Source organism: Rhodococcus aerolatus (assembly GCF_054783215.1).
This window is the reverse complement of record NZ_BAAGQZ010000043.1, coordinates 1-56,237: the sequence shown is the minus strand read 5'-3', so window position 1 is coordinate 56,237 and position 56,237 is coordinate 1. Positions and strand designations below refer to the sequence as shown.

At 75.8% G+C, this 56,237-nt stretch carries 54 protein-coding genes and 1 pseudogene (1 of these 55 running past the window's edge); 37 read left to right on the top strand and 18 right to left on the bottom strand.

Annotated elements, in window-relative coordinates:
- The 3 genes in view from eat to eutC are tightly spaced (at most 1 nt apart) and all read left to right on the top strand, a layout consistent with a single transcriptional unit that may run on beyond the window.
- Positions 1–397 carry the end of an ethanolamine permease gene (gene eat / locus ACYVOF_RS15500; RefSeq protein ID WP_460867998.1) on the top strand. It extends 1,055 nt beyond the left edge of the window, so 397 of the gene's 1,452 nt are visible here — the last part of the coding sequence; its start codon lies beyond the left edge, outside the window; the stop codon is at positions 395–397.
- A 1-nt stretch (position 398) separates the two neighbouring features.
- On the top strand, positions 399–1,790 hold the full coding sequence (locus ACYVOF_RS15495) for an ethanolamine ammonia-lyase subunit EutB (RefSeq protein ID WP_460867996.1): 1,392 nt from the start codon (positions 399–401) through the stop codon (positions 1,788–1,790).
- Positions 1,787–2,491: an ethanolamine ammonia-lyase subunit EutC gene (gene eutC / locus ACYVOF_RS15490; protein ID WP_460867994.1), complete on the top strand. Its 705-nt coding sequence runs from the start codon at positions 1,787–1,789 to the stop codon at positions 2,489–2,491. Before ACYVOF_RS15495 ends, eutC begins: the two co-directional genes overlap by 4 nt.
- 3 nt (positions 2,492–2,494) lie before the next feature.
- Here the strand turns inward: eutC and ACYVOF_RS15485 are convergent, their stop codons facing one another.
- The gene (locus ACYVOF_RS15485; protein ID WP_460867992.1) at positions 2,495–3,367 is read right to left on the bottom strand and encodes a DUF6764 family protein; all 873 of its coding nucleotides are present in this window, start codon (positions 3,365–3,367) and stop codon (positions 2,495–2,497) included.
- Positions 3,368–3,523: 156 nt separating this feature from the next.
- Between ACYVOF_RS15485 and ACYVOF_RS15480 the strand changes: the two genes are divergently transcribed.
- Together ACYVOF_RS15480 and ACYVOF_RS15475 are read left to right on the top strand one after the other, a co-directional pair.
- The gene (locus ACYVOF_RS15480) at positions 3,524–4,576 is read left to right on the top strand and encodes an LLM class flavin-dependent oxidoreductase (protein ID WP_460867990.1); all 1,053 of its coding nucleotides are present in this window, start codon (positions 3,524–3,526) and stop codon (positions 4,574–4,576) included.
- Positions 4,577–4,632: 56 nt separating this feature from the next.
- Entirely contained in the window at positions 4,633–5,544 is a 912-nt protein-coding gene (locus tag ACYVOF_RS15475) for an SCO6745 family protein (protein ID WP_460867988.1), read from the top strand.
- Positions 5,545–5,550: 6 nt separating this feature from the next.
- On the opposite strand, the gene ACYVOF_RS15470 is transcribed toward ACYVOF_RS15475, so the two are convergent.
- Together ACYVOF_RS15470 and ACYVOF_RS15465 are read right to left on the bottom strand one after the other, a co-directional pair.
- The gene (locus tag ACYVOF_RS15470) at positions 5,551–6,570 is read right to left on the bottom strand and encodes a zinc-dependent alcohol dehydrogenase (RefSeq protein WP_460867986.1); all 1,020 of its coding nucleotides are present in this window, start codon (positions 6,568–6,570) and stop codon (positions 5,551–5,553) included.
- Complete coding sequence (locus ACYVOF_RS15465) at positions 6,570–7,094, bottom strand: DinB family protein (protein WP_460867984.1); 525 nt, start codon at positions 7,092–7,094, stop codon at positions 6,570–6,572. The genes ACYVOF_RS15470 and ACYVOF_RS15465 overlap by 1 nt, the downstream gene beginning before the upstream one ends.
- 131 nt (positions 7,095–7,225) lie before the next feature.
- Between ACYVOF_RS15465 and ACYVOF_RS15460 the strand changes: the two genes are divergently transcribed.
- The 5 genes from ACYVOF_RS15460 to ACYVOF_RS15440 are packed head-to-tail and all read left to right on the top strand — an operon-like array spanning position 7,226 to position 12,855.
- Positions 7,226–8,425 (top strand): CaiB/BaiF CoA transferase family protein, encoded by a 1,200-nt coding sequence (locus tag ACYVOF_RS15460; RefSeq protein WP_460867982.1) that lies wholly within the window; start codon positions 7,226–7,228, stop codon positions 8,423–8,425.
- Positions 8,422–9,348 (top strand): hydroxymethylglutaryl-CoA lyase, encoded by a 927-nt coding sequence (locus ACYVOF_RS15455; RefSeq protein ID WP_460868054.1) that lies wholly within the window; start codon positions 8,422–8,424, stop codon positions 9,346–9,348. The genes ACYVOF_RS15460 and ACYVOF_RS15455 overlap by 4 nt, the downstream gene beginning before the upstream one ends.
- 47 nt (positions 9,349–9,395) lie before the next feature.
- Positions 9,396–10,883, top strand: coding sequence for an aldehyde dehydrogenase (locus ACYVOF_RS15450; protein ID WP_460867980.1), 1,488 nt, complete (start codon positions 9,396–9,398; stop codon positions 10,881–10,883).
- A gap of 5 nt (positions 10,884–10,888) precedes the next feature.
- Positions 10,889–12,406 carry an ATP-dependent DNA ligase gene (locus ACYVOF_RS15445; RefSeq protein ID WP_460867978.1) on the top strand — a complete coding sequence of 506 codons (1,518 nt, stop codon included), beginning with the start codon at positions 10,889–10,891 and terminating at the stop codon, positions 12,404–12,406.
- Positions 12,407–12,465: 59 nt separating this feature from the next.
- Positions 12,466–12,855, top strand: a complete 390-nt coding sequence (locus ACYVOF_RS15440; protein WP_460867976.1) for a VOC family protein — start codon at positions 12,466–12,468, stop codon at positions 12,853–12,855.
- A 28-nt stretch (positions 12,856–12,883) separates the two neighbouring features.
- Here the strand turns inward: ACYVOF_RS15440 and ACYVOF_RS15435 are convergent, their stop codons facing one another.
- The gene (locus ACYVOF_RS15435) at positions 12,884–13,867 is read right to left on the bottom strand and encodes an alcohol dehydrogenase catalytic domain-containing protein (protein WP_460867974.1); all 984 of its coding nucleotides are present in this window, start codon (positions 13,865–13,867) and stop codon (positions 12,884–12,886) included.
- 26 nt (positions 13,868–13,893) lie between these two features.
- On the opposite strand from ACYVOF_RS15435, the gene ACYVOF_RS15430 reads away from it, so the two are divergent.
- The 5 genes from ACYVOF_RS15430 (at position 13,894) to ACYVOF_RS15410 (ending at position 23,647) form a co-directional block, all read left to right on the top strand.
- The gene (locus tag ACYVOF_RS15430; protein ID WP_460867972.1) at positions 13,894–15,531 is read left to right on the top strand and encodes an ABC-F family ATP-binding cassette domain-containing protein; all 1,638 of its coding nucleotides are present in this window, start codon (positions 13,894–13,896) and stop codon (positions 15,529–15,531) included.
- A 107-nt stretch (positions 15,532–15,638) separates the two neighbouring features.
- Positions 15,639–16,076 (top strand): MarR family winged helix-turn-helix transcriptional regulator, encoded by a 438-nt coding sequence (locus ACYVOF_RS15425; protein WP_460867970.1) that lies wholly within the window; start codon positions 15,639–15,641, stop codon positions 16,074–16,076.
- A complete protein-coding gene (locus ACYVOF_RS15420; protein ID WP_460867968.1) occupies positions 16,073–17,341 on the top strand; it encodes an MFS transporter in 1,269 nt (422 codons plus the stop codon). Before ACYVOF_RS15425 ends, ACYVOF_RS15420 begins: the two co-directional genes overlap by 4 nt.
- 257 nt (positions 17,342–17,598) lie before the next feature.
- A complete protein-coding gene (gene gltB, locus ACYVOF_RS15415) occupies positions 17,599–22,203 on the top strand; it encodes a glutamate synthase large subunit (protein ID WP_460867966.1) in 4,605 nt (1,534 codons plus the stop codon).
- A complete protein-coding gene (locus ACYVOF_RS15410; protein WP_460867964.1) occupies positions 22,196–23,647 on the top strand; it encodes a glutamate synthase subunit beta in 1,452 nt (483 codons plus the stop codon). The genes gltB and ACYVOF_RS15410 overlap by 8 nt, the downstream gene beginning before the upstream one ends.
- A gap of 56 nt (positions 23,648–23,703) precedes the next feature.
- Here the strand turns inward: ACYVOF_RS15410 and ACYVOF_RS15405 are convergent, their stop codons facing one another.
- Positions 23,704–24,375, bottom strand: coding sequence for a DUF899 family protein (locus tag ACYVOF_RS15405; RefSeq protein WP_460867962.1), 672 nt, complete (start codon positions 24,373–24,375; stop codon positions 23,704–23,706).
- A 119-nt stretch (positions 24,376–24,494) separates the two neighbouring features.
- Between ACYVOF_RS15405 and ACYVOF_RS15400 the strand changes: the two genes are divergently transcribed.
- The 9 genes from ACYVOF_RS15400 (at position 24,495) to ACYVOF_RS15360 (ending at position 31,726) form a co-directional block, all read left to right on the top strand.
- A complete protein-coding gene (locus ACYVOF_RS15400; RefSeq protein ID WP_460867960.1) occupies positions 24,495–25,526 on the top strand; it encodes an NADP-dependent oxidoreductase in 1,032 nt (343 codons plus the stop codon).
- A gap of 14 nt (positions 25,527–25,540) precedes the next feature.
- Complete coding sequence (locus ACYVOF_RS15395; RefSeq protein WP_460867959.1) at positions 25,541–26,101, top strand: VanZ family protein; 561 nt, start codon at positions 25,541–25,543, stop codon at positions 26,099–26,101.
- A 45-nt stretch (positions 26,102–26,146) separates the two neighbouring features.
- Positions 26,147–26,428, top strand: coding sequence for a helix-turn-helix transcriptional regulator (locus ACYVOF_RS15390; RefSeq protein WP_460867957.1), 282 nt, complete (start codon positions 26,147–26,149; stop codon positions 26,426–26,428).
- Positions 26,425–26,994 (top strand): hypothetical protein, encoded by a 570-nt coding sequence (locus ACYVOF_RS15385; RefSeq protein WP_460867955.1) that lies wholly within the window; start codon positions 26,425–26,427, stop codon positions 26,992–26,994. The genes ACYVOF_RS15390 and ACYVOF_RS15385 overlap by 4 nt, the downstream gene beginning before the upstream one ends.
- Positions 26,995–27,028: 34 nt before the next feature.
- A complete protein-coding gene (locus ACYVOF_RS15380) occupies positions 27,029–27,964 on the top strand; it encodes an ABC transporter ATP-binding protein (RefSeq protein ID WP_460867953.1) in 936 nt (311 codons plus the stop codon).
- A complete protein-coding gene (locus tag ACYVOF_RS15375; protein ID WP_460867951.1) occupies positions 27,961–29,157 on the top strand; it encodes an ABC transporter permease in 1,197 nt (398 codons plus the stop codon). Before ACYVOF_RS15380 ends, ACYVOF_RS15375 begins: the two co-directional genes overlap by 4 nt.
- A 121-nt stretch (positions 29,158–29,278) precedes the next feature.
- Positions 29,279–29,701, top strand: coding sequence for a hemophore-related protein (locus ACYVOF_RS15370; RefSeq protein WP_460867950.1), 423 nt, complete (start codon positions 29,279–29,281; stop codon positions 29,699–29,701).
- A 58-nt stretch (positions 29,702–29,759) separates the two neighbouring features.
- Positions 29,760–30,422: a response regulator transcription factor gene (locus ACYVOF_RS15365; RefSeq protein WP_460868053.1), complete on the top strand. Its 663-nt coding sequence runs from the start codon at positions 29,760–29,762 to the stop codon at positions 30,420–30,422.
- Positions 30,419–31,726, top strand: coding sequence for a sensor histidine kinase (locus ACYVOF_RS15360; RefSeq protein WP_460867948.1), 1,308 nt, complete (start codon positions 30,419–30,421; stop codon positions 31,724–31,726). Before ACYVOF_RS15365 ends, ACYVOF_RS15360 begins: the two co-directional genes overlap by 4 nt.
- 63 nt (positions 31,727–31,789) lie before the next feature.
- Here ACYVOF_RS15360 and ACYVOF_RS15355 read toward each other — a convergent pair whose 3' ends face one another.
- Entirely contained in the window at positions 31,790–33,181 is a 1,392-nt protein-coding gene (locus ACYVOF_RS15355) for a cryptochrome/photolyase family protein (protein ID WP_460867946.1), read from the bottom strand.
- Between the two features lie 76 nt (positions 33,182–33,257).
- Between ACYVOF_RS15355 and ACYVOF_RS15350 the strand changes: the two genes are divergently transcribed.
- The gene (locus ACYVOF_RS15350) at positions 33,258–33,647 is read left to right on the top strand and encodes a tautomerase family protein (protein ID WP_460867945.1); all 390 of its coding nucleotides are present in this window, start codon (positions 33,258–33,260) and stop codon (positions 33,645–33,647) included.
- Between the two features lie 76 nt (positions 33,648–33,723).
- On the opposite strand, the gene ACYVOF_RS15345 is transcribed toward ACYVOF_RS15350, so the two are convergent.
- The 3 genes from ACYVOF_RS15345 to ACYVOF_RS15335 all read right to left on the bottom strand — a co-directional run bounded on the left by ACYVOF_RS15345 (position 33,724) and on the right by ACYVOF_RS15335 (position 36,403).
- Positions 33,724–34,095 (bottom strand): FKBP-type peptidyl-prolyl cis-trans isomerase, encoded by a 372-nt coding sequence (locus ACYVOF_RS15345; RefSeq protein WP_460867943.1) that lies wholly within the window; start codon positions 34,093–34,095, stop codon positions 33,724–33,726.
- Positions 34,092–35,333: a citrate synthase gene (locus tag ACYVOF_RS15340; RefSeq protein WP_460868052.1), complete on the bottom strand. Its 1,242-nt coding sequence runs from the start codon at positions 35,331–35,333 to the stop codon at positions 34,092–34,094. The genes ACYVOF_RS15345 and ACYVOF_RS15340 overlap by 4 nt, the downstream gene beginning before the upstream one ends.
- A 161-nt stretch (positions 35,334–35,494) precedes the next feature.
- Positions 35,495–36,403, bottom strand: a complete 909-nt coding sequence (locus ACYVOF_RS15335) for a carbohydrate kinase family protein (protein ID WP_460867941.1) — start codon at positions 36,401–36,403, stop codon at positions 35,495–35,497.
- A gap of 68 nt (positions 36,404–36,471) precedes the next feature.
- Here ACYVOF_RS15335 and ACYVOF_RS15330 point away from each other — a divergent pair, with 68 nt between their 5' ends.
- Positions 36,472–37,038 carry a hypothetical protein gene (locus ACYVOF_RS15330; protein ID WP_460867939.1) on the top strand — a complete coding sequence of 189 codons (567 nt, stop codon included), beginning with the start codon at positions 36,472–36,474 and terminating at the stop codon, positions 37,036–37,038.
- Between the two features lie 3 nt (positions 37,039–37,041).
- Here the strand turns inward: ACYVOF_RS15330 and ACYVOF_RS15325 are convergent, their stop codons facing one another.
- From ACYVOF_RS15325 to ACYVOF_RS15310, 4 genes are read right to left on the bottom strand one after another with little or no spacing between them, the layout of a single operon-like run.
- Positions 37,042–37,809 carry a hypothetical protein gene (locus tag ACYVOF_RS15325; protein ID WP_460867937.1) on the bottom strand — a complete coding sequence of 256 codons (768 nt, stop codon included), beginning with the start codon at positions 37,807–37,809 and terminating at the stop codon, positions 37,042–37,044.
- Complete coding sequence (locus ACYVOF_RS15320) at positions 37,806–38,687, bottom strand: ABC transporter ATP-binding protein (RefSeq protein ID WP_460867935.1); 882 nt, start codon at positions 38,685–38,687, stop codon at positions 37,806–37,808. The genes ACYVOF_RS15325 and ACYVOF_RS15320 overlap by 4 nt, the downstream gene beginning before the upstream one ends.
- Positions 38,688–38,741: 54 nt before the next feature.
- On the bottom strand, positions 38,742–39,668 hold the full coding sequence (locus ACYVOF_RS15315) for an aldose 1-epimerase family protein (RefSeq protein WP_460867933.1): 927 nt from the start codon (positions 39,666–39,668) through the stop codon (positions 38,742–38,744).
- Positions 39,669–39,706: 38 nt separating this feature from the next.
- Complete coding sequence (locus ACYVOF_RS15310) at positions 39,707–40,480, bottom strand: TetR/AcrR family transcriptional regulator (protein ID WP_460867931.1); 774 nt, start codon at positions 40,478–40,480, stop codon at positions 39,707–39,709.
- A gap of 191 nt (positions 40,481–40,671) precedes the next feature.
- On the opposite strand from ACYVOF_RS15310, the gene ACYVOF_RS15305 reads away from it, so the two are divergent.
- Positions 40,672–42,123 carry a hypothetical protein gene (locus ACYVOF_RS15305; RefSeq protein WP_460867929.1) on the top strand — a complete coding sequence of 484 codons (1,452 nt, stop codon included), beginning with the start codon at positions 40,672–40,674 and terminating at the stop codon, positions 42,121–42,123.
- Positions 42,124–42,127: 4 nt separating this feature from the next.
- Here ACYVOF_RS15305 and ACYVOF_RS15300 read toward each other — a convergent pair whose 3' ends face one another.
- Positions 42,128–43,357: an NAD(P)/FAD-dependent oxidoreductase gene (locus ACYVOF_RS15300; protein WP_460867927.1), complete on the bottom strand. Its 1,230-nt coding sequence runs from the start codon at positions 43,355–43,357 to the stop codon at positions 42,128–42,130.
- Complete coding sequence (locus ACYVOF_RS15295) at positions 43,354–44,013, bottom strand: TetR/AcrR family transcriptional regulator (protein ID WP_460867926.1); 660 nt, start codon at positions 44,011–44,013, stop codon at positions 43,354–43,356. Before ACYVOF_RS15295 ends, ACYVOF_RS15300 begins: the two co-directional genes overlap by 4 nt.
- 100 nt (positions 44,014–44,113) lie before the next feature.
- On the opposite strand from ACYVOF_RS15295, the gene ACYVOF_RS15290 reads away from it, so the two are divergent.
- The 8 genes from ACYVOF_RS15290 (at position 44,114) to ACYVOF_RS15255 (ending at position 51,292) form a co-directional block, all read left to right on the top strand.
- Positions 44,114–45,238: a VOC family protein gene (locus ACYVOF_RS15290; RefSeq protein WP_460867924.1), complete on the top strand. Its 1,125-nt coding sequence runs from the start codon at positions 44,114–44,116 to the stop codon at positions 45,236–45,238.
- Positions 45,235–46,176: a fumarylacetoacetate hydrolase family protein gene (locus ACYVOF_RS15285; protein ID WP_460867923.1), complete on the top strand. Its 942-nt coding sequence runs from the start codon at positions 45,235–45,237 to the stop codon at positions 46,174–46,176. Before ACYVOF_RS15290 ends, ACYVOF_RS15285 begins: the two co-directional genes overlap by 4 nt.
- Positions 46,173–47,759 carry a bifunctional 3-(3-hydroxy-phenyl)propionate/3-hydroxycinnamic acid hydroxylase gene (locus tag ACYVOF_RS15280; RefSeq protein WP_460867922.1) on the top strand — a complete coding sequence of 529 codons (1,587 nt, stop codon included), beginning with the start codon at positions 46,173–46,175 and terminating at the stop codon, positions 47,757–47,759. The genes ACYVOF_RS15285 and ACYVOF_RS15280 overlap by 4 nt, the downstream gene beginning before the upstream one ends.
- Complete coding sequence (locus ACYVOF_RS15275; protein ID WP_460867920.1) at positions 47,756–47,953, top strand: ferredoxin; 198 nt, start codon at positions 47,756–47,758, stop codon at positions 47,951–47,953. The genes ACYVOF_RS15280 and ACYVOF_RS15275 overlap by 4 nt, the downstream gene beginning before the upstream one ends.
- Complete coding sequence (locus ACYVOF_RS15270; protein WP_460867918.1) at positions 47,950–49,167, top strand: cytochrome P450; 1,218 nt, start codon at positions 47,950–47,952, stop codon at positions 49,165–49,167. The genes ACYVOF_RS15275 and ACYVOF_RS15270 overlap by 4 nt, the downstream gene beginning before the upstream one ends.
- 4 nt (positions 49,168–49,171) lie before the next feature.
- Positions 49,172–50,020 (top strand): SDR family oxidoreductase, encoded by an 849-nt coding sequence (locus ACYVOF_RS15265; RefSeq protein ID WP_460867916.1) that lies wholly within the window; start codon positions 49,172–49,174, stop codon positions 50,018–50,020.
- Positions 50,020–50,772 carry a 1-acyl-sn-glycerol-3-phosphate acyltransferase gene (locus ACYVOF_RS15260; protein ID WP_460868050.1) on the top strand — a complete coding sequence of 251 codons (753 nt, stop codon included), beginning with the start codon at positions 50,020–50,022 and terminating at the stop codon, positions 50,770–50,772. Before ACYVOF_RS15265 ends, ACYVOF_RS15260 begins: the two co-directional genes overlap by 1 nt.
- Positions 50,773–50,944: 172 nt before the next feature.
- Positions 50,945–51,292 carry a DUF3592 domain-containing protein gene (locus tag ACYVOF_RS15255; protein WP_460868048.1) on the top strand — a complete coding sequence of 116 codons (348 nt, stop codon included), beginning with the start codon at positions 50,945–50,947 and terminating at the stop codon, positions 51,290–51,292.
- 22 nt (positions 51,293–51,314) lie between these two features.
- Here the strand turns inward: ACYVOF_RS15255 and ACYVOF_RS15250 are convergent, their stop codons facing one another.
- A complete protein-coding gene (locus tag ACYVOF_RS15250) occupies positions 51,315–52,577 on the bottom strand; it encodes an MFS transporter (protein ID WP_460868046.1) in 1,263 nt (420 codons plus the stop codon).
- A gap of 23 nt (positions 52,578–52,600) precedes the next feature.
- Complete coding sequence (gene pdxH, locus ACYVOF_RS15245) at positions 52,601–53,245, bottom strand: pyridoxamine 5'-phosphate oxidase (RefSeq protein ID WP_460868044.1); 645 nt, start codon at positions 53,243–53,245, stop codon at positions 52,601–52,603.
- 230 nt (positions 53,246–53,475) lie between these two features.
- Between pdxH and ACYVOF_RS15240 the strand changes: the two genes are divergently transcribed.
- Positions 53,476–54,633 carry a citrate synthase 2 gene (locus tag ACYVOF_RS15240; protein ID WP_460867915.1) on the top strand — a complete coding sequence of 386 codons (1,158 nt, stop codon included), beginning with the start codon at positions 53,476–53,478 and terminating at the stop codon, positions 54,631–54,633.
- Between the two features lie 138 nt (positions 54,634–54,771).
- Positions 54,772–55,311 (top strand): annotated as a pseudogene (locus ACYVOF_RS15235) (class I SAM-dependent methyltransferase); the annotation flags it as partial.
- Here the strand turns inward: ACYVOF_RS15235 and ACYVOF_RS15230 are convergent.
- On the bottom strand, positions 55,287–55,856 hold the full coding sequence (locus tag ACYVOF_RS15230; RefSeq protein ID WP_460868042.1) for an ABC transporter permease subunit: 570 nt from the start codon (positions 55,854–55,856) through the stop codon (positions 55,287–55,289). The pseudogene ACYVOF_RS15235 and the gene ACYVOF_RS15230 sit on opposite strands and share 25 nt — an antisense overlap.
- Positions 55,857–56,237: the final 381 nt, after the last annotated feature.

The following is a 56,237-nucleotide window of genomic DNA, read 5'->3' as shown; positions in this document are numbered from 1 at the left end:
TCCGGTGCTCGCGCTGGTGGTGCCCGGGCTCATCGGCTTCGCGCTGTCGCTGACCGGGAAGGGCGCGGTGCTGCTCAACATGGCGGTGTTCGGGGCGACCCTGAGCTACGTGCTCATGATGGTGAGCCACCTGGTGCTGCGCCGGCGCGAGCCCGAGCTGGAGCGGCCCTACCGCACCCCGGGCGGTTCGGTGACGACGTCGGTCGCGCTGGTCCTCGCGGTCACCGCAGTGCTGGCCACGTTCCTCGTCGACGTGGTGGCCGCGCTGTGCTGCCTCGCCGCGTTCGCGGCGTTCATGGCCTACTTCGCGCTGCACAGCCGCCACCACCTCGTGGCGTCCGCGCCCGAGGAGGAGTTCGCCGCCCTCGCCGCGGCCGACGCCGACCTGGAGCGCTGACGTGGTCGCGCGCACCGGCACCGTGGCCGGGCACTCCTACACCTTCCCGTCCGTCGTCGAGCTGCTCGCCCGCGCCACCCCGGCCCGCTCCGGGGACGTCCTCGCCGGGTGCGCCGCGTCGTCGGAGGCGGAACGGGTGGCGGCGCAGCAGGTCCTGGCCGACCTGCCGCTGACGGCGCTGCTCGAGGAGCCGGTGGTGCCCTACGAGGACGACGAGGTCACCCGGCTCATCCTCGACGGCCACGACCTAGCCGCGTTCGCCCCGGTCGCCGCGATGACGGTCGGCGAGCTGCGCGACCACCTGCTCTCCCCGGCCACCGACACCGCCGCGCTGGCCCCCGGTCTCACCCCGGAGATCGTGGCCGCGGTGAGCAAGCTGATGCGGGTGGCCGACCTGGTCTCGGTGGCCCGGCGCACCACGGTCGTCACCGCGCTGCGCAGCACGATAGGGCTGCCGGGGACGCTGGCGACCCGGTTGCAGCCCAACCACCCCACCGACGACCCGGTGGGGGTGACGGCGTCCATCGTGGACGGCCTGCTGCACGGCTGCGGGGACGCCGTCATCGGCATCAACCCGGCCAGCGACTCCCCGAACCGGGCGCACGACCTGCTCACCCTCGTCGACGAGGTCCGGCAGCGCTACGACATCCCCACCCAGAGCTGCGTGCTGGCCCACGTCACCACCACCCTCGAGCTGCTCGAGCGCGGCTCCCCGGTCGACCTGGTCTTCCAGTCCGTCGCCGGCACCCAGGGCGCCAACGACGGGTTCGGCGTCACCCTGGCCATGCTGCGCGAGGCCCACGAGGGCGTGCTGGCGCTGGACCGGGGCACGGTGGGCCGCAACGCGATGTACTTCGAGACCGGGCAGGGCAGCGCGCTCTCGGCCGGGGCGCACCTCGGCACCGGGGGCGCCCCGGTGGACCAGCAGACCCTGGAGGCCCGCGCGTACGCGGTGTGCCGGGCGTTCGACCCGCTGCTGGTCAACACCGTGGTCGGCTTCATCGGCCCGGAGTACCTCTACGACGGCAAGCAGATCCTCCGCGCCGGCCTGGAGGACCACTTCTGCGGCACGCTGCTGGGCCTGCCCATGGGGGTCGACGTCTGCTACACCAACCACGCCGAGTCCGACGGGGACGACACCGACACCCTGCTGACCATGCTCGGGGTGGCCGGGTGCCCCTTCGTCATCGCCGTGCCGGGTGGGGACGACGTGATGCTGCACTACCAGTCGCTGAGCTGGCAGGACGCGCTGTACGCCCGCTCCGTGCTCGGCCTCGAGCCCGCCCCGGAGTTCCGGGACTGGCTGGCCCGGATGGACCTGCTCGGCGACGACGGCCGGGTCCGCGAGGTGCCCGCGGCCGCCACCCGGGCGCTGGTGGGCGGCTCGCTGTGAGCACCGACCTGATGGCGCAGCTCCGCTCGGCGACCCGGGCGCGGGTGGCCCTGGGCCGGGCCGGGGACGCGCTGCCCACGGCCCGGCTGCTCGAGCTGCGGGCCGCGCACGCCGCCGCCCGCGACGCCGTGCACACCCCGCTGGACCCGTCGCTGCTCGACCTCGGTGACGACGTGCTCGAGGTGCGCAGCGCGGCCCCGGACCGGGCGACCTACCTGCAGCGGCCGGACCTGGGACGCCGGCTGGCCGAGGGCACCGAGCTGCCCCGCGGCGAGTGGGACCTCGCGCTCGTGGTGGCCGACGGGCTCTCGCCGCTGGCCGTGCACTCCCACGCGTCCGCCACGGTGGCGGCGGTGCGGGAACGGCTCGACGGGTGGGCCGTGGCGCCGGTGGTGGTGGCGCACCAGGCCCGGGTGGCCCTCGGTGACGAGGTGGCCCGGGCGCTGGGCGCGCGGATGGTCGTGGTGCTCGTCGGCGAGCGGCCGGGCATGAGCTCGACGGACTCCCTGGGGCTCTACCTCACCCACGACCCCCGGCCGGGCACGCCGGACTCCGCGCGCAACTGCCTGTCCAACGTGCGCCCGCCCCACGGCACCGGCTACGACGCCGCGGCGACGACCCTGGCCGTCCTGCTGGCCGAGAGCCGCCGCCGCGGGCTGTCCGGGACCGCGCTCAAGGCGGACCCGGCACTGGGGTCGTGAGGGTCAGGGAGCGACCGGGAACGGGAACGTCAGCGGGCCCGTGGTGGCCGAGAACGTGCCCGAGCTGAGGTTGTAGGCCAGCGCGGGACCGCCGGTCCCGGTGGTCGCCCCGGCGCTCGTGGCCGACGCCGAGCCCCCGGGCCCGGCCCAGGAGATGGAGACGTCGCCCGCGGCGGCCGTGGAGATCGTCCTGGCGCCCGCGCCGGTGGACAGCGCGACGGCGCGACCGCCGTCGGCCGCCGCGCCCGCCGTGGCGGCCGGACCGGTGGCGTACGCCTGCGCCTCCCCGCCGCCGATGGCCGCGGCCTCGGTGGTGCCCCCGAGCAGGGCGACCGACCCGGCCTCGCTGCCGTCGGTCGCCGTCGCCCCCTCGCTGACCGACCCCGCACCGACGGCGATCGACCCGGCGCGGCTGCCGCCCACGGCCACGGCCGGCCCCGCGACGGCCCCCTCGCCGACGGCGATGGCCCCTGCGGTGCTGCCCTGGTCGGCCGTGGCCCCGGCCTCGTAGGTGACCGTCGTCCCGGTGGCGTCGAGCGCGCCGGCCACACCGCCGCCGAGCGCGATGGCCCCGGCGGCGCTGCTCGCACCGGCCTGCGAGACGGCGACCGAGCCCGGTCCGAAGGCGATGGCCCCCGCGGCGGCGTCGGTGCTCGTGGGGCCGACGAAGGCCCCACCCTGCGCGCCGGTCGGCGGGGCCACCGGGTCGACGAGGACGCCGGTGACGGAGTTGAGCGCGGGGAAGTACAGCAGCGCCCCGCCGAGCGGCGCGGCGGACGCGGTGCTCGTCGCGAGCAGCGCGGTCGCGGCGGCGCCGGCGGCGGGCAGCGCCAGCCGGGCGAGGCGTCGGGTGGGTCGGGCTCGGTGCAGGCTCATCGGTGGGCTCCCTCGTCGGTGCGGCGAGCCGTCGGCCGTGACCGGCCCCCCGTGCTGCGTCCGCGCGGGGATCGTGACCCCCACCACCACCGTTCGCAAGCAGAAGCACCCGGTGTCGGCGGAACAGCCGACAGCGCGGCGGCGTTGTGTGACGGCATGACCGCTTCGTTGCCCGAGCGCCCCACGACCGTCGGCGGCGTGCCGCTGTCCGTGCTCGACGTCTCCCCCGTCCCGACGGGCTCCACGCCGCGCGACGCGCTGCGCAACACCCTGGAGCTGGCCGCGCACGTCGAGCGCCTCGGCTTCACCCGGTACTGGCTGGCCGAGCACCACTCCATGGTCGGCATCGCCAGCTCGGCGCCCGCGGTCACCATCGGGGCCGTCGCGGCCGCCACGTCCCGGCTGCGGGTGGGCTCCGGCGGGGTGATGCTGCCGAACCACGCGCCGCTGGTGGTGGCCGAGCAGTTCGGCACCCTCGACGCGCTGTACCCCGACCGCATCGACCTGGGCATCGGCCGCGCCCCGGGCACCGACCAGGTGACCGCGCACGCGCTGCGCCGGTCCGCCGAGGCGCTCTCGGCCGACGACTTCCCCCAGCAGCTGGCCCAGCTGCGCGCGTTCTTCGACGACGGCTACCCCGCGGACCACCCCTACGCGGCCATCACCGCCGTGCCCGGCCTCGGCGCCCAGGTGGCGGTGTGGCTGCTGGGGTCCTCGACCTACTCCGCGCAGGTGGCGGGCATCCTCGGCCTGCCCTTCGCCCACGCCCACCACTTCTCCGCCCAGCAGACCGACGCCGCCGTGGCCGCGTACCGGGAGTCGTTCCGGCCCGGGGTGCTGGCCGAGCCGTACGTCATGGTCACCGTGAACGTGCTGGCCGCCGAGGACGACGAGCGCGCCCGCTACCTGGCCGGCTCCCTGGAGCTGTCCTTCGTGCGGCTGCGCTCGGGCAACCCGTCGACGTTCCCCAGCCCCGAGGAGGCGGCGGCCAACCCGCTCTCCGCGGCGCAGCGGGCGGCGCTGGCCGGCACGGTCGGGGCGGCGGTCGTCGGCGGACCGGCGACGGTGCGGGCCGGGGTGCACGAGCTGCTCGAGCGCACCCGGGCCGACGAGCTGATGGTCACCACGATGGCCTACGACCAGGCCGACCGGCTGCGCTCCTACGACCTGCTCGTCGAGGCCACCGCGGACGCGCCCGTCGGGGTCTGAGGGTCGTACAGTGCCCGTGCTGTGAGCACGACCACACCGACCCAGCAGGGAGCCCCGTGGACCACGACGAGGTGACGACGACCTTCCTGGCCGAGCCCGCACCGGGCCGGCCCGCACCGAGGGTGACCGACACCCCGGCGCGCCGGTTCCGCGACGCGGCGAAACCGCTGGCCACGGTGCACTTCTGGGCACGGGCGGCCTACGACGAGCTGGCCGCGCTCGGCCTGGAGTTCCTCACCGGGTACGTGTGGGGCCGCACCGCCCCGATGGGCGAGCCCAGCGCGGAGGTGGCGGTGGCCGCGTTCGGCGTGTTCGAGCCCGGCCTGGTCACCTCCCTCTACGAGCAGGCGCGCGGGATCGCCTCCCGCGCGGACGTGCTCGCGGCCCGCGAGCGCGGCGCCGTGGCCGCGCTGCACCAGCTGCTGCCCGACGTCGACCCCGGGGAGGTCGACGACGCGGTGACCCAGCTGCGGCGGGCCACCGACGTCGCCGTCGCCGACCTGGCCGGACGGCCCCTGGCCGCCGGGCTGGCCTCGCTGGCGTGGCCGGCCGACCCGCTGGGCCGGCTGTGGCACGCGACGACGCTGCTGCGCGAGCTGCGCGGCGACGTCGCCCAGGCCGCCGCCGTGGCCGCCGGGCTCACCGGGCTGCAGGCCAACCTGGTCACCGAGTACTGGGTGGGCTGGGAGCCCACCGCCTACGCCGCCTCGCGCGGGTGGTCGGCCGAGGCCATGGCCGCTGCGGACGCCGAGCTGGTGGCCCGGGGCTGGGTGGCCGACGGCGCGCTCACCGACACCGGCCGGGCGGAGCGCGACGCGATCGAGGCCCGCACCGACGCGGCGATGGACCGGGTGCTGGCGCCCGTGGACGACCTCGCCGGGCTCACCACCCGCCTCGACGGGTGGTCGGAGCGGGTGGTGGCCGGCGGCGGCGCGCCCCGCGACCCCTACAAGCGGGTCAGCGGCTGAGCGGCCTCACGGCTCCAGCAGCACCTTGATCGCCCCGTCGCGCTTGGTGCTGGCCACCTCGAACGCCTCCGGGGCGTCGTCGAGGCCGAAGCGGTGGGTGACCAGGGGGTCGATGTCGACCCGGCCGGCGCGGATCAGCTCGAGCGAGCGCTCGTACTGCCCGCGCCCGCCGTTGCCGCCGATGCCGAACACCGTCGCCGTCTTGAGCATCATGGGGACGACGGGGATGCCGGGCAGGTCGTTGGCGTAGCCGATGAACGAGGCCTTGCCCTCCTTGCGGACCAGGTCGATGACCGACGCCGAGGCCGCGGGCGCGCCCGAGGTCTCGACGACCACGTCAGCGCCGCGACCGTCGTGCATGCCGAGGATGGTCGCGGTGAGGTCGTCGGTGCGGCTGTCCAGGCAGTCCGTCGCCCCGAACGCCCGGGAGACCGCGAACACCTCGTCGCGCACGTCGGTGACGGTCAGCCGGCCGGCGCCGGAGAGGGCGGCGAAGCGGGCCACGGCCAGGCCGATGGGCCCCTGGCCGAGCACGAGCACCGAGTCACCCAGCTTGATCTGCAGCCGGTCGATGCAGTTGAGCGCCACCGCGAACGGCTCCAGCAGGGCGGCCGCGTGCACGGGCACCCCGTCGGGGATCGGGACCAGGTTCACCCGCGGCACGGCGACGAGCTCGGCGAAGCAGCCGTCGCTCCACAGCCCGATGAGCTTCTTGTTCGGGCAGTCCAGCGACGGCCCGTCCGCGCACGCCGCGCACTTCCCGCACGGGCGGGACGGCTTGACCGCGAACTGCCGGCCGACGAGCGCCTCGTCGACCCCGGCGCCGACCGCGACGACCGTGCCGGCGAAGTCGTGGCCCGGCACCCGCGGGAACGGCGAGTCGATGCGGCCCTCGTACTGGTGGGCGTCCGTGCCGCAGATCGACGCCACGTCGACGTGCACCACCACGTGCTGTGGGTCGGCGGTGGGGTCGGGACGCTCCTGCACCTCGACCTGGCCCACGCCGGTGAGGACGACGGCGCGCATCAGGCGCCGCCGGCCGCGGTGGTGGCGCCCTCGGGCACGACGAAGCGCTCGGGCAGCCGGTCGCGCGAGGCGAGCACCGCGTGGAGCTGGTCGCGGTGGTTGACCACGTGCCCGACGATGATCGGCAGCCACTCCGCCACCGTCATCCGGCCCAGCGTGGTGATGGTGACCTCGCGGGCGAGGACCTCCGGGGTGTGCATCGCCATCGTGGTGAGCATGGTGCGGCGCAGCGCGGCGACCTTGTCGGCCGCCTCCTCGGCCGTCGGGGGCACGGCCCCGGTGGTGTCGTGGCCGATCTCCTCCCGGAAGAAGAAGTCCAGCTCCGGGTCCGCCGCCAGCCGGGCGACGTCGCCCACCCAGAGGATGCCGGCCAGGGTCACGTGGCTGACCACCTGCGCGCAGGTCCAGCCCCCGCCCGGGTCGGCGCGGTGCAGGTCGGCGTCGGTGATGCTGCGCAGCAGCTCCTCCAGGCCGGTCAGCACCTCCTCGGCGACGCGGGACTGCTCGGTCAACAGGTCGGTCACGGCGCGCTCCTCGCTCGGCTGCCGGGCGGCGGTGCCCGGCCAGCAGCACCGTAGGGCCGCCGGGCCCCGGCGTCGAGACCTGTTGTGCGCGTGCTCGTGCCAGCGACCCGGGGGTGCCCTACGGTGGGGGGGTGCAGGGCGCGCTGGAGGGCATCCGGGTGGTCGAGGTCGGCACGCTGATCGCGGGCCCGTTCTGCGGCCGGCTGCTCGGCGACCAGGGGGCCGACGTGGTCAAGGTCGAGGCGCCGGGCCGGCCCGACCCGCTGCGCACGTGGGGGCAGGTGCACGACCCCGACGGCCAGGGCTACTTCTGGACCGTGCACGCCCGCAACAAGCGGTGCGTCACCCTCGACCTGCGCTCCGACCGCGGGCAGGCGCTGTTCCGCCGGCTCGTCGACACCGCCGACGTCGTCGTGGAGAGCTTCCGGCCCGGCACCCTGGAGCGGTGGGGCCTGGGCCCGGACGTGCTGTCCGAGACCAACCCCGGGCTGGTGATCGCCCGGGTCTCCGGGTACGGCCAGACCGGTCCGATGGCCGAGCAGCCGGGGTACGCCAGCGTGGCCGAGGCCCGCGCCGGGATGCGGCACGTCACCGGTTTCCCCGGCCAGCCGCCGGTGCGCATGGCGCTCTCCCTGGGCGACTCGCTGGCCGGCATGTTCGCCGCGCAGGGCGTGCTCAGCGCGCTGGTGGCCCGGGCCCGCACCGGTCGCGGCCAGGTCGTCGACACCGCGCTGACCGACTCCTGCCTGGCGGTGACGGAGTCGATGGTCCCCGACTTCGACCGCACCGGGCACGTCCGCGGACCCGGTGGGACCCGGCTGGAGGGCCTCGCCCCGTCGAACAGCTACCGCAGCGCCGACGGGACGTTCGTCATCATCGCCGCGAACCAGGACACGGTGTTCCGCAGGCTGTGCCGGGCCATGGACCGCGACGAGCTCGCCGAGGACCCGCGCTTCGCCACCCACGTCGCCCGCGCCGCCAACCAGGACGAGCTCGACGAGCTGGTCGGGGCGTGGGCCGCGGAGCTGGACGCCGACGACCTGGTGGCGCGCTGCACCGGGGCCGGGGTGGTGGTCGGCCCGGTGGCGACCGTGGCGGACGTGGTCGCCGACCCGCAGTTCCGCGCCCGGGACATGCTGGTGCCGCACCACGACCTGCGGGTGGACGCCGACGTGCTCGGCCCCGGCGTCACCCCCCGGCTCTCCGACACCCCCGGCGGGGTGCGCTGGGCCGGCGCGCCCGCCCCCGGGCACCACAACGACGAGGTCTGGGCCGAGCTCGGCCTCGACGCCGCGGAGCGCGACGCGCTGCGCGAGGAGGGAGTCATCTGATGCAGCTGCCCGGTGCGGTCGACGTCCGCGAGGTCGGGATGCGCGACGGACTCCAGCTCGAGGACCCGGTGCCGCTGGCGGGCAAGCTCGCGATGCTGGAGGCGATCGTCGCGACCGGCGTGCGCCGGGTGGAGGTGACGTCGTTCGTCTCGCCGAAGGCCGTGCCGGCGCTGGCCGACGCCGACGACGTGGCCGCCGAGCTGCACCGCTTCCCCGGCGTGCACTTCTCCGCGCTGGTGGCCAACCTGCGCGGCGCGCAGCGCGCCGTCGACGCCGGGGTGGCCGACCTGGAGTACGTGGTCAGCGCCGCGGACAGCCACTCCCGGGCCAACGCGGGCCGCTCCACCGCGGAGGCCACCGACGCGGTCGCGGCGATCGCCGAGCTGGCCCACGGCGCGGGCGGCTCGCTCGAGGTCATCGTGGCCACGGCGTGGGACTGCCCCTTCGACGGACGCACCGACCCGGCCCGCGTCGTGGCGGTCACCACCGCGGCCGTCGCGCAGGGTGCCGACCAGCTCTGCCTCGGCGACACCATCGGCACCGTCACCCCCGCCCGCACCGTCGCCCTGCTCGACGCCGTCCGGGCCGCGTCGCCCGCGGTGGCGCTGGGAGCGCACTTCCACGACACCCGCGGCACCGGGCAGGCCAACGCGCTGGCCGCCGTGCTCGCCGGGGTCACGCAGCTCGACGCCTCGGTGGGCGGGCTCGGTGGCTGCCCCTTCGCCCCCGGGGCCAGCGGCAACATCGCCACCGAGGAGCTCGTCTACTGGCTCGCCGACTCCGGGGTCGAGACCGGGATCGACCTCGAGGCCGTGCTCGCGGCGGGTGCCGTCACCCGCGACGCCGTCGGCCACGACCTGCCCAGCTCGCTGCTCCGCGCCGGGGGTGCCAGCCGGCCCCGCGGCCCCGTCACCCCCGCCTAGCCTGCGGGTGCGCGACCTGTGACCCACGACACGTCTGGAGGACCCCCATGACCGCCCCGACCGACGACCTGCAGCACTTCCGCCTCTTCATCGGCGGTCGCTCCGTCGACGCGGTGTCGGGGCGCACCTTCACCTCGCTCAACCCCTACACCGGCACCGAGTGGGCCTCGCTGGCCGACGGCTCCCCGGAGGACGTCGACCTCGCCGTGGCCTCGGCCCGCGCCGCCTTCGACGGCGAGTGGGGGCAGATGACCGGGTTCGAGCGGGCCGCGGTGCTGCGCCGGGTCGGGGACGCGATCCTGGAGAACGCCGAGCGGCTGGCGGCCCTGGAGGTCAACGACTCCGGCAAGCTGATGCGGGAGATGCGCGGGCAGCTGCAGGGGCTGCCCCAGTGGTACTGGTACTTCTCCGGCCTGGCCGACAAGCTCGAGGGCCGCACCGTGCCGCCGGTGAACCGCAGCTACTTCGGCTACACCACCCGCGAGCCCGTCGGCGTGGTCGGGGCCATCACCCCGTGGAACTCCCCGCTGCTGCTGCTCACCTTCAAGCTCGCCCCGCTGCTGGCCGCCGGGAACACCTGCGTGGTCAAGCCGTCCGAGCACGCCCCGGCCTCCACCGTCGCGTTCGCCGAGGTGCTGCACGCCGCGGGGCTGCCCGACGGGGTGCTGAACGTCGTCACCGGCTGGGACCGCTCGACCGGGGAGGCGCTGGCCTCGCACCCGGGGGTGGACAAGGTCGCGTTCACCGGGTCGACCGCGACGGGACGCGCCGTGGCGAAGGCCGCGGTGGCCAACCTGAACCGGGTCACCCTCGAGCTGGGCGGCAAGAGCCCGCAGGTGGTGTTCCCCGACGCGGACCTCGACGCCGCGGCCAACGGCCTGGTGGCCGGGGTGTTCGCCGCGACGGGGCAGACCTGCATGGCGGGGTCGCGGCTGATCGTGCACGCCGACGTCCACGACGAGCTGGTGGCCAAGGTGGCCGCGCGGGCCAGCGCGATCGTGCTCGGCGACCCGACCGACCCGGCCACCGAGATGGGCCCGGTCGCCAACCGGCCGCAGTTCGAGAAGGTGGTGGGCTACCTGCAGGGCGCGGCCGCCGAGGGCGCGACCTTCGCCTGCGGCGGCGAGCCTGCGGCCGAGCTCGGCGGGCTCTTCGTCAAGCCCACGGTCGTCACCGGGGTGGGGCCGGAGTCGACGATCGTCCGCGAGGAGGTCTTCGGGCCCGTGCTCGCGGTGTACACGTTCACCGACGAGGACGAGGCGCTCAAGCTGGCCAACGACACCCCGTACGGCCTGGCCGGCGCGGTGTGGACCAAGGACGTGCACCGGGCGCACCGGGTGGCGGCGAAGCTGCGGGCGGGCACGGTGTGGGTCAACGCCTACCGGGTGGTGGCGCCCAACATGCCGTTCGGCGGGTTCGGCGACTCCGGCCTGGGCCGGGAGAACGGCATCGACGCGCTGCACGAGTACACGGAGGCGAAGTCGGTGTTCGTCGAGCTCACCGGCGGCACCCGGGACCCGTTCCAGCTCGGCTGACTCCCGTGGTCGACGCACGGGGCACCCCGCTGCTCGAGGTCGCGCGGACCTCGGAGGTCGTCGGGGCCACCACGAAGCGGCTGGCGAAGCGGGCCGCCCTCGCGGACCTGCTGCGCCGCACCGCGCCCGCGGACGTGGCCACGGTGGTGGCGTGGCTGTCCGGCGAGCTGACCCAGCGCCAGATCGGCGTCGGGTGGGCCGGTCTGCGGGACCTCCCCGGCCCGGCGAGCGAGCCGACCATGACGGTGCCGGGCACCGACGCCGTCCTCGACCGGGTCAAGGCCACCACCGGGACGGGGTCGCAGTCCCGTCGCGCCGAGGCGCTCGGCGCGCTGTTCGCCGTCGCGACGTCGACCGAGCAGCGGTTCCTCCGGCGGCTGCTCGGCGGTGAGCTGCGCCAGGGGGCACTGCAGGGCGTGATGGCCGACGCCGTCGCCGCCGCGAGCGGCCTCCCGCTGGCCGACGTGCGGCGCGCCGTCATGCTGCGCGGCGACCTCGCCGCCGTCGCCGCCGCCGCGCTCACCGAGGGCGCGGCGGGGCTGGCCGCGATCGGGCTGGTGGTGGGCCGGCCGGTGTCGCCCATGCTCGCGGGCAGCGCCACCGACACCGCCGACGCCCTGGCGCGGCTCGGGACGGCGGCGGTGGAGTGGAAGCTCGACGGGGCGCGGGTGCAGGTGCACCGCGACGGCGACGACGTGGCGGTGTTCACCCGGTCGCTGGACGAGATCACCGCGCGGGTGCCCGGGGTCGTCGCCGCCGTCCGGGCCCTGCCCGCCCGCAGCCTGGTCCTCGACGGGGAGGCGCTGTCGTTGCTCGCCGACGGGTCGCCCGCGGCGTTCCAGGACACCGCGTCGTCGTTCGGGAACCGGTCGGGCGCGCCGAACACGCTGCAGCCGTTCTTCTTCGACCTGCTGCACCTCGACGGCGAGGACCTGCTGGACGCGCCGCTGCGGACGCGGGTCGCGGCGCTCGACGAGACGGTGCCCGAGGGGCTGCGGGTGCGCCGTCTCATCACCGACGACCCGGTGGCGGCCGAGGCGTTCTACCGGGACACCGTGGCCGCCCGGCACGAGGGGGTCGTCGCGAAGGGTCTCGACGCCCCGTACGACGCGGGCCGACGCGGCGGGGCCTGGCTGAAGGTGAAGCCGGTGCACACCCTCGACCTCGTCGTGCTGGCCGTCGAGTGGGGGTCCGGGCGGCGCACCGGGTGGCTGTCCAACCTGCACCTCGGGGCCCGCAGCGGGGACGGGTTCGTCATGCTGGGCAAGACGTTCAAGGGGCTGACCGACGAGGTGCTGCGCTGGCAGACCGAGCGGTTCCTGGCCCTGGAGACCGACCGGGACCGCCACACCGTCCACGTGCGGCCCGAGCAGGTGGTGGAGGTCGCGTTCGACGGCGTGCAGCGCTCCACCCGCTACCCCGGCGGGGTCGCGCTGCGGTTCGCCCGCGTGCTCCGCTACCGCGACGACAAGCGCGCGGAGGAGGCCGACACCCTGGACGCGGTCCGCGCGCGACTGGCGTAGGGCTGGTCCCTCGTGCCGGCGCGGGGTCCCGTCGGGCCCGGGCCCGGCACACTCGGGGCGTGCTGCACGCCACCACCGCCCACCTCCGTCTCGCGCGACCGACCGCGGCGCTGCCCGCCGCGGAGCGGTTCTGGACCGTCGGGGCCGGGGCGGGCGTGCTGTGGCGCGCGGGGCCCGACGAACCGCACGCGATGCTGGCCGTCGGCTTCCCCGGGGCCGCCTGGCACCTCGAGCTGGTCGAGGACGGCACCGTCCCCACCCCGACCGCGGAGGACCTGCTCGTCCTGTACCTCGGCGCGCCGGTGGCGCAGGACGACCTGGAACGGCTCACCGCCGCGGGCGGTCGGGTGGTGGCGGCCCACAACCCGTACTGGGACCGCTGGGGCACCACCGTGGTCGACCCGGACGGCTACCGGTTGGTGCTGTCGCACCGCAGCTGGGGTCTGTGAACGGGACCTCGCCTCCTGGGTGCAGGAATCACGCACAGGGCCGGACGACCGTGACCCCCGGGTCGCGGCCGACGGCGGCGAGCGCGGCCGGGGCCTCGTCGAGGCCGACCGTGCGAGCGACGAGCCGCTCGAGGCGCAGCCGGGGCACCGCGGCGAGCAGCGCCGGGTACTCCCAGGCGGGCATCCCGTGGCTGCCCAGCAGGTCGAGCTCGCGGCCGATGACGAGGTCCACCGGCAGCGCCGCACCTCCGGGCAGCAGACCCACCTGCACGTGACGGCCGCGGAAGGCCAACGCGCGCAGCCCCGCCGCGGCCGAGGACGCCACCCCGGCGCACTCCAGGGCGACGTCGTGCACCGGCGCCAGCTCGTCGTCCGGGGCCACCGAGCGCGCGGCCCCGAGCTGCTCGGCCAGCGCCCGCGCTCCCGGGGACGGGTCGACCACGGTCACGTCCGCACCGAGGTCGGCGCACAGCAGCACCGCGGCCAGCCCGAGCCCGCCCGCACCGAGCACCACCACCCGCTCCCCCGGCCGCACCCGGGCCCGCTGCTGCACGGCCCGCCACGCCGTCGCCACCCGGCAGCCCAGCGCGGCCGCGACCTCGTCGGGCACGTCGTCGGGCACCGGCACCAGGTTGACCGCCGCGTGCCGCAGCGCCACCAGCTCGGCGTACGAGCCGTCGTGGGTGAACCCGGGCTGGGACTGGTCCAGGCACACCTGCTGCTGGCCGCGGACGCACGCCGCGCACGTCCCGCACGCGCAGACGAACGGCGTGGTCACCCGGCGGCCCAGCCACTCCCGGGACACGTCGGCCCCCACGGCCTCGACGACCCCGGCCAGCTCGTGGCCCGGCACCAGCGGCAGCGTCACCGAGTCGTCGTGGCCCTGCCAGGCGTGCCAGTCGCTGCGGCACACCCCGGTCGCCGTGACCCGGACGACCACCCCGTCCGGCGCGGGCACCGGGTCCGGCACCTCCTCCACCGACGGCTCGACCCCGACCTGACGGACCACCACCGCACGCACCGGACGAGGATGCCCCCGTGAGCGCCACCATCCAAGCCACGGGCCTGGCCGCCGGCCACGGTGACCGCACCCTGTTCTCCGACCTCTCCCTCGTCGTCGCCCCCGGGGACGTCGTCGGGCTGGTGGGCCAGAACGGGGCGGGCAAGTCGACGCTGCTGCGCCTGCTCGCCGCGCTCGACGCCCCCACCGACGGCCGGGTGGCGGTCAGCCCGCCCGACGCCACCGTGGGCTACCTGCCGCAGGAGCCGGAGCGCCGCGCGGGCGAGACCGTGCTGGCCTACCTGGGCCGGCGCACCGGGGTCACCGCCGCCGAGGCCGAGATGACCGCGGCCGCCGACGCGCTGAGTGCCGGCACCGACGGGCCGGACTACTCCGAGACCCTGGAGCGCTGGCTGGCTCTGGGCGGGGCCGACCTGCCCGAGCGCGCCGCCGAGGTCGCCCGCGACCTGGGCCTCGGGGTGGAGCTCGACGCGGCCATGACCGGGCTCTCCGGCGGGCAGGCCGCCCGGGTGGGGCTGGCCGCGGTGCTGCTGTCCCGCTTCGACGTGCTGCTGCTCGACGAGCCCACCAACGACCTCGACCTCGACGGCCTCGACCGGCTGGAGGCGTTCGTCGCCGGCCGGGTCGGCCGCGCCGACGCGGCCCCGCTGGTCGTCGTCAGCCACGACCGGGAGTTCCTCGCCCGCAGCGTGAACCGCGTCGTCGAGCTCGACCTCGCCCAGCAGCGGGTGGGAGTCTACGGCGGCGGCTACGAGTCCTACCTCGCCGAGCGCGAGCGCGACCGCCGCCACGCCCGCGAGGCCTACGACGACTACGCCGAGACCGTCGGCGATCTCGAGGCCCGCGCGCGGATGCAGCGCGGCTGGATGAAGGCCGGCGTCGGCAAGAAGCCCACCGACAACGACAAGGTGGGCCGCAAGTTCCGCCAGGATGCCACCGAGAAGCAGGCGGCCAAGGCGCGGCAGACCGAGCGGCGCCTCGAGCGGCTCGAGGAGGTGGCCGAGCCGCGCAAGGAGTGGCAGCTGCGCATGGAGATCGCCGCGGCCCCCCGCTCCGGCGCGGTGGTGGCGGCGCTCGACGGTGTGGTGCTGCGCCGGGGCGGCTTCACCCTCGGCCCGGTCGACGTCGAGGTGTCCTGGGGCGACCGCATCGCCCTGACCGGGGCCAACGGCTCCGGCAAGACGACGCTGCTGAGCCTGCTGCTGGGCCGCACCGCCCCGGACGAGGGCACGGCGCACCTCGGGCCCGGCGTCGCGGTGGGCGAGGTGGACCAGGCGCGGGGGGCGTTCCTGGGCGAGGTGCCGCTGGCCCGGGCGTTCGGCGCGCAGGTGCCGGACTGGCCGGACGCCGACGTGCGCACGCTGCTGGCCAAGTTCGGCCTGCGGGGGGCGCACGTCGGGCGCTCGGCGGCGTCGCTGTCCCCGGGCGAGCGCACCCGGGCGGCGCTGGCCCTGCTGCAGGCCCGGGGGGTCAACCTGCTGGTGCTCGACGAGCCGACCAACCACCTCGACCTGCCGGCGATCGAGCAGCTCGAGGCGGCGCTGGCGGACTACGCGGGCACGCTGGTGCTCGTCACGCACGACCGCCGGATGCTCGCCGCCGTGGCCATCACCCGGTCCTGGCAGATGACCGACGGCCGCCTCACCGAGCGCTGACCCCCCGTCCGCCACCGCATGTAGCGGGCTTCCTGCGCGCCCAGGGGCCCCGGGGGGCCAGGAAGCCCGCTACATGCGAGACCACAGACGGGCGTATGCTTGCTGGCATGCAACTAACAGCCGTGGACGAGGTGGCCCGGCTGCGCGTCGCGCTGGTCCGCACCACCCGCTGGCTCGAGCGCCAGTCGCAGGCCGACGGCGCGCCCGGCAGCGAGCTCAGCCGCACCCAGCTCTCCGTGCTCGGCGCCGTGGTGCGCTGCGGCCCGGTGCGCCTCGGCGAGCTGGCCGGGCTCGAGGGCGTCAACCCGACCATGCTCTCCCGCGTCGTGGCCAAGCTCGACGACGCGGGACTCCTCGAGCGCACCACCGACCCCGACGACCGCCGCGTGGCCACCGTCTCGGCCACCGAGCTCGGCCGCACCCAGCACCTGGCCATGCGGGCCGCCCGCGACCGGCTGCTCACCGAGCGGCTCGCCGCGCTCGACCCGGCCGACCGGGACCGGCTCGTCGCCGCCCTGCCCGCCCTCGAGGCGCTGGCCCGGTGAGCGTCGCCACCTCCGCCCGCGCCCGCGCGACCAGCGCCCGCAGCTTCGGCCGCGACACCGTCTCCTCGCTGCACAACCCCAACTACCGCCGCTACTTCGGCGGGCAGGCCGTCTCCCTCGTCGGCACCTGGATGCAGACCGTCGCGCAGTCCTGGCTGGTGCTCACCCTCACCGGCTCGGCCACCGCGCTCGGCGTCGTCGTGGCCCTGCAGACGCTGCCCGTCCTGCTGCTCGGCCCCTACGGCGGCGTCGTCGCCGACCGCGTCGACAAGCGCCGGCTGATGATCGGCCTGCAGACGACCATGGGCGCGCTCGCCCTCGTCCTCGGCGTGCTCACCCTCACCGGGGCGGTGCGGCTGTGGATGGTGTTCGCCCTGGCCCTCGCGCTCGGGCTGTGCAACTGCTTCGAGAACCCCGCCCGGCAGTCCTTCGTCCTGGAGATGGTGGGCCCGGACGACCTGCGCAACGCGGTCAGCCTCAACTCGGTGCTGGTCAACGCCGCGCGGGCCGTGGGTCCGGCCGTGGCAGGCGTCATCATCGCCACCGGCGGCACCGGGATCTGCTTCCTGCTCAACGCGGTGAGCTTCGCCGCGGTCGTCGCCTCGCTGGTGCGCCTCGACGTCAGCGCGCTGCGCCCCTCGGTGCCCACCGCGCGGACCGCCGGGCAGCTGCGCGCCGGGTTCGCCTACGTCCGGCGCACCCCCGTCCTCGGGGTCCCGCTGCTCATGATGGCGCTGGTCGGCTGCCTCGCCTACGAGTTCCAGGTGACGCTGCCCGTGCTCGCCGACACCACGTTCCACGGCGGCTCGCAGACCTACGGCTTCATGACCGCCGCGATGGGCGTCGGCGCCGTGCTCGGCGGGCTGTGGGTCGCGGCAAGGGGCCGCACCGGGCTGCGCACCCTGGTCACCACCGCCGCCCTGTTCGCCGTGGTCATGGCCCTGGCCGCGCTCGCCCCCACCCTGCCGGTGGAGCTGGTGGCCCTGGCCCTGCTCGGGGCGGTGAGCGTGGCCTTCCTCTCCAGCGGCAACTCGACCCTGCAGCTCAACGCCGACCCGCAGATGCGCGGGCGGGTCATGGCCCTGTGGGCGGTGGCGTTCCTCGGCTCCACCCCCGTGGGCGGGCCCGTCGCCGGCGCGGTCAGCGAGGCCTTCGGCGCCCGCGCCGGGCTGGGCCTGGGGGCGGCGGCGTGCCTGCTGGCCGCCGGGCTGGGGCTGCTGGTGGTGCGCGCGGACGCCCGCACCGCCGTCACGGCCGCCGCCTGAGGGGTACTGGCTGGTAACCGGGGCGCCCGCTGTCCTACCCTCCAGCGACGCGGTCACGCCCGCGTCGACCCCGCCCGACAGCGTCGTCGGGCACGACCGGCCCGCCCCAGGCCCCCACCGGGAGCCCCAGGAGCGGCGCGTCCGCACCCCCGGCCCGACCCACCCGTCCAGGCCGGGGGGCTCGACCGGTCCCCCTTCGAGCAGGCCCGCGCACCCCGGACCCCGGGAGCGGCGGGTCCGACCGTGAGAGAGAACCGTTGAAGCAGACCCCCGGCCGCACCGGCCTGTACGACCCCGCCTTCGAGCACGACGGGTGCGGGGTCGCCTTCGTCGTCGACATGCACGGCCGCCGCAGCCGCGACATCGTCGACAAGGCCATCGCCGCGCTGGTCAACCTCGACCACCGCGGGGCGGCCGGCGCCGAGCCCAACTCCGGTGACGGTGCGGGCATCCTGCTGCAGGTCCCCGACGCGTTCCTCCGCGAGGTCGTCGACTTCGCGCTGCCCGAGCCGGGCGCCTACGCCACCGGCATCGCCTTCCTGCCCCAGGGCCGCGCCGCCGTCGCGGCGGCCGTCACCGACGTCGAGCGGATCGTCGCCGAGGAGGGCGTCACCCTGCTCGGCTGGCGCGAGGTGCCCGTCGACGACGCGACCCTCGGCGCGCTGGCCCGCGACGCGATGCCCACCCTGCGCCAGGTGTTCCTCCGGGCCGACGGCGCCGACGGCGCCCCCCTGACGGGCCTGGACCTCGAGCGGCGCGCCTTCGTCGTCCGCAAGCGCATCGAGCGCGAGCTCGGGCACGAGGGCGCCGGCCAGGGCGCCGCGGGCAGCGAGACCGTCTACTTCCCCAGCCTGTCGGGGCGCACCCTGGTCTACAAGGGGATGCTCACCACCCCGCAGCTGGCCGCGTTCTACCTCGACCTGCAGGACCCCCGGGTGCACAGCGCGCTGGCCCTGGTGCACTCCCGCTTCTCCACCAACACGTTCCCGTCGTGGCCGCTGGCCCACCCGTACCGGGTCGTGGCCCACAACGGCGAGATCAACACCGTCAACGGCAACGAGAACTGGATGCGGGCCCGCGAGGCCCTCATCGACACCGACGTCTTCGGCGAGGGCGGCTTCGCCAAGGTGCAGCCGGTGTGCACCCGCGGCGGCAGCGACACCGCCCGCTTCGACGAGGTCCTCGAGCTGCTGCACCTGGGTGGGCGCAGCCTGCCCCACGCGGTGCTCATGATGATCCCGGAGGCCTGGGAGCGCCACGAGTCGATGACCCCGGCCCGGCGGGCGTTCTACCAGTACCACGCCGCGCTCATGGAGCCCTGGGACGGACCCGCCTCGGTGGCCTTCACCGACGGCACCCAGGTGGGCGCCGTGCTCGACCGCAACGGCCTGCGCCCCAGCCGCATCTGGGTCACCGAGGACGGCCTGGTCGTCATGGCCTCCGAGGTCGGCGTGCTCGACATCGACCCCGCCACCGTGGTCCGCAAGATCCGGCTGCAGCCGGGCCGCATGTTCCTGGTCGACACCGAGCTGGGCCGCATCGTGGCCGACGACGAGATCAAGACCGCGCTCGCCGCGCAGCACCCGTACCAGGACTGGGTCGACGCCGGGCAGCTGCGGCTGGCCGACCTGCCCGACCGCCCGCACGTGCAGCGCACCCACGACTCGGTGGTCCGCCGCCAGCAGATCTTCGGCTACACCTCCGAGGAGCTGGAGACCCTGCTCGCGCCGATGGCCCGCAGCGGCGCCGAGGCGATCGGCTCGATGGGCACCGACACCCCCATCGCGATCCTCTCCACCCGGCCGCGGCTGATCTTCGACTACTTCTCCCAGCTGTTCGCCCAGGTGACCAACCCGCCGCTGGACGCGATCCGCGAGGAGCTGGTCACCAGCCTGCGCTCCCGGCTGGGCCCCGAGGGCGACCTGCTCGCCCCCACGCCCGCCTCCTGCCGGCTCATCTCGCTGGACAGCCCGATCATCGACAACGACGAGCTCGAGAAGCTGGTCCACGTCAACGACGACGGCAACCTGCCCGGCTTCCGCGCCGTCACCGTCCGCGGCCTCTACCCCGTCGCCGAGGGCGGCCCCGGGCTGGCGCGCGCGCTGGAGCGGGTGCGCACCGAGGTCTCCCGCGCCATCGACGACGGCGCCCGCGTGGTCGTGCTCTCCGACCGCGACTCCGACGCCGAGCTCGCCCCCATCCCGTCGCTGCTGCTCACCGCCGCCGTGCACCACCACCTGGTGCGCACCCGCACGCGCGCCAAGGTGGGCCTCGTCGTCGAGTCCGGCGACGCCCGCGAGGTGCACCACATGGCCCTGCTCGTCGGCTTCGGGGCCGGGGCGATCAACCCCTACATGGCCTTCGAGACCATCGAGGACCTCATCGCCTCCGGCGAGATCGGCATCGCCGGCGTCACCGTGGCCGACGCGGTGCGCAACTACATCAAGGCCGCGGGCAAGGGCGTGCTCAAGGTGATGTCGAAGATGGGCGTCTCCACCCTGGCCAGCTACACCGGCGCCCAGGTCTTCGAGTCCGTGGGCCTCTCGGCCGAGCTGGTCGACGAGTACTTCACCGGCATCACCAGCCGGCTCGGCGGCATCGGGGTCGACGAGGTCGCCGCCGACGTCGCCGCCCGCCACGCCGCCGCCCACCCCGACCGGCCCGAGGAGCGCGCGCACCGCGAGCTCGAGGTGGGCGGGGAGTACCGCTGGCGCCGCGAGGGCGAGTACCACCTGTTCAACCCGGACACGGTGTTCAAGCTGCAGCACTCCACCCGCACCGGGCAGTACTCGGTGTTCAAGGAGTACACCCGCCTCGTCGACGACCAGTCCGCCCGGCTGGCCTCGCTGCGCGGGCTGTTCCGGCTGCGCACCGACGAGCGCCCCTCGATCGACGTCTCCGAGGTCGAGCCGGTCAGCGAGATCGTCAAGCGCTTCTCCACCGGTGCGATGAGCTACGGCTCCATCTCCGCCGAGGCGCACGAGACCCTCGCCGTGGCCATGAACCGCCTCGGCGGCAAGTCCAACACCGGGGAGGGCGGCGAGGACCCGGACCGCTTCATGTCCGACCCCAACGGTGACCTGCGCCGCTCGGCGATCAAGCAGGTCGCGTCCGGCCGGTTCGGCGTCACCGCGGAGTACCTGACCAACGCCGACGACATCCAGATCAAGATGGCCCAGGGCGCCAAGCCCGGCGAGGGCGGCCAGCTGCCCGCGCACAAGGTGTACCCGTGGATCGCCAAGACCCGGCACTCCACGCCCGGCGTCGGCCTGATCTCCCCGCCGCCGCACCACGACATCTACTCCATCGAGGACCTCGCCCAGCTGATCCACGACCTCAAGAACGCCAACCCCTCGGCGCGGGTGCACGTCAAGCTCGTCTCCGAGATCGGCGTCGGCACCGTCGCGGCCGGGGTGAGCAAGGCCCACGCCGACGTGGTGCTCATCTCCGGGCACGACGGCGGCACCGGGGCCACCCCGCTGACCTCGCTCAAGCACGCCGGCGCCCCCTGGGAGCTCGGCCTGGCCGAGACGCAGCAGACGCTGCTGCTCAACGGCCTGCGCGACCGGATCGTGGTGCAGGTCGACGGCCAGCTCAAGACCGGCCGCGACGTCGTGGTCGCTGCGCTGCTCGGCGCCGAGGAGTTCGGCTTCGCCACGGCCCCACTGGTGGTGGAGGGCTGCATCATGATGCGGGTCTGCCACCTCGACACCTGCCCGGTGGGCATCGCGACGCAGAACCCGGCGCTGCGGGCCAAGTTCGCCGGCAAGCCGGAGTTCGTCGTCAACTTCTTCGAGTTCATCGCCGAGGAGGTCCGCGAGCTGCTCGCCGAGCTGGGGTTCCGCACCCTGCTCGAGGCCGTCGGGCACGCCGAGCTCATCGACACCACCCGCGCGGTCGAGACGTGGAAGGCCGCCAAGCTCGACCTGAGCCCGATCCTGGCCCAGCCCGAGTCGGCGTTCATGAAGCAGGCCCGGCACAACACCGGGGTGCAGGACCACGGGCTCGACCGGGCGCTCGACCAGCACCTCATCGCCTGGTGCCGCGACGCCATCACCAACGGCACGCCCATCCACCTCGAGCTGCCCGTCCGCAACGTCAACCGCACCGTGGGCACCATGCTCGGCCACGAGGTGACCAAGGCCCACGGCGGCGGCGGGCTGCCCGACGGCACCATCGACATCACGCTGACCGGCTCGGCGGGCAACAGCTTCGGGGCGTTCCTGCCCCGCGGGATCACGCTGCGCCTGCTCGGCGACGCCAACGACTTCGTCGGCAAGGGCCTGTCCGGTGGGCACCTGGTGGTCCGCCCGCCGCTGCACAACCACCCGGACTTCGTGCCCGAGGACAACATCATCGGCGGCAACGTGTTCCTCTACGGCGCCACCGACGGGCAGGCCTTCATCCGCGGCGTGGTGGGCGAGCGCTTCGCGGTCCGCAACTCCGGGGCCACCGCCGTCGTCGAGGGCGTGGGCGACCACGCGTGCGAGTACATGACCGGCGGCAGCGTCGTCATCCTCGGCCCGACCGGGCGCAACGTCGGCGCCGGCATGTCCGGGGGCGTGGCGTACCTGCACGACCCGGACGACCAGCTGCGGCACAACCTCAACGGCGAGATGGTCGACGTCGAGGACCTCGACCCCGACGACGTGCGGTGGCTGCAGGACGTCGTGACCCGGCACCGCGACGCCACCGGCTCCACGGTGGCCGCCGCGCTGCTCGAGGACTGGGACGGCCAGCTGCCCCACGTCCGCAAGGTCATGCCCAGGGACTACAAGCGGGTGCTGCTCGCGATCGAGACGGCGGAGAAGGACGGTTCTGACGTGGACGAGGCGATCATGGCGGCGGCGGCTCGTGGCTGACCCGCGCGGCTTCCTGACCCACGAGCGGGAGACGCCCACCCGGCGCCCGGTCGACCTGCGGCTGCTCGACTGGAAGGAGGTCTACGAGCCCTTCCCGGCGGACAAGCTGCGCACCCAGGCCAGCCGGTGCATGGACTGCGGCATCCCCTTCTGCCACAACGGCTGCCCGCTGGGCAACCTCATCCCGGACTGGAACGACCTGGTCTACAAGGACCGCTGGCGGGAGTCGCTCGACCGGCTGCACGCGACGAACAACTTCCCCGAGTTCACCGGTCGGCTGTGCCCCGCCCCGTGCGAGGCGGCCTGCGTGCTGGGCATCAACTCCGACCCGGTGACCATCAAGCAGGTCGAGGTCGAGATCATCGACCGGGGCTTCGCCGAGGGCTGGGTGGCCCCCGTCGTGCCGTCGAGGCGGACGGGCAGGACGGTGGCCGTGGTCGGCTCCGGACCGGCCGGGCTGGCCGCCGCCCAGCAGCTCACCCGCGCCGGGCACTCCGTCACCGTGCTGGAGCGCTCCGACCGCATCGGCGGGCTGCTGCGCTACGGCATCCCCGAGTTCAAGATGGAGAAGCGCCACATCGACCGGCGCCTGGAGCAGATGACGGCCGAGGGCACCGTGTTCCGCACCGGCGTCGACGTCGGGGTGGACGTCACCGCGGCCGAGCTGCGCGAGCAGTTCGACGCCGTCGTCCTCGCCGGCGGGGCCACCGCGTGGCGGGACCTGCCCATCGAGGGCCGCGAGCTGGCGGGCATCCATCAGGCCATGGAGTTCCTGCCGCTGGCCAACCGGGTGCAGCAGGGCGACTACGCGGCGCCGGAGATCTCCGCCGAGGGCCGCCGCGTCGTCATCATCGGCGGCGGCGACACCGGCGCGGACTGCCTGGGCACCGCCACCCGGCAGGGCGCGGCCAGCGTCCACCAGTTCGAGATCATGGCCCGCCCGCCCGAGACCCGCGACGTGTCCACCCCGTGGCCGACGTACCCGATGGTCTACCGGGTCTCCTCCGCGCACGAGGAGAACGGCGAGCGGGTCTTCGCCGTCAACACCGAGAAGTTCCTGGGCGACGCCGACGGCCGGGTGCGCGGGCTCGAGGCCCACGAGGTCGAGCGCGTCGACGGGCAGTTCCGCAAGGTCGAGGGCAGCGAGTTCACCCTCGAGTGCGACCTGGTGCTGCTGGCCATGGGCTTCGTCGGCCCCGACCGCACCGGCGCGGTCTCCGAGCTGGGCGTCGAGCTGACCGAGCGCGGCAACGTGGCCCGCACCGACGCCTGGGCCACCACCGTCGACGGCGTGTTCGTGGCCGGGGACATGGGCCGTGGGCAGAGCCTCATCGTGTGGGCCATCGCCGAGGGCCGCTCCTGCGCGGCCGCGGTCGACGCGTGGCTGGAGGGCAGCACCGCGCTGCCGTCGCCGGTGACCCCGACGCAGCAGCCCCAGCGCTGACCCGTGCGTGATAACTGCACCCAGGACGCGAGGTTGCGTTCACACCCTGCGGTCCGTCACCCGTAGGTCGGCTCCTGGGGCCACCCCGGCGGGCTGTCCTCCCAGTCCTGCCTGCGGCCGTAGACGGTGCGGTCCATGACGTGCGCGAGCGGCAGGACCGCCTCGGTGCCGCGGGCCCGCGTCATGTACGTCAGGTACGGCCGCCCGTCGCGCAGCAGGTAGTACGAGTAGCCCGGCTGCGGGCCGGTCCGGTCGCCGACCGTGACCACCCAGCCCCAGTCCTCGTCGTAGGTGGTGCCGCCGGAGGACACCCAGGTGTGGTCCCACCCGTGCTGCCGGCGCCACTCCTCGAGCCGCTCCACGGGCCCCTGGGAGATCATGGCGAAGGCGATGCCGCGCTCGTCGAAGCGGTCCATGTTCTGCGGCAGGTTGTCCGTCGCCCACGTGCAGCTCGGGCAGCCCTGCGTCCAGTCGGCGCCGTACATGACGTTCTGCACCAGCAGCAGGTGGTGCTCGCCGAACAGCTCCGTCAGCCGCACCGACCCGTCCGGGCCGGCGAAGTCGTAGTCCTCCACCTCGACCATGGGCAGCCGCCGGCGGGCCGCCGACACCCGGTCGCCGTGGCGGGTGACCTCCTTCTCGGCCTCGACCTGGGTGGCGAGGGCGGCGTCGAACGCGGCCCGGTCGACCACCGGCGGTGCGGCCTCGGGCTGGTGCGGTGCGGTCATGGTTCCTCCGTCCGTCGGGTACCGGTGCCGACCCCGCCCGCCGCGCGGACTCATCGCTGCGTACGTGATCAGCGCACCCGGGACGCGGGGTTTCGTGCCCGGGGGTCGGCGGGGGCAGAATGACCGGGGTGTCCCAGATCCCCGAGACCACCCGTGAGATCCGCCTGGCCGCCCGCCCGCACGGCTGGCCGGAGCTGACCGACTTCGAGCTCGCCGAGACGGCCGTGCCGGAGCCGGGCGAGGGCGAGGTGCTCGTCGCCAACGAGGTGATGAGCGTCGACCCGTACATGCGGGGCCGGATGAACGACGTCAAGAGCTACGTGCCGCCGTTCCAGCTCGGGCAGGTGCTGCAGGGCGGGGCCGTCGGGGAGGTCGTGCGCGTCGGCACGGGCGTCACCGCGGTCTCGGTGGGCGACCACGTGCTGCACAACGGCGGCTGGCGCGAGCACGCCTGCGTCCGCGCCGAGCACGTGCAGCAGGTCGACACCGAGCAGGCCCCCGCCGGGGCGTACCTGGGGGTGCTCGGCATGCCCGGGCTCACTGCCTACGCGGGGCTGACCCGCATCGCCGCGATGCAGGAGGGCGACGTCGTCTTCGTCTCCGGCGCCGCCGGGGCCGTCGGCGGCATGGTCGGCCAGATCGCCCGCCGGCGCGGGGCGTCGCGGGTCGTCGGGTCGGCCGGCTCGCTGGCCAAGGTCAGCTACCTGCGCGACGAGCTCGGCTTCGACGCCGCGTTCGACTACCACGACGGCCACCTGCGCGAGCACCTGCGCGAGGCGGCCCCCGACGGCATCGACGTCTACTTCGACAACGTCGGCGGCGCCCACCTCGAGGCGGCCATCGGCGCCATGCGCCCGCACGGCCGGGCCGCGCTGTGCGGGGCGATCTCGCAGTACAACGCCACTGAGCCGACCCCGGGGCCCCGCAACATGGCCCTGATGATCGGCAACAAGCTCACGCTGCGCGGGTTCATCGTCTCCGACCACCAGGACCTGGCGCAGGAGTTCCACCGCGAGTTCGCCCCGCTCGTCGGCAGCGGGGAGATCTCCTACCGCGAGACCGTCGTCGACGGCGGGGTCGAGGCCGCCCCGGGCGCCTTCATCGAGCTGCTCCGCGGCGCCAACGTCGGGAAGATGCTGGTCCGCTTCTGACCTCCGTCGAGGCCGTGCTCGACCGGCTGCGGCGGGCGCTCACGCTCGCGCACCTCTCCGGGCAGAGCCTGCTCGTCGGCGGCGCCGTGGCCCTCGTCGGGCTGCTGCTGTGGCGGCCGCTGACCCGGCGCCTGGGCTGGGCCTCGACCCAGACGCTGTTCGCCCTGCTGCTGCTGGCGGCCGTGGCCGCGCTGACCCTCGGCCCGGGCGGATCGACCACCACCATCGGGGTGCGCCGCTGCGTACGGCGCGCCCCGCGCGGCCTGGACGCCACGCTCTCCAGCCCCTCGGTGCCGCTGGAGACCGCGCTGAACGTGGTGATGCTGCTGCCCCTGGGGGTGGCCGTGGTGCTGGCCGCGCGCCGGCTGGGGCCCGGCCTGCTGGTCGTCCTCGTGGTGCCCGCGGTCGTCGAGGTGGTGCAGACCCGGGTGCCGGGGCGGGTGTGCAGCGGGGTCGACTACGCCACCAACGCCTCCGGCGGGATCGTCGGGGTGCTGCTCGGCGGGGTGCTGCTGCTGCTCGTGCCCCCGTGGCGGCGCGACGGCACCACCAGGCGGAACACTCGACCGACCTGACCGGTCCTCTTGACATTACATTGTGTTTTCACAACAGTGTGGTCCATGAGTCCAGTACGGCGGGGCAAGGACCTCCCGATCCACAACCGGATCGCCGTCCTGCGCGCCGAGCGCCGGATGACCCGGGCCGTCCTGGCCGGCCTCGTCGAGGTGAACCCGCAGACGATCGGGGCCCTCGAGCGCGGCGACCACTACCCCAGCCTCGACCTCGCCTTCCGCATCTGCGGGGTCTTCGAGCTGCCCGTCGAGGCGGTGTTCTCCCGCGAGGAGTTCCGCCCCACCACGGCCGCGGGCTGGGCCACCACCGGACGCGAGGAGACCCCGTGAGCACGCTCCTGCACCACCTCTCCGAGTCGAGCCAGCGGCGCCGCGCCCGCCGGGCCGAGCAGACGGCGAGCTGGCTGCCGCGCTGGCGCAACCGACGCAGCCGCCGACGCCTCTGCGGGGCGCTCGCCGCCTCGCTGCTCGCCACCACCCTCGGGGCGCTGCTGGTGCTCGTGGCCGGCGACCTCGAGACCCGGGCCGTGGCCGTCGCCTTCGCCGTGCTGTGGGTCGGGGGGATCGTCGCCGCCATGGCCTGCTGGGTCGCCCTGCAGGTCCTCACCGGGCACGTCGGCGAGCTGCCGACGGGGGTGCTCGACGAGCGGGAGGTCGCGGCCCGCAACGCCGCTCGCGCCCAGGGCTTCCAGGTCGGCATCGTCGCCGCCCTGGTCCCGATGCTCTACCTGCTGCTCACCAGCAGCCCCGGCGAGCCGAGCACGACGGCCTACCCGGGTGCGCTGCTCGTCGCCGTCGCGATCTTCGCGGGCGCCTTCAGCCCCACGGCGATCGTCGCCTGGCGGCAGGTCGACGACGAGCCCGACGAGATCGGCCCGGGCGAGCAGACCGCCTGAGCCGGACCATCTACGACCAGGGAGGAGACGGACGATGACGGGGACCGAGCTGGAGGTGCGGGGGGTCGGCAAGCGCTACGGCGACCTCGTCGCGCTGGACGACGTGAGCTTCACCGTCGGCGCCGGGGAGCTGTTCGGCTTCGTCGGCAGCAACGGCGCCGGCAAGACCACGACCATGCGGATCGTGCTCGGTGTGCTCGCCGCCGACACCGGTGAGGTGCTCCTGGGCGGGCGCCCCGTCGACCTCGACGTGCGCCGCCGCATCGGCTACATGCCCGCCGAGCGCGGGCTGTACCCGAAGATGAAGGTCGGAGCGCAGCTCACCTACCTCGCACGGCTGCACGGCATGGACGCCGCCGCGGCCGCCGCGGCCGTCGAGCGCTGGACCGAGCGGCTCGGCGTGGCCGACCGGCTCGGCAGCACCGTCGACGCGCTGAGCACCGGCAACCAGCAGCGGGTCCAGCTGGCCGCGGCCCTGGTCCACGAGCCCGACGTCCTCGTCCTCGACGAGCCCTTCTCGGGCCTGGACCCGGTGGCGGTCGACGTCATGAGCGAGGTGCTGCGCGAGCGGGCCGCGGCCGGCGCCCCGGTGATCTTCTCCAGCCACCAGCTCGAGCTCGTCGAGGCCCTGTGCGACCGGGTCGGCGTCATCGCCGCCGGCCGGCTCCGCGCGCTGGGCACCGTCGACGCGCTGCAGGCCGGGGGCGGCACCCGCTACGTGGTCGACGCCCCCGCCGCCCCGCCGGGCTGGGCCGACGCGGTGCCGGGGACCACCACCGTCTCCCACGACGGCGGCCGCACCGTGGTCGCGCTCGCCGACGACGCCGACGACCAGCCGCTGCTCGCCGCTGCCCTGGCCACCGGCCCGGTGCACGGCTTCACCCGCCGGCGGGCCCCGCTGGCCGAGCTGTTCCGGGACGTGGTCGCCACCCCGGGCGCCGCGACGACGCAGGAGGAGGTGCCCGCATGAGCACGCTGTCCACGATCGGCCAGGTCGCCCGCCGGGAGTACCTGGCCCGGGCGCTGACCAAGGCCTACGTCATCAGCACCGCCATCACGCTCGTCGCCGTCGTCGGGGGGCTGGTCGCGTTCGCCGCCGTCCGCGGGGACGGGACGACCGACCCCGTCGCCGTCGGCGTCGTCGCCGGGCCCGGGGCCGACGCGGTCACCGCCACCCTGCCCGCCGCCGGGGACGCCCTCGGCCGACCGGTGCGGGTGGTGCCGCTGCCCGACGCGGGGACGGCGCGCACCCAGGTCTCCGACGGCGCCGTCGAGGCCGCGCTCGTGCCCGCCGCCGGGGGTGGTGCCACCGCCGTCACCCGCACCGCGCTGGACGACACCCTGGCCCCGGTGCTGGAGACCGCGGTGCGCCAGGCGGCGCTCGCCGACGCGCTGCAGGCCCGCGGGGTCGACCCGGGTGCCGTGGCCGCCGACGTGTCCGTCGCCGGGCTGACGGTCGACGCGCTGGACCCGCCGGACGCCGACACCGGGCAGCGCACCGCCCTGGCTTACGTCGCGGTGCTGCTGCTGTTCTTCACCGTCTTCGTCTACGGCATCTACGTGGCCACCGGGGTCGTCGAGGAGAAGCAGAGCCGCGTGGTGGAGCTGCTGCTGTCCACCATCACCCCGCTGCAGCTGCTGGTGGGCAAGGTCGTCGGCATCGGGGCCGTCGGGCTGACCCAGGTGGTGCTGCTCGGGGGCGCCGGCCTCGTCACCGCCACCGCGACCGGGGTGCTGACGATCGGGGCCACCGCGGCCGGTCTTCTCGCGGTGACGGTCGTCTGGTACGTGCTGGGCTTCGCGTTCTTCGCGCTGCTCTACGCCGCCGCCGGGTCGCTCGTCTCCCGGCAGGAGGACGTCAACGCCGTGTCCGGCCCGCTCACCGTGGTCGGCTTCGCGGCCTACTTCGCGGCCCAGTACGCCGTCAACGACCCCGGGGGCACGGTGGCCCGCGTGCTCACCTGGGTGCCGCCGTTCTCGGCCTACCTGGTGCCGCTGCGCACCGCCCAGGGCCTGGTCAGCCCCGGGCAGCAGGTGCTCACGGTGGTGCTCATGCTGCTGGCCTGCACCCTGGCCGCGCTGCTCGCCGCGCGGGTGTACCGCCGCTCGGTGCTGCACACCGGGGGCCGGCAGAGCTGGCGGACGGCGCTGGCCCGGGGCTGACGGGGTGGGTCGGGGGGTTCCTCAGAGAACTCTCACAGCGGGCACAGAGGTGCGCCACACCGCGTCCCTACCGTCGGTCCTGTCCCACCCGGGACCGACACCGAGACCCCAGGAGAACCCCGTGACCGAGCAGCACCCCAGCACCCCCGCCGACGACGCCGCCGGCACCCCCGCCCCGCGCCGCCGCATCGGCACCCGCGCCCGCTGGGTGGCGGGCCTCGGCGGGCTGGCCGTGGCGGCCGCGATCGCCGTGCCCGCGGTGGCGTCGGCCGCCACCCCGGCCGCCGACCAGACCGGGTCCACCCCGGCCGCGTCGTGCACCGCGCTGGACCGGGCCACCGCGCACGCCACCAGCGCCCCGCTGGTGCGCGACTACCTGGCCGCGCACGCCGACCTCAACGCCGAGCTGACCAAGGTCCGCACCATGCCCAAGGACCAGCGCCGCGGCGAGCTCAAGACCTACTTCGCCGCGCACGCGGACGAGAAGGCCGGGCTCAAGACCGCCCGGGCCGCGGACATCGCGCTGCACAAGGCCTGCAAGTAGGCCCGCGCCCGCCCGGAGCAGACTGGTCCCCGTGACGACGTCAGGCCCCGCGCGGGTGATGGTGGTCGACGACGACGCCGACGTGCGCACCTCCCTGGCCCGGGGGCTGCGGCTCTCCGGCTTCGAGGTGGCCACGGCGGACGGGGGCGAGGTCGCGCTGCGCGATCTCGCCCTCGCCCCCGCCGACGCCGTCGTGCTCGACGTGAACATGCCGGGCCTCGACGGCGTCGAGGTCGTCACCCGGCTGCGCGCCACCGGGGACGACACCCCCGTGTGCGTGCTCTCGGCCCGCGACACCGTCGACGACCGCATCGCCGGTCTCGAGGCGGGCGCGGACGACTACCTGGTCAAGCCGTTCGACCTGGCCGAGCTGGTGGCCCGGCTGCGCGCCCTGCTGCGGCGCCGCGCCGTCACGGCCCCGGCGTCGGCGGAGGTGCGGGTGGGGGCACTGCGCGTCGACCCGGCCGGGCGGCGGGTGTTCTCCGCCGGCCGCGAGGTGGACCTGACCAAGCGGGAGTTCGACCTGCTGGCCGTGCTCACCGAGAACGCCGGGGTGGTGCTGAGCCGCGCCCGGCTGCTGGACCTGGTGTGGGGCTACGACTTCGACGTCGACACCAACGTCGTCGACGTGTTCGTGGGCTACCTGCGCCGCAAGCTGGAGGCCGACGGCGAGGAGCGGGTGGTGCACACCGTGCGCGGGGTCGGGTTCGTGCTGCGGTGAGCTCGCCGTCGCTGCGCACCCGGGTGGCGCTGGCCGCGGCGCTGGCCGCGCTCGTGGTGGTGGTGGTGCTCGGCGCCGTCGCCGCCGTGGTGGTGCAGCGCAGCACGCTGACCTCCCTGGACCGCCGCGAGCAGGCCGTCGCCGCGGCGCTGGCCCCGGCGGTCGAGGCGGGCCGCGCGCCGGGGGCGGTGCGCACCCGCGGCTACGTGGTCACCGTCCGCCGCGACGGGCAGGTCGTGTCCTCCTCGGGCCCGGAGCTGCCCGACGCCGGGGACGAGCCGAGCACCGTCGTCCTCGGCGGGGAGGACTACCGGGTGGTGACCCTGGGCCTGGCCGGCGGGGTGCGGCTCGGGGTGGGCGCGCCCGTCGCGGAGACCGCCGCCCAGGTGAGCACGCTGCAGCGCCGGGTCGCGCTCGCCGGGCTGGCGGCGGTGCTGGTGGCCGGGGGGCTGGGGTGGCTGTTCGCGGGCCGCGCGCTGCGGCCGCTGACCCGGGTCACCGAGGCCGTCCGCGCGCTGGGACCGGACTCGGCGGGGGCCGTGGTGTCGGTGCGGGGCGCGCGCGAGGCCGAGGAGCTGGCCGCGGAGGTGACCGAGCTGCAGGCCCGGGTCGACGCCGCCCGCGCCCGCACCGCCGAGGCGCTGGCCACCGCGCGGGACTTCGCCGCGGCCGCCGCCCACGAGCTGCGCACCCCGTTGACCGCGGTGCGCACCGACCTGCAGGTGCTGGGGATGGCGGGCCTCGGGGAGGCCGAGCGGGCCGAGGTGCTCACAGACCTGCTGCGCACCCAGGACCGGGTGGAGGCCACCCTGACCGCGCTCGGCCGGCTGGCGGCGGGCGAGCTGGGCGGCGGCACGGCGGCCGACGTCGACCTGGCCGAGCTGCTGGACCGGGTGGCGGCCGACGCCCGCCGCACCCACCCGGGCGTCGAGGTGGCGGTGCGGCCCGGGGAGGCGGTGGTGGTGCGCGGTCACGCGGCGGGCCTGCGGCTGGCGCTGGACAACCTGGTGACCAACGCGGTGCGCCACGGCGGGGCCGGGCACGTGCTGCTGGGGGCGGCGCGCGAGGGGCCGCAGGTGTGGCTGGTGGTGGACGACGACGGCGCCGGCGTGCCCGCGGCGGAGCGCGAGGCGGTGTTCGGCCGGTTCGTGCGCGGGGCGGGGTCGCGGGGCACCGGGTCCGGGCTGGGCCTGGCCCTGGTGGCGCAGCAGGCGGCGCTGCACGGGGGCCGCGCCGAGCTCGGTGACTCCCCGCTCGGCGGTACCCGCGCCCGCCTGCTCCTGCTCGACCCGCCCCGCACGTAGCGGGCTTCCTGCGGGGCGCGGCGCGGGCCGGGGCGCAGGTAGCCCGCTACATGCGGCGGGAGGTCAGGAGGCGTTCTTGACGGCCTCGTAGCGGTCGAGGGCGGCGCGGCGCTCGGCCTTGTGGTCGACCATCGGCTCCGGGTAGTCCTCGGGCCGGTCGTCGCCCGGGTCGTGCACCTTCTTGCCCTCGATGCCGCGCAGCTCGGGCACCCAGCGGCGCACGTAGTCGCCCTGCGGGTCGAACTTCTCCCCCTGCGTGGTCGGGTTGAACACCCGGAAGTACGGGGAGGCGTCGGTCCCCGAGCCCGCCGTCCACTGCCAGCCGTGCTGGTTGGACGAGAGGTCGCCGTCGACGAGGTGGCGCATGAAGTGCCGCGCCCCCCACCGCCAGCTCAGGTGCAGGTCCTTGGTCAGGAAGCTGGCCACGATCATCCGCAGCCGGTTGTGCATCCAGCCCTCGGCGAGCAGCTGCCGCATCCCGGCGTCGACGATCGGGAACCCGGTGCGCCCCTGCGCCCACGCCTGGAAGGCCTGCTCGGCCTGCTTCCCGGTCTCGTAGGGGATGGCGTCGAACTTCTGGTCGTAGTGCTCCCGGGCGGAGTCGGGCCGGCGGTGCAGCACGTCGGCGTAGAAGTCCCGCCACGCCAGCTCGGTGGTGTACGTGGTGGGGCCCTTCCCGGAGCGGTCGGCGAGGTCGGCCAGCAGCGTGCGCGGGTGCACCGTGCCCCACTTGAGGTGCACCGACATGCGGCTGGTCGCGTCGTGGTCCGGGCGGTCGCGCTCGTCGTCGTAGCCGGCCAGGTCGCCCTTCCCGTCGTCACCGCCCCGGAACTCCGCCCACCGCGCCAGGGCCGCCGCCTCCCCCACCTCGGGCAGATCGGCGTCGCCGACGGGGGCGTCGTCGGGGATCTTGACCCGGCGCGGGCCGCCGTCCTTGTCGTCGGGGTCCAGCCAGTCGCAGGTGCTCGCCGAGGTGTCCGCGGGCGCGCGCCAGCCGTGCTCGGCCCAGGCGCGGCGGAACGGGGTGAACACCTTGAACGGGGTGCCGTCGTTCTTGGTGACCCGCCCGGGCGCCACCGCGTAGGGGCTGCCGGTGCGGACCAGCTCGACGTCGTCGCCGAGGGCGTCGTCCACCTGCTCGTCGCGCCGCGAGCCGTAGGGCGCGAAGTCGGCGCTGACGTGCACGCTGCTCGCCGACACGGCGCGGGCGATGCGGGGCACCACGTCGACCGGGTCACCGCGGACCACCAGCAGGCGGCCGTCCAGGGACTCCTCCAGCGCGCGCAGGGTGCGGTAGAGCACGGTGAGCCGCGGCCCGCCGGAGGGCCCGAGCAGCCGCTCGTCGAGCACGAACAGGGCCAGCGCGTGCTGCGCCCGGTCCGCCGCCGCGCTCAGGGTCGGCAGGTCACCGAGCCGCAGGTCGCGCCGGAACCACACCACCGCTGCGTCGTCCATGCCCGCGACGGTAGGGGTGTGACCGGTTCGGCGCAGGCCCGGGAAGGGCGGGCGCGCGGCCGGCGTTGCACCGCGCATGCCACTCTTCCGCTTCGACATCACCGACACCCGCACCGACGAGCAGGTCAGCGCCATGCTCGACGCCGCGTACGCCGCGCAGACCGAGGCGCTGCAGACCGTGGACGGGGACCGCTACCAGGTCGTCCACGCGCACCCCAAGGCCCACCTGCACATCGAGGACACCGGGCTGGGCATCGAGCGCAGCGACGCCTTCGTGCTCGTCCAGGTGACGACGAGCCCCCGGCCGCAGGAGCAGAAGACGAAGCTCTACGAGCTGCTGGTGCGCAACCTGCAGCGCGACGCCGGCATCGAGCCCAGCGACGTGATGATCTCGATCGTGGAGAACACCAAGGGCGACTGGTCCTTCGGCCACGGCCGCGCGCAGTACCTCACCGGCGAGCTCTAGGCGCCCGCTCGGCGCACTTCCCGGTGCCGGGGGCCGCCCACCGACACCGGGACGTGCGCCCGTCGCGGGGACGGTCCTAGCCGACGGCCAGCAGGTCGATGACGAACACCAGCGTCTTGCCGCCCAGGCGGTGACCCGACCCGGCGGGGCCGTAGGCCAGGTGCGGCGGGATGGTCAGCTCGCGGCGGCCGCCGACCTTCATCCCCGGGATGCCCTCCTGCCAGCCGGCGATGAGGCCGCGCAGCGGGAAGGTGATCGACTCACCGCGGTCCCACGACGCGTCGAACTGCTCCCCGGTGTCGTACTCGACGCCGACGTAGTGCACCTCGACCTTGTCACCGGGCTTCGCCTCGTCCCCGTCGCCGACGGTGAGGTCACGGCTCACCAGCTCGGCGGGGGGCTCGCCGCCCTGGAAGTCGACCTCGGGCTTGGACTGCGCGCTGCTCAACGGTTCTCCAGGGGGACGTAGGCGCGCTCGGTGGCGCCGGTGTAGACCTGCCGGGGCCGGCCGATCTTGGTCTGCGGGTCCTCGATCATCTCCCGCCAGTGCGCGATCCACCCGGGCAGCCGGCCCATGGCGAACAGCACGGTGAACATCCGCGTCGGGAACCCCATGGCCCGGTAGATCAGGCCGGTGTAGAAGTCGACGTTGGGGTAGAGCTTGCGCTCGATGAAGTAGTCGTCGGTGAGCGCGATCTGCTCGAGGTTCTGCGCGATCTGCAGCAGGCTGTCGTCCCCGCCGAGCTTCTCCAGCACGCTGCTGGCGGCCTCGGAGACGATCTTGGCCCGCGGGTCGTAGCTCTTGTAGACGCGGTGCCCGAAGCCCATGAGCTTGACCCCGGGCTCCTTGTTCTTGACCTTGGTGACGAACGCGTCGACGTCCCCGCCGCTGTCCCGGATGCCCTCGAGCATGTCCAGCACCGCCGAGTTGGCGCCGCCGTGCAGCGGCCCGAACAGCGCGTTGATGCCGGCCGAGACGCTGGCGAAGAGGTTGGCGTTGGACGAGCCGACCATGCGCACCGTCGAGGTGGAGCAGTTCTGCTCGTGGTCGGCGTGCAGGATCAGCAGCATGTCGAGCACCCGGACGAGCTCGGGGTCGAGGTCGTAGGGCTCGGCCGGGAAGCCGAACGTCATGCGCAGGAAGTTCTCGGTCAGCGTCAGCGAGTTGTCCGGGTAGAGGAACGGCTGGCCGACGGACTTCTTGTAGGCGTAGGCCGCGATGGTGGGCAGCTTGGCCAGCAGCCGGACGGTGGAGAGCTCGACCTGGTCGTCGTCGAAGGGGTCCAGCGAGTCCTGGTAGAAGGTCGACAGCGCGCTCACCGCGGAGCTCAGCACCGGCATGGGGTGCGCGTCGCGGGGGAAGCCGTCGAAGAACCGCTTGAGGTCCTCGTGCAGCAGGGTGTGGCGGCGGATGCGGTCGGTGAACGTGTCGAGCTCGCTCGCGCTGGGCAGCTCGCCGTGGATGAGCAGGTGGCTGACCTCGAGGAACGACGAGTGCTCGGCGAGCTGGTCGATCGGGTAGCCGCGGTAGCGCAGGATGCCGGCCTCACCGTCGATGTAGGTGATGGCAGAGGAGCACGACGCGGTGTTGACGAAGCCCGAGTCGAGCGTGGTCAGCCCCGTCTCGCCGAGCAGCTTGCCCAGGGCGATGCCGTCGTTGCCCTCCGTCGCCCGGGTGATCGACATCTGGTGCTCGCCACCGGGGTAGGTGAGGGTGGCGGTCTTCTGGTCCTCGCTCGGGCTCTCCGTCACGCTGGCACCTCTCGGCTCGTCGACACGGTCGTCACCTTCGCCGCCCACGCTAGTCGGCGCGGCGGCCCCGTGGCGGGGAGTGCGGCAGGCCCCGCTCAGCCGAGCTCGTGCGCCCAGGGCACGTCGGCCCCCGGGCGGGCGACGGTGACCGCGGCCGCCCGGGCCGCGCGCTCGAGCACGGCCGTCCACGTCGGCTCGTCCCAGGCGAGGAGGTCCGCGCGGCGGCGCACCCCCCGGGCCGCGAGCTGCTCGCACAGCACGGCGTGCACGGTGTCCCCGGCGCCGATGGTGTCGGCCACGGTCACCGGGGGCGCGGGCACGCCCACCTCGCCCGCGGCCGTGTGGACCACCAGGCCGTCCCCGCCGCGGGTCAGCACCACCGCCCCGACCCCGGCGGCCAGCGCGTCGGTCGGGGTGCCGCCCAGCCAGGCCAGGTCGTCGTCGGAGACCTTGAGGACGTCGACGGCGGGCAGCCACGACCGGTAGCGGGCCCGGTAGGCGTCCGCGTCGGGTACCAGCTGCGCCCGGACGTTGGGGTCCAGCACGGTGGTCACGCCCGCGTCGTGCGCCCGGTGCAGCGCGGCGGCGTAGGCGCTCGCCCCCGGCTCGAGGACGAGGGAGAGGGTGCCGAAGCTGGCCACCGCGGTGTCGTCGGGCAGCGCGGGCACCTCGGTGAGCAGCCGGTCGGCGGTGCCGTCGACGTAGAAGGAGTAGCCGGCCGAGCCGTCGGGGCCCAGCGCGACGACGGCGAGGGTGGTGGGCTCGGGGCCGCGGGCCACCAGGGCGGTGTCCACCTCGGACTCGGCGAGACGGGCCAGCACCCGCTCGCCGAAGGCGTCGGTGGAGACGCGGGAGCAGAAGCTGGTGGTCGCGCCGAGCCGTCCCAGCGCGACGGCCACGTTGAGCGGGCCGCCGCCGAGCCGGGGGTCGAGCAGGTCCCCCGACGGGACGAGGTCGACCAGCGCCTCGCCGCACACCACCACCCGGCTCCGCGTCGTCGGCACCCGACCATCCTGCCGGGAGCTGCCCCGGTTCCGGGGACGGGCGCCCGCCGGCTGTGGTGGGGTGGGGCGTGCGCAGGAGGTGGGCCGTCGCGGTGGCCGTGCTGGCCTGCGCGGGGTGCGCCGCACCGGTGCCCCAGGCCCCGCCCGGGCAGGCGGCCCGGCTCGACGCCTCCCGGGTGTCGCTGGACCAACCCGGCTTCCGCACCGACCAGCAGGTGCGGCTGAGCCCGGACGCGGTGTGCGAGGCGCTGCAGGCGTTCCTTCCGTACACCTCCGACGGGTGCTTCGGGCAGACCCGGGACGGGAACAACGCGACCTTCCGGCTCGACCGCCGGGGGTTCACGAGCTTCTGGAACGGCCGGCTGCGCGAGCTGTACTCCGGGATCTCGGGCAGCCGCCGGGAGGTGCTGCTCGACCGGTACTGGGCCGTCGCGCTGGTCGATCCGGCCGCCCGCGGCGCGTGCGTGCTGGCGGTCGACCTGGGCGCCCCGCTCGCGGCCACCCTCACCGTCTCGAGCCGCGGCACGCAGACCCTGAGCCACGAGCAGTCGCAGGTGCTGTGCGCCGACGGCGAGCGGACGCTGACCACCCTGCTGACCGAGCTGGACCCGGGCGGCGGCAGCAGCATCGGCTGACCCTCACGCGGCGTCGCGCCGGCGCACCGCCCGTACCCCCGCCACCAGGGCGATCAGCAGGAGCAGCAGCGCGAGCACCGAGGGCAGCGGGGACCCCAGCGCCGGGTCGCCCGACCACCACAGCGCCACCCCGTACGGGTCGAACCACTGGTCGACGGCGGAGAACCCGGTGCGCAGGACGAGCAGCACGATGGCGGCCGTCAGGTAGACGGTGAGCGCGGTCGGCGTGCTGGGCAGCAGCAGGGCCACGGCGAGGACGAGCAGTGCCGAGGTGGCGGCCGCGACGACGACGACGCCCGCGGCCCAGCCCGGGCGGGCTGCCACCACGTCCTGGGCGTGCAGGCGGCGCACCAGCTGCTGCTGGACCACGAGCGCCGCCGCCACCTGCACCACGGTGACCAGCACCAGCAGCAGCGCGACGACCACGGTCTGGGCGGCCAGGAAGCGCCCCCGGGAGGGCTGGGCCAGGAGCGTCGGCTGCACGCTGCGGTGGTGCCACTCCCCGGACACCAGCTTGACGACCGAGGACATGACGAGGACCTGCCCGAGCGGCAGGGTCACCAGCAGCACCTGCAGCTGCGCGAACCCGCTGACCACGGAGTCGGTCTGCTGGCTGATCAGCACGACGAGGCCCGCGGCGAGGGGCAGGCCGAGCGCGACCAGGATCTTGTCCGACCGGGTGCCCACCGCCTTGGCCAGCTCGACGCGGACGAGGCGGAGGAACGGCGCGCGCCGCTGCGCGGGCGCCACCCAGGGCGGGGCCGGGTTCACGGTGCCCCACCGCCGCGCGTCAGCCGGAAGAACAGCTCCTCCAGGCCCAGCTGCTCGGGGGCGAGGCCGACCAGCTGCACGCCGGCGGCGAAGGCGACGTCGGACACCTGCTCGACCCCCGCCGCGACCACGAGCGACCCGTCGCCCCCGTCGCGCCAGGGGATGCCCGCCCGCGCCAGGACGCTGACGAGCCCGCGGGGGTCGCGGGCCCGCACCCGGCTCGACCCCGACCGCGTCAGCGCACCGAGCGGGCCGTCGGCCAGCACCCGGCCGGTGCCGATGACCAGCACCCGGTCCGCCGTCTGGTCGACCTCGGCGAGCACGTGGCTGGAGAGCAGGACGGTGCCGCCGCGGGAGGCGTGGCCGCGCAGCAGGGTGCGGACCTCCCGGATGCCGTCGGGGTCGAGGCCGTTGATCGGCTCGTCCAGCACCAGCACCGGGGGGTCCGCCAGGAGGGCCGCGGCCAGCCCCAGCCGCTGGCGCATGCCGAGCGAGTAGGCACCGATCCGGCGGGTGGCGGCGGCGGCGAGGCCCAGCCGCTCCAGCAGCTCGTCGACGCGGCGGCGGGGCACCCCGGACAGCCCGGCCAGCTGACGCAGGTGGGTGCGGCCGCTGCGCGCGGGGTGCACCGCCGAGGCGTCGAGGCAGACACCGACGACGTGAGCCGGGTTGGGCCACTCGGTGTAGCGGCGACCGGCCACGGTCGCCGAGCCGGACGTCGGCAGGGTCAGCCCGCAGATGGCCCGCAACGTCGTCGACTTGCCCGCCCCGTTGGGCCCGAGGAACGCGGTGACGGTGCCCGGCACGAGGTCGAACCCGACGTGGTCGACCACGGTGCGGCCGTCGTAGACCTTGGTGAGGTCCCGGACGCTGATCACCCGGGCGACGCTAGAGGACCGGGCTGCCCCACCGGGCCGCTTCGGCCCACCCGCTCAGAGCGCGGCGATCCCCCAGCCGGCGCTCCAGGTCTCCCCGGGCGCGACGGTGATGACGTCGGTCCCCGAGCGCAGCGCGTCCGGCGGGCACGTCATCGGCTCTACGGCCAGCGCCCGGCCGCGGCCCGGGAACGACTTCTCCCCGTCGACGTCGGTGATGAACACCTGCACCCAGCCGAAGGCCGGGTCGGCCCACAGGCACACCCCGGACCCGTCGGGCCCCCGGACCCGGTGGCGGACCAGCCCGTCGGGGTCGGGGGTGAGCCCCGTCAGGGCGTCGTCGAGCTCGGCCCCGGCCAGGGACCGGCCACCCGAGAAGTCCAGCGCCGTCCCGGCGACCGGCCGCACCGGGCCCGAGGGCAGCGAGCGCTCCGGATCCAGCGGCAGCTGGTGGGTGGCGGTGGTCTCGAGGCTGACGTCGTCCACGGTGAGGTCACCCACCCGAAGGTAGGGGTGGAAGCCGACGCCGAGCGGGGCCGGCTCGGTGCCGGTGTTGGTGACCGTGGTGGTGACGTCGATCCCGCCGGGGACCACCTCGTGGCGGACGAGCACGTGCAGCGGCCACGGCCAGCCCGGGTCGTCCCCGGTGATGTGGGCGGCCTGCTCGACCGCGGAGCCGGTGTGCGAGACCAGCGCGTACTCGACGTGGCGCAGCAGGCCGTGGCTCGCGTTGTGCTTGCTCGGCTCGGTGAGCTCGAGCTGGTGGGTGGCGCCGCCGAAGTCGAACCGGCCGTCCCCGGTGCGGTTGGGCCAGGGCACCAGGCCCACCCCGCAGGCCATGGGCGGCTTGGTGTCCGGCGGGTAGGACTCGGTCAGCGGGAGGCCGTCGACCTCGAGCAGCCGCAGCGCGGCCCCCGTGGCGCGGACCACCGCGCGCACCGGTCCGGCGGTGATCTCGTGCTCGGGGCTCGGGTCCTGGCTCACGCGCGGATCGTCGCACGCGCGGCGCGGCGGCGCGTGGCTCAGGTGCGCGGCCGGGTCACCCCGTCGACGGCGGCCAGGAAGCCCAGGGCGGGCAGCGTCCACCCGCCCTCGTAGGTGGTGTCGCCGACCGTGGCGTCGACGGTGTGCTGCATGGCCAGGCCCTCGAAGAGCGCGTTGGTCAGCCGGGTGAGCGCGTCCGCGGCGGTGGCGGCGGTGAAGGGCGGGCGCGGCTCGAGGTCGAGCAGCTCGAACATGGCGGCGTAGAACTCGGTCAGCGGACGGTGCAGCTCGGCCTCCGTCGCCCGCATGGTGGCCAGGACGTGCTCGGCGCGCTCCTCGTCCAGGCCGTCGGCGGCGATGGTCAGCGCCGGGTACCGCCGCCACCGGCGGGTCTCGATGATGGTGCGGAAGGTCCGCGACGCGACGACGCGCACGGCCTCGACGAGCAGCTCGCGGCGGCCCTCGACGGAGCCGAGCTGGTCGGGGTGGTCCCGGACGAGCTGCGCGGCCTCCTCCCGGCCGCTGGGGTCGAAGGGCTGCAGCCCGCCCGCGCCGTTGGAGGCGAACGCGGTGAGCAGCTCGAAGGCGAAGTCCTCCTTGCTCGGCCACACCCGGTAGACCGCGCTGCGGGAGACGTCGGCTCGCCGCATCACCGCCTCGAGCTGGACGTTCTCGGTGGACAGCGTGAACCCGCCGGCCGCCTCCAGCATCTGCTCGGCCGCGGTGAACATGCGGTCGCGCAGCTCCTCGTCCGGGATCGCCCGCGGACGGCCGCGCGGAGCCCGGGCTGGGCGGGCGGTGGGGGCGCTCATCCCTCGACCCTAGGGGGAACCCGACGACCGAGAGTCGTCTGGCGCATTTCGGATGCGAAGTTTGACATTCCGATCCCTCGGCCGCACGATGCTTCCGCGGCGCCGTCGAGGGGTCGGCGCCGCACCGACCACAGGGGGGACACCTGATGAGCCACACCCGCCGACGGCACCGCCACAGGGGTGCACACCCGGTGCTCGTGCTGACGCTCACCGCGGTGCTGACCGTGCTCGGCGCGGGCGCGACCGCGCAGGCGGCCGCGGCGCCCCCGCCCGCACCGTCGTCGACGATCGCGCTGGACGCGACGACGACCCGGTTCACGGCGGTCGACGTCTCCCGGCGCTCGCTCTACGTCGTCCAGTCGAGTCCCCGGGGCGACGAGCTCGCCGTCGTCGACACCGACCTGGACCGCGTCCGCCGGACGATCCCGCTCGACTTCGCAGCCGGCGACCTCGCGGTGGACCCCGACACCCACCGCGTGTACCTCGCCCGGCTCAGCCGCGGCGTGGACGACCCCGGTCCCGGACCCGGTCTCGTCGAGCTCGACCCGGACACCGGGTCGACCCGGTCAACGGGGCTGGGACTGGACCGTTACGCCGTCCCCGCGTCGATCGCCGTGGACCCGGTGCACCGCACGGTCCTGGTCGGCGTGGGGTCACCCGAGCAGGTCCTGCTGGCGGTCGACACCACCACGCTCACCGAGACAGGTCGGCTGGGGCTCGGAGCAGGATTCGTCACCGTCGACCTCGACCCCGAGGCCCGGACGGCCGTCGTCGTCGTGGCCGACATCTTTCGGTCCCTCCCCGACGTGCTGCTCGTCGACACCGACAGCCTGACCGTCGTCGGGCGGCTCGACCCCCCGCCCGGCACGAACCTCGTCGCGTCGGTGGCCATCGACACCGCCCGGCACCGCGCCCACGTCGTGTCCTACGCCGGGTACCTCTTCACCCCGCAACCACCCGAGAGCGGTGCCGTCCGCACGCTGACCACGGTCGACATCACGACCCGCGAGGTCGTGCAGACGCTGCGCCCGGTGCCCCTCCTCGTCGGCGCCGCCGCCGACCCCACGACGGGGCTGCTGCACGGTGTCCGCACCATCCGGTTCGACGGCGGGCCGAGCACGATCGCCACCGTCGACCCCGCCACGGGGCAGGTCACGCGCGAGGTCCTGGCACCACCCACCACCCCGAGCGGGGGGGCGGTGGAGGTCGACCCCGCCACCGGGACCACCTTCGTCGCCGGGAGCACCGAGCCCGACCCCGTCACGGGACGGTCGACCGCGGTCCTCGCGGTGGACTCCCCGGCGCCCTCGTGCGACGGCGTGATCGGCCTGATCGGGGAGAAGTTCCGCCAGCTCGGCGGCTGCGACGGCCCCCTCGGCGCCCCCACCAGCGGCGAGCAGGACGCGGTGGGTGGAAAGGTCACCCACTTCCGGAACGGGGACGTCTACTTCTCCCCCGCCACCGGTGCCCACGCCGTGCTCGGTGCCATCGCGACCCGGTACCGGGCCCTCGGCGCGGAGACCAGCCGGCTGGGCTACCCCACCACCGACGAGCTCGACGTCCTCATCGGACGGGCCTCGGTCTTCCAGCACGGGTTCGTGTTCTGGAACCCCTTCGTCGGTGCTGTTCCGGTGGTGTTCTGACCCGTCAGCCGCGGGGTGCGGGGACGGGCAGGGCCTGCAGCGCGGCGACGGTGTCGGCCGCCGACCCGCCGGTGGCCAGCGCCCGGCGACCGGTGACCAGCGCCTTGGGCCAGCTGATGGCGGCCAGCCCGGTCAGCGCGCCGTCGGCGTCGGACCACACCGCGGCGGCCCGCACCGGCCCGGCGTCGAGGTCCCCGACCACGGCGGTGGGCTCGCCCCCGGTGCGGCCCACCACCTGCACGGTCTGGTCGTACTGGTCGCTCCAGACGTAGCCGGTGCCGCGGTGCACCACCTCGGCGTCCGGGTCGGTGATGGTGCGGGCCACCGTGGTCGCCTGCTCCACCGCCCCGGTCCAGTGCTCGACCCGGCGGGGACCGGTGGCGGTGGTCCACCGGGCGACGTCGCCGACGGCGTGCACCCCGTCAGCCACCGAGCCGTCCTCGCGCAGCGCCCGGCCCACCTCGTCGCAGACGACCCCGTCGTCCACCCGCAGCCCGGAGCCCGTCAGCCAGCCGTCGTTGGGCACCGCCCCGATGCCGACCACGACGACCCCGGCGCGCAGCACGTCGCCGTCGGCGAGCACCACCCGCAGGTCGCCGGCCTCCCCCTCCACGCGCTCGACGCCGACGCCGAAGCGGGTGGTGGTGCCGTGGCGGTGGTGCAGCCCGGTCAGCACGGCGCCGACGCGGTCGCCGAGGACGCGCCCGATCGGGGTGGCCAGCGGGTCGACGACCGTGACGTCGTGCCCGGCCGCGCGGGCGGTGGCGGCGACCTCGGCGCCGATGAACCCGCCGCCGACGACCACGACGGGCCCCGGCCCAGCCAGCGCGTCCCGCAGCGCGCGGCTGTCGTCCAGCGTGCGCAGCACGTGCACCCCCGGCACGTCCCACGGCGAGGGCCGCGCGTCGGCCCCCGTGGCCAGCACGACGTGGTCCCAGCCGAGCTCGTCGCCGTCGGCCAGCACCAGCCGGCGACCGGGCAGGTCGAGCCGGGCGGCGGCCACGCCGAGGCGCAGCTCGATGCCCGCCTCGTCCGCGGCCTCGGCGGTGACGAGGGCCAGCCGGGACTCGTCGACCGTCCCGGCCAGGTACTGCTTGCTCAGCGGCGGCTTGTCGTAGGGCAGGTGCTCCTCGCGGCCGACGAGCACCACCCGGCCGTCGAACCCGCTGCTGCGCAACGCCTGCGCCGTCCTGACCCCACCCACGGACGCGCCGACCACCACCACGGTGCTCATCGCCGCACCTCGGTGGGCAGCGGGCGGGAGGCGACCTCGGCGGCCTCGGCGTCGCCCAGGCCGAACATCCGCAGCAGCCCGGCGGCCAGCCCCGTGGCGGTGGCGGCGACGTCGCGCCCGGCGTCGGCCACGAGGAGCTGGACCACCCCGAGCACCGCACCCCCCGTGGCGGCGAGCGCGGCGGCGGGGTCGTCGACGGTGAGCCGGCCGGCCCGGGCGGCCGCCGTGAGGTCGTGCAGCGCGCGCGGCGCGTGCCCGGAGGTGCGCAGCAGGTGGTCGCTGCCCGAGCGCAGCAGGATGCGCGCGACCTGCGGGTGGGTGTCGACCAGCCCGACGAGCAGCCGCAGCCGCGTGGCGAACACCTCGGCGGGGTCATCGAGGTGCGCGGTGCGGTCGACGAGCCGGTCGGCCTGCTCGTCGAGCGCCTCGGCCGCCGCCGCGGCGAACAGGTCGGTCTTGGCGTCGAAGTAGTTGTAGAAGGTGCCGAACCCGACGTCGGCGCGGTCGGTGATCTCCCGGATGGACACGGCGTCGGTCGAGGCGCCCTCGGCGAGCAGCTCGGCGGCGGCGGCCACGAGGGCCGAGCGGGTGCGGGCCTTGCGCCGCTCGGTCCGGCTGACGCCGGCGCCGTCCTCGGCCACGACAGGTGCGCTCACGCGCCCGACCGTACCCCGGCGCTGATCGCACCATCAGTCATGACTTGACGATCGAACGACCAGAAGTGATGCTGTCATCACTTTCCGAGGGAGGGCGTCGATGACGACACCGGTGACCGCGCACGAGGACCTGCACGCCGAGGCGGGACGGCTCCGCGGCGAGCGCGCCGACCGCCACCCCGACCCGGTCGTCAAGGTCGCCGGGCTCTCCCGCCTCGAGCTGGCCACCCGCGACCTCGACCGCACCGAGCGCTTCGCCCGCGACTTCGGCCTCGGCGTGGTGCGCCGCAGCCCCGACGAGCTGGTGCTGCGCGGGGCCGCGGCCGGGCCGCCGTGCCTGCTGGTGCGCCGCGGTGACGCAGCCGGGCTGACGGCCACGGTGCTCGCGGTCGACGACCGGTCCGACCTGGACCGGCTGTCCCGGGACGCGGGCAGCCCGGTCCGGGCGCTGCCGGGCCCCGAGGGCGGCGCGGTGGTCGACCTGACCGCCCCCGACGGGTCCGCGGTGCGGGTGGTCCACGGCGTGGCGGACCTGCCCGCCCGGCCCACCCGGGCCCCGCTGGTGGTCAACACCGCCGCCGCCACCCCCCGCACCAACGCGGTGCAGCGCCCGTCCCGGGCCCCGTCGGAGGTGCTCGCGCTGGGCCACGTCGTGCTGCAGAGCACCCGGTTCACCGCGACGCTCGACTGGTACCAGCGGATGTTCGGGCTGATCGCCAGCGACTACCTGTTCCACCCCCGGGCCCGGCGGCGCGGCCCCGCCATGGCGTTCCTGCGCTGCGACCGCGGCGGCGTGCCCGCCGACCACCACACGGTCGCGATGACGCTGGGCACCCGCACCGGCTACGTCCACTCCGCCTACCAGGTGGCCGACCTCGACGCCGTCGCCACCGGCGGGGCGTGGCTGGCCGACCGCGGCTACCACCACACCTGGGGCATCGGCCGGCACGTGCAGGGCAGCCAGCTCTTCGACTACTGGCGCGACCCCGACGACCTGCTCGTCGAGCACTTCGCCGACGGCGATGTCTTCGACAGCTCCGTCGAGGCCGGCTGGACGGCCATGACGGCCAGCGGCCTCAGCCAGTGGGGCCCACCCGTCACCCGCGACTTCCTCGGCTCGACCCCGACACCCGCGCGCGTGCGCGAGGTCCTGACCGCCCTCCGGGAGGACAACGAGATGACCCCTGCCCGCCTGCTCGGCCTGCTCCGGGTGGCCGCGTCGTGAGCACCGCCGTGCTGCGCTCCGCCGAGGGGTGGTGGGTGGAGCACGACGGCGCCGCGCACCGCGTGGCCACCGACGCGGCCACCACCGCCGCGCTGCTCGCCGACCGCGACGCCGTCGCCGCCGCGGCCGGGGCGGACGGCCCGGGCACCCCGGTCGACGAGCTCGCCCTGCTCTCCCCCGTCACGGCCCCCTGCCGGGTGGTCGCGCAGATGGTGAACTACCGCTCCCACGCCCGGGACTCGGGCATGGACCCCGACGCCGTCCCACCGTCGTTCTTCCGCAAGACCTCCGGGTCGATCTGCGGGCCCCACGACGAGGTCGTCCGGCCCGCCCACGTCAGGCTGCTGGACCACGAGGTGGAGATCGGCCTCGTCGTCGGCCGCACGCTGGAGGTGGGGGCCGACGTCACCGACGCGACGCCCGGGGAGGTCGTCGCCGGGCTCGTCGTCACCGACGACGTCTCCGCCCGGGACGTCCAGCTGCCCAAGACGCAGTTCTACGAGGGCAAGTCCTACCCGACGTTCACCCCCGTCGGCCCCCGGCTGCTGCTGCTCGAGCCGGGCGAGCTCGACCGGCTGCCCGCGCTGCGGCTGCGGCTGCGCGTCAACGGCGAGGTGCGGCAGGACAGCCTCGCCGAGGACATGATCGTCCGCCCCGTCGAGGCGCTGCGGGTGCTGGCCCGGTTCCAGCGCCTGGACCCGGGCGACCTGGTGCTCACCGGGACGCCCGGCGGCACCGCGCTGACGGCGCCGCCGAAGATCGTCGAGGCCGTCGGGACGCTGCTGCCGCCCGCCCGCAAGTGGGCGACCTTCTTCCGCCGGCAGGCCCGCAACCCCCGCTACCTCGCCGACGGTGACGTCATCGAGGCGTCCATCGCGACCGACGACGGTTCGCTGGACCTCGGGACCCAGCGCACCCCCGTGCGCCACGCGCGGTGACCGACCCGGTCGTCGTGGTCGGCGCGGGCCCCGTCGGCACCACCACGGCCCTGCTGCTCGCCCGCCGCGGGGTGCCCACCGTCGTGCTCGAGCAGCACCCCGCTCCGTACCCGCTGCCCCGCGCGGTGCACCTCGACGACGAGGTGCTGCGCATCCTGCAGCAGGTGGGGGTGGCCGACGGCTTCACCGCGGTGAGCCGGCCCATGCCCGGTATGCGGCTGCTCGACGCGCGGCTGCGGACCCTCGCCCAGCTCGACCGCGACCACCTGCTCGGCGAGCACGGCTGGCCGCAGGCCTCCATGTTCGACCAGCCCGACCTCGAGGCGCTGCTGCTCGGGGCCGTCGCCGCCGAGCCGCTGGTGGACCTGCGCCGGGGCTGCACCGTCACCGACGTCGGCCCGCCCGAGGCCCCCGTCGTGGTGCACACCGACGCCGCGGGCCGCACCGCCCGGCTGCCCGCGGCCGCCGTGGTGGCGTGCGACGGCGCCGGCAGCGCCACCCGCGAGCGGCTGGGGCTGGGCCTGCGCGACCTGCACTTCGCCGAGCGCTGGCTGGTGGTCGACGTCCGCAGCCCCGAGCCGCTGCCGATGTGGGGCGGGGTGCACCAGGTCTGCGACCCCCGCCGGGCGGCCACGGTGATGCACGTCGTCGGCGACCGCTACCGCTGGGAGCTGCAGCTGGCCGACGGGGAGGACGCCGACGCGCTGTGCCGCCCGGAGCGGCTCCACGCGCTGCTGGCCCCGTGGACCGGCGGGCTCGACCCCGCCCGCCTGCAGCTCGTCCGCCGGGCGACGTACACCTTCCGCGCCCGGGTGGCCCGGCAGTGGCGGCGCGGCCGGGTGCTGCTGGCCGGGGACGCCGCCCACCAGACCCCACCGTTCGTCGGGCAGGGCCTGGGCGCGGGCCTGCGCGACGCCCGCGACCTCGGCTGGAAGCTGCCGGCCGCCCTGGCCGAGCCGGCCCGGGCCGACGAGCTGCTCGACAGCTACGTCGCCGAGCGCCGCCACCACGCCACCGCGGTGGTGCGCACCGCCGTCGCCGTGGGCTGGGCGCTGACCGGCGGTCAGGACCGGGCGGCGGCGGCCCGGCGGGTGCTGGTGCACGCGGCGTGCCCGGTGCCGGGGGCGAGCACCGCGGCGCTGGCGACGGTGTCGCCGCGGCTGCCCGCTGGCCCGCTGGTGGCGCGCGTCGGGCTGCCCGGCGGGCTGGTCCTGCCGGCGTGCCCGCAACCCACCGTGCTCTCCGACGGGCGCGCCGTGCGGCTCGACGACGTGCTCGGCGACGGGTGGCGGGTGCTGCGCCGCGGGTCGCCCGCGCCGGGGCCGACCACGCCGGGCGTGCGCCGGCTCGACGCCGCGGCGCTGCGGGCCCCGGACGGGTCGGCACCCCTCGCCGACTGGCTGCGCCGCGCCCGGGTCCGGGCCGTGCTGCTGCGGCCCGACCACGTCGTCGCGGCCCAGGCGCGGACCGCGGCGGGCAGCGGCGGGCTGACCCGGCGCGTCCGTCCCACCCCCGTCCCCCACCGCACCACGCCGGGCGCCCCCGCGACCCGGGTGCCGTCCCCCACCGAGGAGCCACGATGAGGATCGACGCCGACCTGGACGCCTGCGAGGGCCACGGCCAGTGCGAGGCCGTCGCGCCGGGGCTGTTCGCCCTCGACGACGACGGCGAGCTGCAGGTCCTGCGCGACGGCGAGCTCGACGCCGGCGAGGAGGCCGCGGCCGGCACGGCCGTCGCGGCGTGCCCCGTGGCGGCGCTGCGCCTGGTGGCGTCGTGAGCGCGCCGGCCGCCGCGCCGCAGCGCCCGCGGTACGCCCCCGACCTGTGGGAGGACGCGGCCCTGCGCGAGCCCCACGAGCACTACCGGGCGCTGCGCGACCTCGGCCCCGTGGTGCACCTCGACGCGACCGACCTCCTCGTCGTCCCCCGCTACGCCGAGGTGCGTCACGTCCTGGCCCATCCCGAGGTGTTCGTCTCCGGGCAGGGCGTCTGCCTCAACGGGATGTCCAACGCCGTCGCCGCCGGGCAGTCGGTGCTGCACATGGACGGCGAGGACCACGCCTTCTACCGGGGCGTGGTCGCGGGCGCGCTGACGCCGAAGCGGCTGCGCCCGCTGCGCGCCGGCATCGAGGAGCGGGCCGACGCGCTGGTGCGCGGCCTGCTCGACCGGGGCGACGGGTCCGGGGTGGTCGTCGACGGCGTCGCCGACCTCGCCCGCGCGCTGCCGCTGGCCGTGGTGCCCGACCTCGTCGGCTGGCCCGAGGCGGGCCGGGAGTCCCTGCTCGACTGGGCCGGGGCGCTGTTCGACGTCATGGGCCCGCCCAACGAGCGCGCCGTCGGCGCCCTCGGCCACGTCGACGCCCTGCAGCAGTTCACCCACCGCGTCAGCGAGGCGGGCGACCTCGCCGCCGGCAGCGTCGGCGCGGACGTGCTGCGCCGCGCGGCCGCCGGGGAGCTGCCCCCCGAGCGGTGCCCCATGCTGCTGCTCGACTACCTGGGCCCGTCGCTGGACACCACGATCAGCGCCATCGGCAGCGCCGTCGCCCTGCTCGCGACCCACCCCGAGCAGTGGGCCCGGCTGCGGGCCGACCCCGACCTGGTGCCCCGCGCCGTGGACGAGGTGGTGCGCCTGGAGTCACCCATCAGCGGCTTCACCCGGGTCGCCGTCACCGACACCGAGCTCGCCGGGGCCCCGGTGCGGGCGCAGGAGCGGGTGCTCGTCTCCTACGCGTCGGCCAACCGCGACGAGCGGCACTGGGGCCCGGGCGCGGACACCTTCGACGTCACCCGCGACGCCACCTCCCACGTCGGCATGGGCAGCGGCACCCACGGCTGCGCCGGGCAGGGCCTGGCCCGGCTCGAGGTGGCCGCGGTGCTGCGGGCCCTGCTGCGCCACGTGGCGCACCTCGAGCCCGCGGGCGAGCCCACCCGCGCGGTGAACAACCTGATCCGGGCCTGGGCCACGCTGCCCGTCCGGCTCGTGGCAGCCTGACGCCGTGCGACGCGAGGACGCCGTCATCGTCACCGGGGCCACGTCCGGCATCGGCCGGGCCGTCGCGCTCGAGCTCCACCGGCGTGGGCAGCTCGTCTACGCCACCGGCCGCGACACCGCGGCGCTGGCCGAGCTGCGCGGGCGGGGCCTGCGGACCCAGCCGCTCGACGTCACCGACGCCGCCGCGGTCGCGGGCCTGGTCACGCGGCTGGCCGCCGACGGCGTCCGGGCCCGGGTGCTGGTGAACAACGCCGGCCACGGGCAGATGGGCCCCCTGGCCGAGCTGGACCCCGACGCCCTGCGCCGCCAGCTGGAGGTGAACACCGTCGCCCCGCTGGCCCTGGTCCAGGCCCTGCTCGACGACCTGGTGGCCCACGGCGACGGCCGCGTCGTGAACGTCTCCAGCGTCTCCGGTGACCTGGCCACGCCGTTCGCGGGGGCGTACTGCGCGAGCAAGGCGGCGCTGACGTCGCTCTCCGACGTGCTGCGGCTCGAGCTGGCCCCGCTCGGGGTCGCGGTGATCACCCTGCGGCCCGGGCACGTCACCTCCCGCTTCGGCGACCGGGCGGCGGCGACCGTCGCGGCCCCGTCCGGGGAGTCGCGCTACGCGGCCGTGGCCGGGGCCGTCGCGCGCCGGGCGCAGGCCTCGCAGCACGGGGCCACCCCGGTCGAGGACGTCGCGCGGGCCGCCGTCGACGTGGTCCTGGCGGCGCGACCGCGGCGGACCGTGCCGCTGGCCCGGGGCGGCCGGTCGCTGTCCGCGTTCGGCCGCCTCGCCCCCGCCGCGCTGCGCGACCGCGTGCTGGCCCGCCGGTACGAGCTGGCCGCGCTGCGCCCCGCGGGGGGCCGGTGATGGGCCTGCGGGCCGCCCTGCGCCGCGCGGGCACGCAGTACGTGCGGGTCTACCACCGGCTGCAGGTCGAGGTGCGCGCCGAGCCCGCCACCGGCCCGGTGCTGGTGGTCGCCAACCACGGCTTCGGCGGCATCGTCGACCTCAACCTGCTGGCGATCGCCGCCGCGCTGGACGACTGGGGGCTCGACCGGCCCGTCGTCGCGCTGGTCCACCAGCTGGCGTGGACGCTGCGGGCCGGGCCGCTGGTCGAGGCCTTCGGCGGGCGCCCGGCGGGCCCGGGCACGGCCGAGCGGGCCTTCGCCGAGGGCAGCCACGTGCTGGTGCTGCCCGGCGGCGACCTCGACGCGATGAGCCCGTGGACGCGGCGCAACGAGGTCGACTTCCACGGCAGGCACGGCTTCGCCACCCTCGCCCGGGAGGCGGGGGTGCCCGTGCTGCCCGTCGTCACCGCGGGCGCCGGGGACACCCTGCTGGCCCTGTCCGACGGCCGGGGCACCGCCCGCGCGCTGCGGCTGGACCGCTTCGCCCGGGTCAAGGCGCTGCCGGTCACGGTCTCGCTGCCCTGGGGGTTCACCGTCGGGGTGGCCGGGCTGCTGCCCTACCTGCCGCTGCCCGCCCGGATGACGAGCACCGTGCTGCCCGCGGTGACCCCCGACCCGGACGAGGACGACGACGCGTTCGCCCGACGGGTGGAGGCCGCGATGCACGCCGAGCTGCAGCGCATCGTGGCGCGGCGGCCCGCCTGGGGGTGAGCCCCGGGATCGGCGATGCCGGGACGCTGCGGCCCCCGGCGGGGCAGGCTGCACCCGTGCTCGTCCTCCTCGGCCTCGTCCTGCTCCTCCTCGCCGGGCTCCTCGCCCTGCTCGGCGCCGTCCCGCTGCGCCAGCAGCGTCGCCAGCGGGCGCTGCTCGTCGTCCCGCAGGGCTGGGTGCCCGCCCCGGGGATCGTCGCAGCGAGCGGACCCACGTCGTCGGCTCGGAGCACCACGGGGTGGTGGTGCGGCAGCCGTTCGTCGAGTTCCGCGACGCGCGCGGGGGCACCCACACGTTCCTCTCGGAGCGGCGCGGCACGATCGTGCCGACCCCCGGGACCCCGGTGCGGGTCTTCCACCACCCGCACGACCCGCGGCAGGCCGTGCTGGACCCCTCCCTGGTGCCCGAGGCCGACCGCGGCAGCGGCGGCACGGTGGCCGTGGTGCTGCTCGGCTGCCTCGTCGCCCCGGTGGTGCTCGCGCTGCTCCTCGGGGCGCTCGCGGCCTTCCTCGCCGCCTGACCCTGCGCCCGGACCGGGCCGCTCAGGCCGGGCGGGTGACCCGGTAGCGGGCGAAGGCGGGCAGCAGCACCGCCGCGGCGACCATGCCGAGCACCACGAGCACCCCGCCGCCCGCCGCCGCCGCGGTGGTGCCGACGGCCGCGGCCGCCACCCCGTGGGTGACGTCGCCCAGCCGCGGGCCCCCGGCGACGACGACCGTGAACACCCCCTGCAGCCGACCGCGGACCTCGTCGGTCGCCGCCTGCTGCAGCATCGTCGAGCGGTAGACCGCGGAGACCATGTCCGCGACCCCGCCCAGGGCCAGGAACGCCGTCGCGAGCAGCAGCAGCGGCCACGACGGCCCGTCGGCCACCCCGGCGACCACGCCGAAGCCGACCATGGCCAGGCCCCAGGCGGTGATGGCCAGCAGCACGGCCCGGCCCTGGCGCTCCACCCGCGGCAGCCAGCCGGAGAACACGCCGCCGGCCAGCGCGCCGAGCCCGATGCCGGCGTAGAGGAAGCCCAGCGCGGTGCCGCCGTCCCCCGGGTCGCCGAAGCTCTCGATCGCCATCTGCGGGAACAGCGCCCGCGGCATCCCCGCCACCATGGCCACGATGTCGACGACGAACGAGGCCAGCAGCACCTGGTGCCCGGCGAGGTAGCGGAAGCCCTCGAGGACGGAGCGCAGCCCGGCCCGCTGCCCCGAGCGCTCGGGGGGCACCGCCGGCAGCCGCAGCACCGCCCACAGCGTGGCCAGCAGCAGCACCGCGTCGACCAGGTACAGGGTGGCCAGCCCGACGAACGGCAGCAGCACCCCGGCCAGCAGCGGCCCGACGATGGCCCCGCCCTGGAAGACGGTCATGCTCAGCGCGTTCGCGGCGGCGAGCTGCTCGCCGGGCAGCAGGCGCGGGATGACGGCGCTGCGGGTGGGCTGGTTGACGGCGAAGAACGCCTGCTGCACGGCCAGCAGCACGAGCACCAGCCACACGCTGTCGACGCCGAGCGCGGCCTGCACCCAGAACGCCACCGACGTCAGCCCGATGCCCGTGGTGCTGACCAGCAGCAGGGTGCGGCGGTCGAGCACGTCGGCCAGCGCGCCGCCCCACAGCCCGAACACCACCAGCGGCACCAGGGCGAACAGGCCCGTCAGCCCGACGTAGGCCGACGACCCGGTGAGCTGGAAGACCTGCAGCGGGACGGCGACGACGGTCAGCTGCGCCCCGACGACGGTGACGACCCCGCCGAGCCACAGCCGGCGGAAGGCCGGGGTGCGCAGCGGGGTGGTGTCGGCGAACGCCCCGCGCAGCGCGGCGCGCCGGGGCCCGGTGCTCAGGGCTGCAGGCGGACGACGGACCAGGTCCGCGTGGCCGCGTCGAGCTGGTACCGGAGCCGGTCGTGCAGCCGGCTCTGCCTGCCCTGCCAGAACTCGACGCTCTGCGGCCGGATGCGGGTGCCGCCCCAGTGCGGCGGCACGGGCACCTGCTCGACGTCGGCGTAGCGGCGCGTCACCAGCTCGAGGGCGTCCTCGAGCTGCCTGCGGCCCGGGACGACCGCGGACTGCACCGACGCCCACGCGCCCAGCTGCGAGCCCCGCGGCCGGGTGCGCCAGTACTGCTCGGTCTCCTCGGCGCCGATGCGGTCGGCGACGCCGCGGACGTGGACCTGGCGCTGCAGCGGGTACCAGGGGAACGTGGCGCTGGCCCAGTGGGTGTCGCGCAGCTGGTGGCCCTTGGCGGAGGTGTGGTTGGAGTAGAAGACGACGCCGCGCTCGTCGAGGCCCTTGCACAGCACGGTTCGGCTCGACGCCCGCCCGGAGGTGTCGGCGGTGGCCAGGACCATCGCGTTGGGCTCGACGACCCCGGCGTCGGTGGCCTCGGCGAGCCACCGGCCCAGCTGCTCGTGCCACGTCGGCGCGAGGGTCTCCTCGACCAGCTCGGCCAGCCCCACGGAGCCGGGCTCGTAGGCCACGCGCATGTCCGCGAGGTCGGGGGCGCCGTCCGCGCGCGCGGGGCTGGGGTCTGCCACCCGCCGGACGCTACCGCTGCCCGCCGCCCGGGACCCGACCGGCCGACCCGGCACCCGGCGCCACCGGCCCCGACGTTGCCTCCCGCGGGCTCGGGGGGCAGGGTTGGCCCGGATACGCTCAGCCGCGCGGCGCGACCAGCGCCCTCGCGAACAGCCTCGACGAGGAGGAAGCACCCCCGATGGCGGCTCCAGTGCAGGCCGGCTCACCAGCCGCGTCCTCCAGCAAGATCCCCGACGACTTCGTCTCCGGCCTGGAGGGCGTCCTCGCCTTCACGACCGAGATCGCGGAGCCCGACAAGGACGGCGGGGCGCTGCGGTACCGCGGCGTCGACATCACCGACCTCGTCGGCAACGGCATCACCTTCGGCAACGTGTGGGCGCTGCTGGTCGACGGCAAGTTCGGCCCCGGGCTGCCCCCGGCCGAGCCCTTCCCGCTGCCCATCCACACCGGGAACGTCCGGGTGGACGTGCAGGCGGGCCTGGCGATGCTCGCCCCGATCTGGGGCTACCAGCCGCTGCTCGACATCGACGACGAGACGGCCCGCGACCAGCTCGCCCGCGCGTCCGTGATGGCCCTGTCCTACGTCGCCCAGTCCGCCCGCGGCATCCACCAGCCCGCGGTGCCGCAGTCGCGCATCGACGAGTGCACCACGATCACCGAGCGCTTCATGACCCGCTGGCAGGGCGACCCGGACCCCCGCCACGTCGAGGCCATCGACGCCTACTGGGTCTCCGCCGCAGAGCACGGCATGAACGCCTCCACCTTCACCGCCCGGGTCATCGCCTCCACGGGCGCCGACGTGGCCGCCGCCATGTCCGGGGCGATCGGTGCCATGTCCGGCCCGCTGCACGGTGGCGCGCCGGCCCGTGTGCTGCCCATGATCTCCGAGTCCGAGGAGACCGGGGACCCCCGCGCGCTGGTCAAGGGCATCCTCGACCGCAAGGAGAAGCTCATGGGCTTCGGGCACCGGGTGTACCGGGCCGAGGACCCCCGCGCCCGCGTGCTGCGCGACAAGTGCAAGGAGCTCGGCGCCCCCCGCTACGAGGTCGCGGCGGCGCTGGAGCAGGCCGCGCTGGCCGAGCTGCGCGAGCGGCGCCCCGACCGGCCCATCGAGACCAACGTCGAGTTCTGGGCCGCGGTCATCCTGGACTTCGCCCAGGTGCCGACGCACATGATGCCGGCGATGTTCACCTCCGGGCGGACCGCCGGCTGGGCCGCGCACATCCTGGAGCAGAAGCGCCTGGGCAAGCTCGTCCGCCCGGCCGCGCTCTACGTCGGCCCCGAGCCCCGCAGCCCCGAGTCCGTCGAGGGTTGGGACCAGATCAGCAAGGCCTGACCCGACCCCGTCCTACCCGCACGTAGCGGGCTTCCTGCTCGCCCGAGGCACGTCACGGGTGCAGGAAGCCCGCTACCTGCGTCTCGGGAGGCGTTGTTGCGCCAGGGTCGTTGCTGCGACCGTGTTGCAAGTGGTTGGGTGTTGCCGGTGAGCACCGCAGCGGCCGACCGCGTCGCGTACTGGGACACCCGCGCCGCGGACACCGGCGCGCACGCCTACGACGCCCAGCCGGGCCAGCACCCCGCGCGGGCCGCGTGGCACGCGGTGCTCGCCGCGGCGCTGCCGGCCGACCCGCCGCTGGACGTGCTCGACGTCGGCTGCGGCACCGGCTTCCTCGCCCTCGAGCTGGCCGCGCTGGGCCACCGGGTGCGCGGCGTCGACTCCTCGACGGGGATGCTCGCCGTCGCCGCCCGCACCGCCGCCGAGCGGGGCCTGCACGTGACGTGGTCCCGGGGTGACGCGACCGCCCCGCCCGGGCCCGCGGTCGACCTCCTGTGCGCCCGCAACGTGCTGTGGACCCTGCCCGACCCCGCCGCGGCTCTGCACGCGTGGGCGCACCGGCTGCGCCCCGGCGGCTCGCTGCTGCTCAGCGACGCGCGGTGGTCCGCCGAGGACGCCGCGGACCCCGTGGCCACCGACCGCTTCGCGCGGAGCTACACCCGGGCGGGGCTGCCCTTCCCGGATGGGATGGCCGGACCGGAGCTGCGCGCCGCGCTCGCCGCGGCCGGGCTCGTCGTCACCGACGACCTCACCGGGGCGTTCGGGGCGACGCCGTACCCGGGTGCGAGCGGCTTCGCGCTGCTGCGGGCGAGCAGCGCGGGGGCGCAGGCCGCGACGGCGCCCAGCCACAGCAGCCCGGCCGCGGGCACGGCCACCGCCCAGGGGGCCCGCTCGACGTAGGCCGCCCCCTCGGCCAGCAGCGCCCCCCACTCCGGGGACGGCGGCGGCGCGCCGAGGCCCAGGAACCCGAGGGCGGCCAGCGCCAGCGCCACCCCGGGCAGCCGCACCAGGGCGTGGGCGAGCACCGGGCCGAGGACCCCGGGCAGCACGTGGCGGCGCAGCAGGTGGGCCGGGCCCGCGCCGAGCGACCGGGCCGCGGCGACGTGCGCCGACGCCCGCTCGGTGGCTGCGGCGGTGCGGGCGTGCACCGCCAGCGGGGTCCACGCCACGAGGGCCACCGCCAGCGCGGCCCCACCGGCGCCCGGGCCCGTGGTGCCGGCCACCACCACCCCGACGAGGGCGGGCGGGGTGACGGCGAGGACGACCGCGGGGGCCGGGGCGGCCGCGGTGCGGGCGAGCACCCCGACCGCCAGTCCGATCCCGAGGCACACCGCGCTCACGTCCACCGCGGTGCCCAGGGTGGGCAGGGCCCCGTGCGCGAGCCGGGCCCACAGGTCGCGCCCCACGGCGTCGGCGCCCAGCGGCAGCCCCGCCGAGGGGGGTGCCAGGCGGCGGGACTGCTCGACGCGGTCCGGGTCGCGGAGCAGGCCGCCGACGAGAACGACCGCGCCGAGCCCGAGCAGCGCGAGGCCCGCGCGTCGCCCCCGCGGCGCCGCGGCCGGCCATGGCGCCGAGCGAGCCCATCCCGCGGTAGGTCTTGAACT

What these genes read in the sequence shown, in the direction of transcription:
- pdxH (WP_460868044.1), bottom strand. Translation starts at nt 53,245, where the DNA reads ATGCGCGTGGCCTACGAGCCCGGCTCCGTGGGGCTGGCCGAGCTGGTC.
- ACYVOF_RS15480 (WP_460867990.1), top strand. Translation starts at nt 3,524, where the DNA reads ATGACCGCTTCGTTGCCCGAGCGCCCCACGACCGTCGGCGGCGTGCCG.
- ACYVOF_RS15365 (WP_460868053.1), top strand. Translation starts at nt 29,760, where the DNA reads ATGGTGGTCGACGACGACGCCGACGTGCGCACCTCCCTGGCCCGGGGG.
- ACYVOF_RS15340 (WP_460868052.1), bottom strand. Translation starts at nt 35,333, where the DNA reads ATGTCGATCACCCGGGCGACGGAGGGCAACGACGGCATCGCCCTGGGC.
- ACYVOF_RS15380 (WP_460867953.1), top strand. Translation starts at nt 27,029, where the DNA reads ATGACGGGGACCGAGCTGGAGGTGCGGGGGGTCGGCAAGCGCTACGGC.
- ACYVOF_RS15260 (WP_460868050.1), top strand. Translation starts at nt 50,020, where the DNA reads ATGGGCCTGCGGGCCGCCCTGCGCCGCGCGGGCACGCAGTACGTGCGG.
- ACYVOF_RS15240 (WP_460867915.1), top strand. Translation starts at nt 53,476, where the DNA reads ATGGCGGCTCCAGTGCAGGCCGGCTCACCAGCCGCGTCCTCCAGCAAG.
- ACYVOF_RS15425 (WP_460867970.1), top strand. Translation starts at nt 15,639, where the DNA reads ATGCAACTAACAGCCGTGGACGAGGTGGCCCGGCTGCGCGTCGCGCTG.
- ACYVOF_RS15350 (WP_460867945.1), top strand. Translation starts at nt 33,258, where the DNA reads ATGCCACTCTTCCGCTTCGACATCACCGACACCCGCACCGACGAGCAG.
- ACYVOF_RS15390 (WP_460867957.1), top strand. Translation starts at nt 26,147, where the DNA reads ATGAGTCCAGTACGGCGGGGCAAGGACCTCCCGATCCACAACCGGATC.
- ACYVOF_RS15290 (WP_460867924.1), top strand. Translation starts at nt 44,114, where the DNA reads ATGACGACACCGGTGACCGCGCACGAGGACCTGCACGCCGAGGCGGGA.
- ACYVOF_RS15405 (WP_460867962.1), bottom strand. Translation starts at nt 24,375, where the DNA reads ATGACCGCACCGCACCAGCCCGAGGCCGCACCGCCGGTGGTCGACCGG.
- ACYVOF_RS15310 (WP_460867931.1), bottom strand. Translation starts at nt 40,480, where the DNA reads ATGAGCGCCCCCACCGCCCGCCCAGCCCGGGCTCCGCGCGGCCGTCCG.
- ACYVOF_RS15450 (WP_460867980.1), top strand. Translation starts at nt 9,396, where the DNA reads ATGACCGCCCCGACCGACGACCTGCAGCACTTCCGCCTCTTCATCGGC.
- ACYVOF_RS15470 (WP_460867986.1), bottom strand. Translation starts at nt 6,570, where the DNA reads ATGCGCGCCGTCGTCCTCACCGGCGTGGGCCAGGTCGAGGTGCAGGAG.
- ACYVOF_RS15300 (WP_460867927.1), bottom strand. Translation starts at nt 43,357, where the DNA reads ATGAGCACCGTGGTGGTGGTCGGCGCGTCCGTGGGTGGGGTCAGGACG.
- ACYVOF_RS15400 (WP_460867960.1), top strand. Translation starts at nt 24,495, where the DNA reads ATGACCGGGGTGTCCCAGATCCCCGAGACCACCCGTGAGATCCGCCTG.
- ACYVOF_RS15355 (WP_460867946.1), bottom strand. Translation starts at nt 33,181, where the DNA reads ATGGACGACGCAGCGGTGGTGTGGTTCCGGCGCGACCTGCGGCTCGGT.
- ACYVOF_RS15375 (WP_460867951.1), top strand. Translation starts at nt 27,961, where the DNA reads ATGAGCACGCTGTCCACGATCGGCCAGGTCGCCCGCCGGGAGTACCTG.
- ACYVOF_RS15485 (WP_460867992.1), bottom strand. Translation starts at nt 3,367, where the DNA reads ATGAGCCTGCACCGAGCCCGACCCACCCGACGCCTCGCCCGGCTGGCG.
- ACYVOF_RS15275 (WP_460867920.1), top strand. Translation starts at nt 47,756, where the DNA reads ATGAGGATCGACGCCGACCTGGACGCCTGCGAGGGCCACGGCCAGTGC.